This window comes from Paucibacter sp. DJ2R-2, assembly GCF_025717675.1.
GTDB lineage: Bacteria > Pseudomonadota > Gammaproteobacteria > Burkholderiales > Burkholderiaceae_C > Paucibacter_A.
Map to the genome: position 1 here is coordinate 56,974 of NZ_JAJIRT010000002.1, position 56,225 is coordinate 113,198.

50 protein-coding genes and 1 pseudogene (1 of these 51 running past the window's edge) are annotated in these 56,225 nt (G+C 65.1%); 31 read left to right on the top strand and 20 right to left on the bottom strand.

Annotated features, from left to right (window positions below):
* Window positions 1–1,199, bottom strand: the 5' portion of a protein-coding gene (lysA, locus tag LNV28_RS07420) for a diaminopimelate decarboxylase (protein ID WP_263518219.1). Its footprint begins 52 nt before the window's first position; the window shows 1,199 of its 1,251 coding nt (coding positions 1–1,199); the start codon lies at window positions 1,197–1,199; its stop codon lies beyond the left edge, outside the window.
* Window positions 1,200–1,312: 113 nt separating this feature from the next.
* On the opposite strand from lysA, the gene LNV28_RS07425 reads away from it, so the two are divergent.
* Window positions 1,313–2,239 carry a LysR family transcriptional regulator gene (locus tag LNV28_RS07425; protein ID WP_263518220.1) on the top strand — a complete coding sequence of 309 codons (927 nt, stop codon included), beginning with the start codon at window positions 1,313–1,315 and terminating at the stop codon, window positions 2,237–2,239.
* Window positions 2,240–2,244: 5 nt separating this feature from the next.
* Here the strand turns inward: LNV28_RS07425 and folE2 are convergent, their stop codons facing one another.
* The 4 genes from folE2 to xseB all read right to left on the bottom strand — a co-directional run bounded on the left by folE2 (window position 2,245) and on the right by xseB (window position 6,280).
* Window positions 2,245–3,039, bottom strand: a complete 795-nt coding sequence (gene folE2 / locus LNV28_RS07430) for a GTP cyclohydrolase FolE2 (RefSeq protein ID WP_263518222.1) — start codon at window positions 3,037–3,039, stop codon at window positions 2,245–2,247.
* Window positions 3,040–3,152: 113 nt separating this feature from the next.
* Entirely contained in the window at window positions 3,153–5,087 is a 1,935-nt protein-coding gene (gene dxs, locus LNV28_RS07435) for a 1-deoxy-D-xylulose-5-phosphate synthase (RefSeq protein WP_263518223.1), read from the bottom strand.
* A gap of 18 nt (window positions 5,088–5,105) precedes the next feature.
* Window positions 5,106–5,975, bottom strand: a complete 870-nt coding sequence (locus tag LNV28_RS07440; RefSeq protein ID WP_411969938.1) for a polyprenyl synthetase family protein — start codon at window positions 5,973–5,975, stop codon at window positions 5,106–5,108.
* 29 nt (window positions 5,976–6,004) lie between these two features.
* A complete protein-coding gene (gene xseB / locus LNV28_RS07445; protein WP_263518227.1) occupies window positions 6,005–6,280 on the bottom strand; it encodes an exodeoxyribonuclease VII small subunit in 276 nt (91 codons plus the stop codon).
* Window positions 6,281–6,593: 313 nt separating this feature from the next.
* On the opposite strand from xseB, the gene LNV28_RS07450 reads away from it, so the two are divergent.
* From LNV28_RS07450 to LNV28_RS07465, 4 genes are all read left to right on the top strand, one after another.
* On the top strand, window positions 6,594–7,757 hold the full coding sequence (locus LNV28_RS07450) for an aromatic ring-hydroxylating oxygenase subunit alpha (RefSeq protein ID WP_263518229.1): 1,164 nt from the start codon (window positions 6,594–6,596) through the stop codon (window positions 7,755–7,757).
* A 97-nt stretch (window positions 7,758–7,854) separates the two neighbouring features.
* Window positions 7,855–8,769, top strand: coding sequence for a DMT family transporter (locus tag LNV28_RS07455; RefSeq protein ID WP_263518231.1), 915 nt, complete (start codon window positions 7,855–7,857; stop codon window positions 8,767–8,769).
* The gene (locus LNV28_RS07460) at window positions 8,766–9,629 is read left to right on the top strand and encodes a sulfurtransferase (protein ID WP_263518233.1); all 864 of its coding nucleotides are present in this window, start codon (window positions 8,766–8,768) and stop codon (window positions 9,627–9,629) included. The genes LNV28_RS07455 and LNV28_RS07460 overlap by 4 nt, the downstream gene beginning before the upstream one ends.
* Before the next feature lie 90 nt (window positions 9,630–9,719).
* A complete protein-coding gene (locus tag LNV28_RS07465; RefSeq protein ID WP_263518234.1) occupies window positions 9,720–10,154 on the top strand; it encodes a universal stress protein in 435 nt (144 codons plus the stop codon).
* 85 nt (window positions 10,155–10,239) lie between these two features.
* Here LNV28_RS07465 and LNV28_RS07470 read toward each other — a convergent pair whose 3' ends face one another.
* On the bottom strand, window positions 10,240–11,016 hold the full coding sequence (locus LNV28_RS07470) for a ZIP family metal transporter (RefSeq protein ID WP_263518237.1): 777 nt from the start codon (window positions 11,014–11,016) through the stop codon (window positions 10,240–10,242).
* A gap of 216 nt (window positions 11,017–11,232) precedes the next feature.
* Between LNV28_RS07470 and LNV28_RS07475 the strand changes: the two genes are divergently transcribed.
* Window positions 11,233–12,771: a Ppx/GppA phosphatase family protein gene (locus LNV28_RS07475; RefSeq protein ID WP_263518239.1), complete on the top strand. Its 1,539-nt coding sequence runs from the start codon at window positions 11,233–11,235 to the stop codon at window positions 12,769–12,771.
* A 16-nt stretch (window positions 12,772–12,787) separates the two neighbouring features.
* Here the strand turns inward: LNV28_RS07475 and LNV28_RS07480 are convergent, their stop codons facing one another.
* The 3 genes from LNV28_RS07480 to LNV28_RS07490 are packed head-to-tail and all read right to left on the bottom strand — an operon-like array spanning window position 12,788 to window position 16,261.
* Window positions 12,788–13,252 (bottom strand): SixA phosphatase family protein, encoded by a 465-nt coding sequence (locus LNV28_RS07480; protein WP_263518240.1) that lies wholly within the window; start codon window positions 13,250–13,252, stop codon window positions 12,788–12,790.
* Window positions 13,253–13,262: 10 nt separating this feature from the next.
* On the bottom strand, window positions 13,263–15,317 hold the full coding sequence (gene ppk1, locus LNV28_RS07485; protein WP_263518242.1) for a polyphosphate kinase 1: 2,055 nt from the start codon (window positions 15,315–15,317) through the stop codon (window positions 13,263–13,265).
* Between the two features lie 47 nt (window positions 15,318–15,364).
* Entirely contained in the window at window positions 15,365–16,261 is an 897-nt protein-coding gene (locus LNV28_RS07490) for a UDP-2,3-diacylglucosamine diphosphatase (RefSeq protein WP_318013832.1), read from the bottom strand.
* Between the two features lie 98 nt (window positions 16,262–16,359).
* Between LNV28_RS07490 and LNV28_RS07495 the strand changes: the two genes are divergently transcribed.
* The 6 genes from LNV28_RS07495 to LNV28_RS07520 all read left to right on the top strand — a co-directional run bounded on the left by LNV28_RS07495 (window position 16,360) and on the right by LNV28_RS07520 (window position 22,741).
* Window positions 16,360–17,292, top strand: coding sequence for a hypothetical protein (locus LNV28_RS07495; protein WP_263518245.1), 933 nt, complete (start codon window positions 16,360–16,362; stop codon window positions 17,290–17,292).
* A complete protein-coding gene (gene recJ / locus LNV28_RS07500; RefSeq protein WP_263518247.1) occupies window positions 17,289–19,037 on the top strand; it encodes a single-stranded-DNA-specific exonuclease RecJ in 1,749 nt (582 codons plus the stop codon). Before LNV28_RS07495 ends, recJ begins: the two co-directional genes overlap by 4 nt.
* A 9-nt stretch (window positions 19,038–19,046) precedes the next feature.
* Window positions 19,047–19,940 carry a 3',5'-nucleoside bisphosphate phosphatase gene (locus LNV28_RS07505; RefSeq protein ID WP_263518249.1) on the top strand — a complete coding sequence of 298 codons (894 nt, stop codon included), beginning with the start codon at window positions 19,047–19,049 and terminating at the stop codon, window positions 19,938–19,940.
* Window positions 19,941–20,015: 75 nt separating this feature from the next.
* Window positions 20,016–20,642: an L-threonylcarbamoyladenylate synthase gene (locus LNV28_RS07510; protein WP_263518250.1), complete on the top strand. Its 627-nt coding sequence runs from the start codon at window positions 20,016–20,018 to the stop codon at window positions 20,640–20,642.
* Window positions 20,643–20,785: 143 nt separating this feature from the next.
* A complete protein-coding gene (locus tag LNV28_RS07515; protein WP_263518251.1) occupies window positions 20,786–22,336 on the top strand; it encodes a methyl-accepting chemotaxis protein in 1,551 nt (516 codons plus the stop codon).
* Window positions 22,337–22,390: 54 nt separating this feature from the next.
* Window positions 22,391–22,741 (top strand): energy transducer TonB, encoded by a 351-nt coding sequence (locus LNV28_RS07520; RefSeq protein ID WP_263518253.1) that lies wholly within the window; start codon window positions 22,391–22,393, stop codon window positions 22,739–22,741.
* Window positions 22,742–23,073: 332 nt separating this feature from the next.
* Here the strand turns inward: LNV28_RS07520 and LNV28_RS07525 are convergent, their stop codons facing one another.
* From LNV28_RS07525 to ybaK, 4 genes are all read right to left on the bottom strand, one after another.
* Entirely contained in the window at window positions 23,074–23,421 is a 348-nt protein-coding gene (locus tag LNV28_RS07525; protein WP_263518255.1) for a glutaredoxin family protein, read from the bottom strand.
* A 97-nt stretch (window positions 23,422–23,518) separates the two neighbouring features.
* Window positions 23,519–23,866 carry a RidA family protein gene (locus LNV28_RS07530; protein WP_263518257.1) on the bottom strand — a complete coding sequence of 116 codons (348 nt, stop codon included), beginning with the start codon at window positions 23,864–23,866 and terminating at the stop codon, window positions 23,519–23,521.
* Window positions 23,863–24,591, bottom strand: a complete 729-nt coding sequence (gene plsY / locus LNV28_RS07535; protein WP_263518258.1) for a glycerol-3-phosphate 1-O-acyltransferase PlsY — start codon at window positions 24,589–24,591, stop codon at window positions 23,863–23,865. The genes LNV28_RS07530 and plsY overlap by 4 nt, the downstream gene beginning before the upstream one ends.
* A 6-nt stretch (window positions 24,592–24,597) precedes the next feature.
* Entirely contained in the window at window positions 24,598–25,092 is a 495-nt protein-coding gene (gene ybaK, locus LNV28_RS07540) for a Cys-tRNA(Pro) deacylase (protein ID WP_263518259.1), read from the bottom strand.
* Window positions 25,093–25,592: 500 nt separating this feature from the next.
* On the opposite strand from ybaK, the gene LNV28_RS07545 reads away from it, so the two are divergent.
* Window positions 25,593–26,633, top strand: a complete 1,041-nt coding sequence (locus LNV28_RS07545) for a trypsin-like serine peptidase (protein ID WP_263518261.1) — start codon at window positions 25,593–25,595, stop codon at window positions 26,631–26,633.
* Between the two features lie 173 nt (window positions 26,634–26,806).
* Window positions 26,807–27,952, top strand: coding sequence for an AI-2E family transporter YdiK (ydiK, locus tag LNV28_RS07550; protein WP_263518262.1), 1,146 nt, complete (start codon window positions 26,807–26,809; stop codon window positions 27,950–27,952).
* Here ydiK and pbpC read toward each other — a convergent pair.
* Both pbpC and LNV28_RS07560 read right to left on the bottom strand, forming a co-directional pair.
* Window positions 27,861–30,035, bottom strand: a complete 2,175-nt coding sequence (gene pbpC / locus LNV28_RS07555; protein WP_263518264.1) for a penicillin-binding protein 1C — start codon at window positions 30,033–30,035, stop codon at window positions 27,861–27,863. The genes ydiK and pbpC overlap by 92 nt on opposite strands.
* Window positions 30,032–36,007, bottom strand: coding sequence for an alpha-2-macroglobulin family protein (locus LNV28_RS07560; RefSeq protein WP_263518265.1), 5,976 nt, complete (start codon window positions 36,005–36,007; stop codon window positions 30,032–30,034). Before LNV28_RS07560 ends, pbpC begins: the two co-directional genes overlap by 4 nt.
* 242 nt (window positions 36,008–36,249) lie before the next feature.
* On the opposite strand from LNV28_RS07560, the gene LNV28_RS07565 reads away from it, so the two are divergent.
* The 4 genes from LNV28_RS07565 to LNV28_RS07580 are packed head-to-tail and all read left to right on the top strand — an operon-like array spanning window position 36,250 to window position 39,895.
* Window positions 36,250–37,410, top strand: a complete 1,161-nt coding sequence (locus LNV28_RS07565) for an MlaE family ABC transporter permease (RefSeq protein ID WP_263518267.1) — start codon at window positions 36,250–36,252, stop codon at window positions 37,408–37,410.
* Entirely contained in the window at window positions 37,410–38,225 is an 816-nt protein-coding gene (locus tag LNV28_RS07570) for an ABC transporter ATP-binding protein (RefSeq protein ID WP_263518269.1), read from the top strand. The genes LNV28_RS07565 and LNV28_RS07570 overlap by 1 nt, the downstream gene beginning before the upstream one ends.
* A gap of 9 nt (window positions 38,226–38,234) precedes the next feature.
* Complete coding sequence (locus LNV28_RS07575; protein WP_263518271.1) at window positions 38,235–39,170, top strand: MlaD family protein; 936 nt, start codon at window positions 38,235–38,237, stop codon at window positions 39,168–39,170.
* Window positions 39,167–39,895, top strand: a complete 729-nt coding sequence (locus LNV28_RS07580) for an ABC-type transport auxiliary lipoprotein family protein (RefSeq protein WP_263518272.1) — start codon at window positions 39,167–39,169, stop codon at window positions 39,893–39,895. The genes LNV28_RS07575 and LNV28_RS07580 overlap by 4 nt, the downstream gene beginning before the upstream one ends.
* Before the next feature lie 22 nt (window positions 39,896–39,917).
* Here LNV28_RS07580 and LNV28_RS07585 read toward each other — a convergent pair whose 3' ends face one another.
* Entirely contained in the window at window positions 39,918–40,286 is a 369-nt protein-coding gene (locus LNV28_RS07585) for a MerR family transcriptional regulator (RefSeq protein ID WP_263518273.1), read from the bottom strand.
* Between the two features lie 71 nt (window positions 40,287–40,357).
* Between LNV28_RS07585 and LNV28_RS07590 the strand changes: the two genes are divergently transcribed.
* The 7 genes from LNV28_RS07590 to LNV28_RS07620 all read left to right on the top strand — a co-directional run bounded on the left by LNV28_RS07590 (window position 40,358) and on the right by LNV28_RS07620 (window position 47,258).
* A complete protein-coding gene (locus tag LNV28_RS07590; protein ID WP_263568764.1) occupies window positions 40,358–40,777 on the top strand; it encodes a hypothetical protein in 420 nt (139 codons plus the stop codon).
* Window positions 40,778–40,976: 199 nt separating this feature from the next.
* Entirely contained in the window at window positions 40,977–42,533 is a 1,557-nt protein-coding gene (locus tag LNV28_RS07595; RefSeq protein ID WP_263518276.1) for a DUF4331 domain-containing protein, read from the top strand.
* An 18-nt stretch (window positions 42,534–42,551) separates the two neighbouring features.
* Window positions 42,552–42,830 (top strand): hypothetical protein, encoded by a 279-nt coding sequence (locus LNV28_RS07600; protein ID WP_263518278.1) that lies wholly within the window; start codon window positions 42,552–42,554, stop codon window positions 42,828–42,830.
* Window positions 42,831–42,895: 65 nt separating this feature from the next.
* Window positions 42,896–44,101, top strand: coding sequence for a hypothetical protein (locus LNV28_RS07605; RefSeq protein ID WP_263518279.1), 1,206 nt, complete (start codon window positions 42,896–42,898; stop codon window positions 44,099–44,101).
* Window positions 44,098–45,234, top strand: a complete 1,137-nt coding sequence (locus tag LNV28_RS07610) for a HupE/UreJ family protein (protein WP_263518281.1) — start codon at window positions 44,098–44,100, stop codon at window positions 45,232–45,234. Before LNV28_RS07605 ends, LNV28_RS07610 begins: the two co-directional genes overlap by 4 nt.
* Before the next feature lie 374 nt (window positions 45,235–45,608).
* The gene (locus LNV28_RS07615) at window positions 45,609–46,307 is read left to right on the top strand and encodes a sigma-70 family RNA polymerase sigma factor (RefSeq protein ID WP_263518283.1); all 699 of its coding nucleotides are present in this window, start codon (window positions 45,609–45,611) and stop codon (window positions 46,305–46,307) included.
* A gap of 18 nt (window positions 46,308–46,325) precedes the next feature.
* Window positions 46,326–47,258 carry a cupin domain-containing protein gene (locus LNV28_RS07620; protein WP_263518285.1) on the top strand — a complete coding sequence of 311 codons (933 nt, stop codon included), beginning with the start codon at window positions 46,326–46,328 and terminating at the stop codon, window positions 47,256–47,258.
* A 33-nt stretch (window positions 47,259–47,291) separates the two neighbouring features.
* Here the strand turns inward: LNV28_RS07620 and LNV28_RS07625 are convergent, their stop codons facing one another.
* On the bottom strand, window positions 47,292–47,789 hold the full coding sequence (locus LNV28_RS07625) for an SRPBCC family protein (RefSeq protein WP_263518286.1): 498 nt from the start codon (window positions 47,787–47,789) through the stop codon (window positions 47,292–47,294).
* Window positions 47,790–48,375: 586 nt separating this feature from the next.
* On the opposite strand from LNV28_RS07625, the gene LNV28_RS07630 reads away from it, so the two are divergent.
* Window positions 48,376–49,809, top strand: a complete 1,434-nt coding sequence (locus LNV28_RS07630; RefSeq protein WP_263568765.1) for a tyrosine-type recombinase/integrase — start codon at window positions 48,376–48,378, stop codon at window positions 49,807–49,809.
* Window positions 49,810–50,634: 825 nt separating this feature from the next.
* Here LNV28_RS07630 and LNV28_RS07635 read toward each other — a convergent pair.
* Entirely contained in the window at window positions 50,635–51,687 is a 1,053-nt protein-coding gene (locus LNV28_RS07635) for a Fe(II)-2OG oxygenase family protein (protein ID WP_263568766.1), read from the bottom strand.
* A gap of 67 nt (window positions 51,688–51,754) precedes the next feature.
* On the opposite strand from LNV28_RS07635, the gene LNV28_RS07640 reads away from it, so the two are divergent.
* Window positions 51,755–52,495, top strand: coding sequence for a hypothetical protein (locus tag LNV28_RS07640; RefSeq protein ID WP_263568767.1), 741 nt, complete (start codon window positions 51,755–51,757; stop codon window positions 52,493–52,495).
* An 11-nt stretch (window positions 52,496–52,506) separates the two neighbouring features.
* Window positions 52,507–52,756 (top strand): annotated as a pseudogene (locus tag LNV28_RS07645) (integrase catalytic domain-containing protein); the annotation flags it as partial.
* Window positions 52,757–53,692: 936 nt separating this feature from the next.
* Here LNV28_RS07645 and LNV28_RS07655 read toward each other — a convergent pair.
* Both LNV28_RS07655 and LNV28_RS07660 read right to left on the bottom strand, forming a co-directional pair.
* Window positions 53,693–53,929 (bottom strand): hypothetical protein, encoded by a 237-nt coding sequence (locus LNV28_RS07655; protein WP_263568768.1) that lies wholly within the window; start codon window positions 53,927–53,929, stop codon window positions 53,693–53,695.
* Window positions 53,930–54,023: 94 nt separating this feature from the next.
* Window positions 54,024–54,248 carry a DUF2188 domain-containing protein gene (locus tag LNV28_RS07660; RefSeq protein WP_263568769.1) on the bottom strand — a complete coding sequence of 75 codons (225 nt, stop codon included), beginning with the start codon at window positions 54,246–54,248 and terminating at the stop codon, window positions 54,024–54,026.
* A 131-nt stretch (window positions 54,249–54,379) separates the two neighbouring features.
* Between LNV28_RS07660 and LNV28_RS07665 the strand changes: the two genes are divergently transcribed.
* Genes LNV28_RS07665 through LNV28_RS07675 form a run of 3 tightly spaced genes read left to right on the top strand, consistent with a single transcriptional unit; the run spans window position 54,380 to window position 56,182 of the window.
* Entirely contained in the window at window positions 54,380–55,027 is a 648-nt protein-coding gene (locus tag LNV28_RS07665) for a hypothetical protein (RefSeq protein WP_263568770.1), read from the top strand.
* Complete coding sequence (locus tag LNV28_RS07670) at window positions 55,024–55,431, top strand: hypothetical protein (RefSeq protein WP_263568771.1); 408 nt, start codon at window positions 55,024–55,026, stop codon at window positions 55,429–55,431. Before LNV28_RS07665 ends, LNV28_RS07670 begins: the two co-directional genes overlap by 4 nt.
* On the top strand, window positions 55,418–56,182 hold the full coding sequence (locus tag LNV28_RS07675; protein ID WP_263568772.1) for an ImmA/IrrE family metallo-endopeptidase: 765 nt from the start codon (window positions 55,418–55,420) through the stop codon (window positions 56,180–56,182). The genes LNV28_RS07670 and LNV28_RS07675 overlap by 14 nt, the downstream gene beginning before the upstream one ends.
* Window positions 56,183–56,225: the final 43 nt, after the last annotated feature.

Sequence of the window (56,225 nt, forward strand, 5' to 3'; positions counted from 1 at the left end):
AAGCGCTGCTGTTCTCCGTCGACCAACACTTCGGCCGCCAGCGGGCGGCTGTTGTAGTTGCTGGACATGGAGGCGCCGTAGGCTCCGGTGTCGTGAATGACCAGCACATCACCGACCTGGGCAGCCGGCAGCAGGCGCGGCTCGACCACGCCGCCGTCCACTTGCGTGAACACATCACCCGACTCGCAGAGCGGGCCGGCGACCACCGTGGGCCGCTCGGCGCGCGCCTCTTTGCCATCGACGGGCAGCAGGCTCATGGCATGGAAGGCACCGTACATGGCCGGGCGCATCAGCTCGTTGAAGCCGGCGTCGACCAGCACGAAATGGTTGCGGCCCACATCCTTGCTGGCATGCACCTCGGCCAGCAGCACGCCGCTCTCGGCCACCAGGTAGCGGCCCGGCTCGATTTCCAACTGCAGCGCGTGGCCCAGCAGGGTTTGCGCCTGCTGACGCGCCTGATCCCAGAGGCCGAAGTAGTGCGCCGTGTCGATGACCGGCTCACCGGCGCGGTAAGGAATGGACAAGCCGCCGCCGGCCGAGATTGCCTGCAGGTCCATGCCCGCGGCCTGCACCTGGCGCACCAGGTCCAGCATGGCGCCGCAAACTTCGGACAGGTGGCGGTAGTCCACGCCCGAGCCGATGTGCATGTGCAGGCCGATCAGGCGCAGGCCTCGCGACTGCACCACCGCCAGGGCGGCCGGCAGGTCGGCGTGCCAGATGCCATGCTTGCTGTGCTCACCGCCGGTGTTGGTCTTGTTGCTGTGGCCGTGGCCGAAGCCGGGGTTGATGCGCAGCCAGACGCCGTGGCCGGGTGAGGCGGCGCCCAGCTGGTGCAGCATGTCGATGGAGCCGGCATTGACCGGCACCTGGTGCTCGATCACGGTCGCCAGGGTCTCGCGGTCCAGCAGGTCTGCCGTGAAGACGATGTCCGAATGCACCGAGCCATCGGCGCGGTAACCGGCCGCCAAGGCACGCAGCACCTCGCCGCGCGAGACGGCATCGACCTTGACACCCTGCTCGCGCATCAGGCGCAGGATGTGGGTGTTGGAACAGGCTTTTTGCGCAAAGCGGATGGCATCGAAAGCCCGCAGCGCAGCGATGCGCTCACGGATGATGCCGGCGTCGTAGACCCACAAAGGCGTGCCGAAGTTCTGGGCCAGGCTTTGCAGGCGGGTGGGGGTCAGGGTTGCAGCAGGCATGGGCAGTCTCTCGCGGGCAGGGGTTCAGGGAATGAGCGAAGAATGCCAGTGCCACGCCATTCATTCAAATATTGATTTTTCTACAGTTCATTCACTTTGGATATGCTATCGGCATGAGCCCTGACATCAGCCTGCGCCATATCGAAGTGTTCCGCGCCGTCATGACGGCCGGCAGCGTCACCGAGGCTGCCTTGCTGCTGCGCAGCTCGCAGCCGACGCTGAGTCGCGAGCTGGCCCGCTTGGAACAACTGCTGGGCTATGCCTTGTTCGAGCGTCAACGCGGCCGCCTGCGCGCCACGGCGCGGGGCCTGGCCTTGTTCGAGGAAGTGCAGCGCAGCTACCAGGGACTGGACCGCATCCGCAGCCGCGCCGCTCAGCTGGGTCGAGACGAACAGGTGCAGCTGGCCGTGCTCTGCCTGCCGGCGCTCAGCCATGCCCTGCTACCCGCCGCCTGCGCCGACTTTCTGTCCGCCCACCCGGCGGCCCAGCTGTCCATCACGCCGCAGGAATCACCACTGCTGGAGGAATGGATGGCCGCCCAGCGCTTCGACCTGGGCCTGAGCGAGCAGCAGGCGCACAGCGCCGAGGGCACACAGCGAGTGCCGGTGCTGACCCTGGATGAGGTGTGTGTGTTGCCTGCGGGCCACCCGCTCCTGGAGCGAAAGGTCCTGCAGCCGGCCGACTTTGAAGGCCAGGACTTCATCAGCCTCTCGGCCGAGGACCCTTACCGGCTGCAGCTGGATGCCTTGTTCACTGATGCCGGCGTACAGCGCCGTCTGCGCGTGGAAACCCACAGCGCCGTGGCCGTGTGCGCGATGGTGCAGCAAGGCTTAGGCCTGGCCATCGTCAATCCCTTGACGGCGCTGGCCCTGGCCGGCTCTGGGCTGCAGCTACGCCGATTCAGCGTATCCGTGCCTTTTCAGGTCTCGGCCCTGCTGCCGCTGTACCGGCCGGCGCAGCCGCTGGCACAGAGCTTTTTGCAGTCGCTGCAGGCTCAGGCTGAGCGCATGAGCCGCGCCTTGGAGCAAGCGCTCCGCTGAATCTGTCAGAGCCGCTCGATGCGCGCGTAAGCCGAATGGTTGTGGATGGACTCGAAGTTCTCCACGTCGACGGTGTAGCGGCCGATGCGCGGATCAGCGTTCAAACGCAGAGCCACATCACGCACCAAGTCCTCGACGAACTTGGGGTTCTCGTAGGCGTGCTCGGTGATCCACTTCTCGTCGCTGCGCTTGAGCAGGGGCCAGATTTCGCTGGAGGCGCTTTCTTCGGCGAAACGCACCAGCTCTTGCCAGCTGACCGGCTGAGCGCCGATTTCGGCACGCACGGTCACCAGCGAGCGCTGATTGTGGGCGCCGTAGTCGGAGATTTCTTTGGAGCAGGGGCACAGGCTCTTGACCGGCACGGCCACCTCAGCCCAGACCGTGGTCTGGCCGGCGCGGGTCTCAGAGATCAGGCGGCCTTGGTAGTCCAACAGACTCTCGATGCCCGAGACCGGCGCGCGTTTGCGAATGAAGAAGCTGAACGCCACTTCGATGCGCCCTTCGACCGCCTCCAGCTTGGCCAGCATCTGGCCATGCAGTTCACGCAAGGAGCCTGCATCCAGCGGCGCTTGCAGGGCGTCGAGCCAGGCGACGAAGCGGGACATGTGCGTGCCCTTCTTCTCCGCCGGCAGGCTGACGTCCAGCGTCCAGGTGCCCACGGTGGGCTGCGCCTGCGTGCCGATCTGGATCTGCAGCGGGTAGCGCACATCCTTGACGCCGACGCGCTGGATGACGAGGTGGCGCTCATCGCGCTCGCTCTGGGTGTCGGGAATGTGGAGGGCGCTGGTGACTTGGTTCATGCAATCTGGTGCGCAGCCCGGCAATGCGGCCGCTGAAATATCGGGATAACCCTGAGAGCCTCAGCTTGCCAGCAAGCGACCGACCTTGCCGAGGCAAGGTCTTCGCAAAACGCTCACTGATTGGCCGCGGGACGCAGCAAGCTAGGCCGAGCGCCGAAGCGCTTGAGGATGGCTTGTTCGATGCCGCTGGCGTCCAGGCCGCAAGCTGCCATCAGCTTGGGCACCTCGCCATGCTCGATGAATTCATCGGGCAGGCCCAGCACCAGCACCGGCGGATTGAGGCCAGCCGCCTGCAAAGCCTCCATCACCGCCGAACCGGCACCGCCCATCAGGCAACCGTCTTCCACGGTGACCAGGGCGTCATGACTGCGCGCCAGTTCGGTGACCAGCTCGACATCGAGCGGCTTCACAAACCGCATATTGGCCACGGTTGCATCGAGTTGCTCAGCCGCTTCCAGGGCCGGGTAGAGCAAGGTACCGAAAGCCAGGATGGCGATGCGCGGCGCGCCGGCTGCGCCAGACAACTGCGGCTTGCTCGATTGCCGACGCAGCTCACCCTTGCCCCAGGGCAAGAGGCTCATGGTCTTCTGGATCTCGGTGCCGACACCGGCGCCGCGCGGGTAGCGCACCGTCACCGGGCCGCTGTGCTGGAAGCCGGTGTAGAGCGCTTGGCGGCACTCGTTTTCATCGGCCGGAGTCAGCACCGCCATGTTTGGGATGCAGCGGGTGAAGGCGATGTCGTAATTGCCAGCATGGGTGGCGCCATCGGCACCGACCAGACCGGCACGGTCCAGCGCGAACAGCACCGGCAGGTTCTGCAGGGCCACATCGTGGATCAACTGGTCGTAGGCACGCTGCAGGAAGGTGGAATAAATGGCGACCACCGGCTTCATGCCCTCGCAGGCCATGCCTCCGGCCACCGTCACCGCATGCTGCTCGGCGATGCCGACATCGTGGTAGCGGGTCGGGAAACGCTTGTGGAACTCCACCATGCCCGAGCCTTCGCGCATGGCCGGCGTGATGCCGATCAGGCGGCTGTCGGCCTCGGCCATATCGCAGAGCCAGTCGCCGAAGACCTGGGTGAAGCTGGTCTTGGCCGGCGTGGCCGACTTGACGAAGCCGACCGAAGGGTCGAACTTGCCCGGCGCCGCGTGGTACTTGACCGGGTCCGCCTCGGCCAGCTTGTAGCCCTGGCCTTTTTTGGTGACCACATGGAGAAACTGCGGGCCCTTCTTGCTGCGCAGGTTCTCCAGCGTCGGAATCAGGGAATCGAGGTCGTGGCCATCGATTGGGCCGACATAGTTGAAGCCGAACTCCTCGAAGATGGTCCCAGGCACAACCATGCCCTTGGTGTGTTCCTCGAAGCGCTTGGCGAACTCATACAGCGGCGTGTTCTTGAGCACCGACTTGGCGCCTTCACGGGCCGTGGTGTAGAAACTGCCGCTCATCAGCCGGGCCAGGTATTTGTTCAGCGCACCCACCGGCGGGCTGATCGACATGTCGTTGTCGTTCAGGATGACCAGCACATCGCCAAGCACGCCGCCATGGGCGACGCCGGCGTTGTTCAGCGCTTCGAAAGCCATGCCGGCCGTCATCGCGCCGTCGCCGATGATGGCCACGGCCTTGCGGTCCTCACCCTTGATCTTGGCGGCCATGGCCATGCCGTGGGCCGCCGAAATGGACGTGCTCGAGTGACCGGTGCCGAAGGTGTCGTACTCGCTTTCGTCGCGCCGCGGAAAGCCGCTGATGCCGCCCATATGGCGGATGGTGCTGAGCGCCTCGCGGCGACCGGTCAGGACCTTGTGCGGGTAGGTCTGGTGGCCGACATCCCAAACCAGGCGGTCATGCGGGGTGTTGAACACATAGTGCAGAGCCACGGTCAGCTCGACCGTGCCCAGATTGGAGCCCAAATGGCCGCCGATGCGCGAATTGGACAGGGTGTCCAGCACATAGGCACGCAGCTCGCCGGCCAGCCTGGGCAGGTCGGTGCGCGGCAGCCGGCGCAGATCGGCCGGGCTGTTGATCGTATGCAGCAGGGAGTCACTCATGGATGGTGCCGCGGCTTCTCAGTTGTCTCGTTCCACGACCATATCGGCCAACAAGCCCAGCCAGGCGGTGTTGCGCAGTCCGCTGGCCGCCAGGGCGCGGTGTGCGTCATCGCGCAGCTGGCGCGCCAGATTGCGAGCCGGCTCCAGGCCCAGCACCGACACATAGGTCGGTTTGTTGGCATCCTGGTCCTTGCCGGCGGTCTTGCCCAGCACAGCCGAATCCTGGGTCACATCAAGGATGTCATCGACCACCTGGAAGGCCAGCCCCAGGGCCGCGCCGTAATCCGACAGGCATTGACGGGCCATGGGGCTGATGTCACCACAGGCCGCACCCATCATCACACTGGCTTGCAGGAGCACGCCGGTCTTGCGGCGGTGCATATCACGCAGGGTGCATTCGTCCAATTGCTTGCCCACACTGGCCAAGTCAATGGCCTGGCCGCCGGCCATGCCGGCATGACCGGCCGAGCGGGCGAGCAGGCTGCACAGACGCGCTTGAAGAGCGGGCGCCATGTCTGAATCCGCAGCGTCCGGCGTCAGCACCTCAAAGGCCAAGGCCTGCATGGCGTCGCCCGCCAGCATGGCTTGGGCCTCGCCGAACTTGACGTGCACCGTAGGTTTGCCGCGACGCAGCACATCGTCGTCCATGCAGGGCATGTCGTCGTGCACCAGGGAGTAGGCATGGATCAGCTCCACGGCACAAGCTGCGCGCATGGCGGCCTCGGCATGACCCGCCACAGCCTCACCGGTCGCCAAAACCAGCAAGGGGCGCAAGCGCTTGCCACCGTCGAGCACGGCGTAGCGCATCGCTTCGCCGATACCGGCCGGGGCATCTACCGGGACGAATCCATCCAAAGCGGTTTCGCAAGCAGCGAGCGAGCGCTGCATCCATTGTTCAAACACACCAGCATCCACGCTCAGGATTCTCCCCATTGTTTCAATCCCTCGCCCTCCAGCACCTTGACTTGTTGTTCTACGGCCTGCAGTCGCGATCGGCACAAGCCCAACAGGCCGGCACCCCGCTTGTAACTCTCCAGCAACTGATCAAGCGGCAATTGGCCGCCCTCCATATCGGCCAGCAAACCTTCCAACTCGCCGAGCGCTTGCTCGTAGCTGAGGTGCGCCAGATCCTCAGCCGCCTGGGGAGAGGCGGCTTTGGTTGCGGCTTTGGAGGCACTGCTGGATCGGGTCATTGTTCGTTCAAGCAAACCTCGATTGTAGTCAGTCCGCTCAGCACGACTTTTTTGATCTGTAACAAGCTTGCCACGCAGTGCCGGCCATCTGTGGCGCCATGAGACAGCGCATTTCGCCCGGCCTGGGTACAATCCCGCCTCTTTGCCTGCTCGCGGCCCAGTGGCCGCTTGCCGGTCAGAGCGCAAACGGTTCGCCCCCTGCCGGGGCTGGGGCCTAGGCTCCCGTCGCCTCACCCAATTTTCCCATCGAGCCCCGTCAGGGGCCACATCGGCACAGGCCGACACCCCGGTTTCTAGGAGACCCACTTGGATCATGTCCGACCTGAGCATCGACCTCTCATTGATTGAAACACCACAAAGCTCCGGCGCGACTGCCCATGCAGCTTCGACCGCAGCACCCAGTGCAGCCAGCCAGCTGCCAGTCACCGCCTATTTCGACCCGGACCTGTACCAGCGCGAGCAAGAGCTGATCTTCAAGGCCGGCCCGCGCTATATCGGCCACGCCCTGGCCGTGCCGGAGGTGGGCGATCACTACGCCCTGCCGCAGGAAAAAGAAGGCCGCGCCCTGGTGCGCACCCCGCAGGGCCTGGAGCTGATCTCCAACGTCTGCCGCCACCGCCAGGCCGTGATGCTGCGCGGCCGTGGCAACACCCGCAGCAACATCGTCTGCCCTCTGCACCGCTGGACCTACAGCCTCCAGGGCGAGCTGATCGGCGCGCCGCATTTCGACCACGACCCCTGCCTGAACCTGAACAACTACCCGCTGCGCGAGTGGAACGGCCTGCTGTTCGAGGACAACGGTCACGATGTCGCCGCCTCGCTGAAAAATCTAGGGGCAGCTGCCCAACTCGATTTCTCGGGCTATGTGCTGGACAAGGTCCATGTGCATGAGTGCGACTACAACTGGAAGACTTTCATCGAGGTCTACCTCGAGGACTACCACGTCGGCCCCTTCCACCCGGGCCTGGGCCAATTCGTCACCTGCGACGACCTGGCTTGGGAGTTCGGCGAGCACCATTCGGTGCAGACCGTGGGCATCCACAAAGACCTGGCCAAGCCCGGCTCGCCGGTCTACCAGCGCTGGCATGAACAGCTGCTCAAGTACCGCGAGGGCCGCCCGCCCGAGTCCGGCGCGATCTGGCTGACCTACTACCCGCACATCATGGTCGAGTGGTACCCGCATGTGCTGGTCGTGTCCACGCTGTTCCCGCAAGGGCCGCAAAAGACCGCCAACATCGTCGAGTTCTACTACCCCGAGGAAATCGCCGCCTTCGAGCGCGACTTCGTCGAGGCCCATCAAGCCGCTTATATGGAAACCTGTGTGGAAGACGATGAGATCGCCCTGCGCATGGACCAAGGCCGACGCGCGCTGATGGAACGCGGCGACAACGAAGTGGGCCCCTACCAAAGCCCGATGGAAGACGGCATGCGCCACTTCCACCAGTGGTACCGGCGAGAGATGAAGCTGGACCGCTGAGCGCCCAGACCGACAAAACCTCCTTCGACGCCCTGCGCAGCTTGCCTGCCGGGGCGTTGTCTTTTCTGAGTCCACGCCCAAGCTTGCCCTGCCCTCCATGTCCGCCTCCCTGCTGATCGTCGCCGCCACCTTCTTGTTCGCCAGCATGGGCGTCTGCGTCAAGCTGGCTTCGCGCCACTACGACGCCAGCGAGATCGTCATGTACCGCAGCCTGATCGGCGTGCTGATCGTGGCCGGCATGGCGGCCTTCCAGGGCAAGAGCCTGCGCACCCAAGTGCCGCTCAAGCATTTCGGTCGCAGCCTGGCCGGGGTGCTGGCCCTGTCGCTGTGGTTCTACTCGATCGGCCAGCTGCCTTTGAGCACGGCCATGACGCTGAGCTATATGTCCTCGGTCTGGATGGCAGTGTTCATGATTCTGGGCGCTCTGCTGTTCAAGACCGCGCCGGTGCGGCCACGCCTGGTGGCCGCCGTGCTGCTGGGCTTTGTCGGCGTGGCCCTGGTGCTGCGCCCAACCCTGGCGCAAGACCAAATCAGCGCCGGCCTGATCGGCCTGGTCGCCGGCATGCTCTCGGCCCTGGCCTATTTGCAGGTGGCTGGCTTGGGCCGAGCCGGCGAGCCCGAATACCGGGTGGTCTTCTATTTCTCACTGGGCGGCGTGCTGGCCGGCGCTTTGATCACCGCAGGCATGCAGCAACTGGGCCTGACGCAAGGCCTGCACGGACACAGCCCGGAAGGCCTGGCGCTGCTGCTGGCCGTGGGCCTGCTGGCCACCGCAGCCCAGCTGATGATGACGCGCGCCTATGGCCGCGGCAAAGCTCTGGTCAACGCCGCATTGCAGTACCTCGGCATCGTCTTCTCGGTCGGCTACGCCCTGCTGTTTTTCGGCGAGGCCGTGGATGCCGGCACCCTGGCCGGCATGGCCCTGATTGTGGCGGCCGGCGTCGGCGCCAGCTGGGCGCAAGCCGGTAGACAATCGCCGGCGTCGCCACCCCAAGACCAAAGCCGCCCATGAGCCACAGCAACTATCAAACCTTGATTTCCGCCGCCCAGTTGCAGCAAGCCCTGGCCGCCGGCCAGCCCTTGCTCCTGGTCGACACCAGCTTCGACCTCGCAGACACCGGAGCCGGCGAGCGCAACCATGCCCTGGGCCACATCCCCGGCGCTCACTATCTGCATCTGGACCGCGACCTCAGTGCCGCGCAGACCGGACCGGACGGCGTGTTCCGAGGCCGCCACCCCTTGCCGGACCGCGCTGACTTCGCCACACGCATGGCGGCCATCGGCCTGCGCCCGGGTCTGCAAGCCGTGGTCTACGACGGCCAAGGCGGCATGTATGCAGCGCGGCTGTGGTGGATGCTGCGCTGGATCGGCCACGCCGAAGTGGCGGTGCTGGATGGCGGGCACGCAGCCTGGCTGGCCAGCGGCGGCGCGCTCAGCCATGCCCCGGCCCTGGGCCAGGCCGCCAGCCCGGTCTTGCAAGACAGCCAGGTCGGCAGCCTAGACGCCGAACAGTTGCGAGCAGAACTGGGCCGCGTCCGCCTGATCGACGCGCGTGCGCCCGAACGTTTCCGCGGGGAAGTCGAGCCCCTGGACGCACAGGCTGGTCATATTCCCGGCGCCAGCAATCGCTTGTTCAAAAACAATCTGCAAGAGGATGGCCGCTTCAAGTCGCCCGAGCAGCTACACCGTGAGTTCAGCGCATTGCTCGCCCCCTACCGGCCCGAAGAGGTGGTGCATCAGTGCGGCTCGGGTGTCACGGCCTGCCACAACCTGCTGGCCATGGAACACGCGGGGCTCACAGGTTCACGCCTCTACCCGGGCTCCTGGAGTGAGTGGTCGTCCGACCCGAGCCGACCGGTGGCCAAGGGCTGAAAGCGTGGACTGGGCAATTCACTTGACATAGCGCAAGATGGGCGAGCTCTGCCGCTACGAAACTGAAGTCCACAACAACGGAGGTTCGCCATGTTCAAGCGCATTCTGGTGCCCACTGACGGCTCAGACATTTCCACCAAGGCCATCCACACCGCCATCGCCATGGCCAAGCTCCATGGCGCCAAGGTCTATGCCCTGAGCGTCAAGGAGCCTTTTCCCTACAGCGCCGTGTCGGAAATGCAGCCGACCCCGCCGCAGGAATTCTTCGACGCGCAGGAGCGCATTGCCAGCGCCCGCGTCAAGGCCGTGCTGGGCTTGAGCGAAGCCGCCGGCGTGCCCCATGAAGGCCACACGCTCGAGGCCATCCACGCCTGGGAGGCCATCATCGAGTACGCGGCCAAGAACGACTGCGATCTGGTCGTCATGGCCTCGCATGGCCGCCGCGGCGTGCAAGCGCTCTTGCTGGGCAGCGAGACCCAGAAGGTGCTCACCCACTGCAAGGTGCCAGTGCTGGTCGTGCGCTGAAGCCCAGCGCACACAAGACAAAGGGCCGGGCTGCAAATACGCAGCGCCGGCCCTTTTTGCTGGAACGCTGGCGCGCCGACTCAGCTCAATGCTTGCCTGACAGCGCCACCACGACCAGGGGAATGGCCAGGCCGGCACTCAGCCAGAGCAGCTGCAGCCAGGTCTCGCGCAGGGGCAAGCGGCGCTGCAACTGTGGGATCAAGTCGGCCACGGCGACATAGATGAAGCTGCTGCTGGCCGCCACCAGCAAAAACGGGAACAGGCTTTCCCAGGGGCCGACCACAAAGTAACCGAGCACCCCACCGACCACCGCAGCCAGACCCGAGATGGCATTGAAGAGCAAGGCCTTGCCGCGCGAGAAGCCGGCATTGAGCAGCACGATGTAGTCGCCGACCTCTTGCGGAATCTCATGGGCGATGATGGCCAGCGAGGTGACCAGGCCCAAATGCGGGTCGGCCAGAAACGCGGCGGCGATGATGATGCCGTCACAGAAATTGTGGATGCTGTCGCCGACCAGCACGCTCAAGCCGCCCCGGCCCGCCTGCTCGACATCGAAATGATGGTGATGGTGGTGGCCATCACCTTCGTGATGGTGGGTGTGACGGTAGAGCTCGGCCTTCTCCAACAGGAAGAAGAACATCAGGCCGCCCAGCAAGGTCATGAACAGGGCATGCGGGCTGGCCTGGCTTTCAAAGGCCTCGGGCAGCACATGGAGCAAGGCCGTGCCCAGCAGCACCCCGGTGGACAGGCCGACCAGGTGCTTGACCACCCGGCCGAGCAGGCTGACGGTGACGCTGGCGGCAATCAGCACCGAGAGCAGGCCGCCGCTGAAGGTGGCCAGCACGATATAAAACAGAGTCATGTCATTCCAGGTGGCGAGCGCCTCGTGGCGCCCACACCGGCCCCAAAAGTGCCGGTCACAAAAACAAGGGGAGGCTGAACCAGCCTCCCTGCAGCCAAGCGGCGGTGCATCTGGCACCCTGCATTGGCTTTCTTCTTCATCTTAGCAAGCCTGTCAAGCGAGCGACTGCGCGACTCCGACACAGAGATGCCATCGGTTTGCCACGACAATGCCGCCATGAATTTGCCTGCCGCCTCCCGCGCCGCCGAGCTCTCTGTGCCGGCCACCGCCCCGCTTGCCGCCATCGACATGGGCTCCAACAGCTTCAGACTGGAGATCGCCCACCTGCCACGCGGCCAGTACAAGCGCCTGGAATACCTGAAAGAAACCGTGCGCCTGGGCGCCGGACTGGACGGTGAAGGCATGCTGACCGAAGCCGCCATGCAGCGCGGCCTGGACTGCCTGCGCCGCTTTGCCAGCCGCCTGGAAGGCTTTCCGGCCGCACGCGTGCGCGCCGTGGCCACCCAGACCCTGCGCGAGGCGCGCAACCGCAATGCCTTTCTGGCACGCGCCAAAGAAGCGCTGGGCTACCCGATCGAAGTCATCTCCGGCCGCGAAGAAGCACGCCTGATCTTCGCCGGCGTCGCCCGTCTGCAGCCCTCGACCTTGCCGCGCCTGGTGATCGACATCGGTGGCCGCTCGACCGAGATGATTCTGGGCCGTGGCCGCAAGCCGATCACGGCCGAATCCTTCCAGGTCGGCAGCGTCAGCCTGTCGTTGCGCTTTTTCCCAGACGGCCAGTTCACCGCCGAAGCCTTCCGTGCCGCGCAAGTGGCGGCCGGCGCTGAACTGGAAGAAGCCTTTGCCTTGTTCAAACCCTCGATGTGGCAGGAAGCCCTGGGCTCCTCAGGCACGGTTGGCGCTGTCGCCCAGATCCTTGCCGCCAGCGGCCAGACCGACGGCCGCATCACGCCCGAGGCGCTGCGCTGGTGCATCGAACGCGCCCTGGAAGCGGGCAGCATGGAGCAGCTCAACCTGCCCGGCCTGAAAGAAGACCGCCGCGCCGTGGTCGGCGGCGGCCTCTGCATCCTCTACACCTTGCTGACCCAGTTCGGCATCCGTGAGCTGCTGCCCGCCAAGGGCGCTTTGCGCCAAGGCGTGATCTTCGACCTGGTCGAACGCCTGGAAACCGAGCGCGCCGGCGATGGCGCCACCGTGCTGGACATGCGCGAAGCTTCGGTGGCGGCGCTGCAAAAACGCTTCGGCGTCGACCTGGCCCAAGCCGCGCGTGTGCAAGAACTGGCTCTACGCCTGTACAAGCAGCTGGCGCCGCGTGCCAGCCGAGCCCTGCAGCGCGAGCTGGCCTGGGCCGCCGCCTTGCATGAAATCGGCATGATGGTCTCGCACCACGACCACCATCGCCACAGCGCCTACCTGCTCTCGCATGTCGACGCGGCCGGCTTCTCGCAAGACCAGCTGCGTCGGCTGGCCGATCTGGCCCTGGGTCAACGCGGCGGCCTGCGCAAGCTGGAAGCGCAGATGAGCGACGAAAGCCTGCTCTGGCAGCTGCTGAGCCTGCGCCTGGCCGTGATCGCCTGCCATGCACGCGGCGTGACCGAACCCAAGGCCCTGACCTTGCGCCGCAACGGCCGTCAGATCGTGTTGAACCTGCCCAAGGCCTTGCCCGACACGCAGCCGCGCGCGCTCTATCTGCTGCAGGAAGAAGCCCAGGCCTGGGCGCGCTCCGAGGTCTTGGAGCTGCAGCTGAGCACTTGAACGCAAGGAGGCCTGTTTAGAGCTGATCCGGCCCCTGCACCGCCACCAGGGTCAGCTCACGCCGGCCCGCGCGCTCGCGCGCTCGCAGCCACCAAACCGCGCCTTTTTTGACCGCCCAGGCCTGATCCTGGCCGGCCAACAAGCGCGCAGCCAGGCGCCCCAGGGTCGGCTGATGCCCCACCAGCAGCACGGATTGGTGGGTCGGCTCAGGCCAGCCCGCAGCCGCCAGCAAGGCCTCCGGCTCGGCATCGGGCGCCAGGGCCGGCAGCAAGTGCAGGTCTCGGCCTAGGGCCAAGGCGGTGGCATGGGTGCGTGCGGCCGGGCTGCTGAGCACCAGGCAATCGTCCGGCAGTCGCTCATTCAGCCAGGCGGCCATGCGCTGTGCCTGGCGCTCGCCTTTGGCGGTCAGGCGGCGCTCCAGATCGCAGCCACCCTCAGCAAGGAGTTCAGCTTCGGCGTGGCGCCACAGAATCAGGTCCATATTCGGCGGCTCAGTTGTCGGCGTGATACAGGCGCATCAAGGCCTGCTGGGCGCTGAGGCCATGGTCAGAAACACGGCTGGAGCGCCCGTCCGGACCCAGCTGCCAGGCATCGAGGCTGTCATGCAGATAGGGCAGCAAGGCCTCATCGATGACCCGTTGACGCAAGCGCTCATCCAGCACCGGCCAGGCCACCTCGATGCGGCGGAACATATTGCGACTCATCCAGTCCGCGCTGGACAGGTAGAGCGCCTCGTCGCTCTCGCCGGGGCCCCAGCGGAAGTAGCAAATGCGGGTGTGTTCGAGAAAACGCCCCACCACCGAACGCACGACGATGTTGTCACTGATGCCGGGCAGGCCCGGCGGCAGCATGCAGGCGCCGCGCACGATCAGATCGATCTTCACGCCGGCTTGCGAGACCCGCAACAAGGCCTGGATCAGCTCCAGATCGGTCAAAGCATTGATCTTCAAAACCACCCGCGCGGGCTGTCCGGCCAGCGCCGCCTGCTCGACCTGAGCCAGGTACTCCATCATGCGGCTGTGCATATTGAAGGGCGCCAGCAGCAAGCGCTTGGGCGGCTTGATCTTGCCCAGCGAAGCCAGCTGGCGAAACACTGCATCAGCATCCGAGGTCAGTTCCGGGTCGGCCGTCAGATAGCCAAGGTCGGTGTAGAAACGGGCCGTGCGCGGGTTGTAGTTGCCGGTGGACAGATGGGCATAACGCCGGAACTTGGCGCCCTCGCGGCGCGTCACCAGCAGCAGTTTGGCATGTGTCTTGTAGCCGACGATGCCGTACACCACCTGCGCGCCCACGGCTTCCAGGCGCTCGGCCCAGTTGATGTTCGCTTCTTCGTCGAAACGCGCCTTCAGTTCCACCACGGCCATCACTTCCTTGCCGCGCCGCGCCGCCTCGATCAGCAAGTCCATCAGCGCCGACTTGGCGCCGGTGCGATAGATCGTCTGCTTGATGGCCAGCACATCGGGGTCCTCGACCGCCTGGCGCAGGAACTCCACCACCGGATCAAAGCTCTCGAAGGGGTGGTGCAGCAGCACATCGCCCTTGCGCAGACGGTCAAACATGGACTTCTGGCGCGGCAGCCGGCCTTGCGGCCAGACCGGCTCATGGTCGGGAAAACGCAGCTCGGGCGCCTCCGTCTGATCAATCAGCTCGTTCAGGCGCACCAGATTAACCGGGCCGTTGACGCGGTACAAGGCCGCCACCGGCAGCGCGAACTGCTCCAGCAGGAACTGTGACAGCTCGGCCGGGCAGGTGTTGACCACCTCCAGGCGCACGGCGCGACCGAAGTGACGCGTGGTCAGGCCAGAGCGCAAGGCATGGCGCAGATTGGCCACCTCCTCCTCATCGACTTCCAGATCGGAATCGCGGGTGACACGGAACTGCGAGAAGGCCTCGACCTTGCGGCCCGAGAACAAATCCTCCAGATGAGCGCGGATCACGCTGGTCAACAGCACAAACACCTGCTGCCCCTCGCTGACCGAGGCCGGCAGTTTGATCACGCGAGGCAAGACACGCGGCACCTTGACGATGGCAATGCGGTTGTCGCGGCCGAAGGCGTCCTTGCCCGAGAGGCGAGCGATGAAGTGCAGGGACTTGTTCGCCACCTGGGGGAAAGGATGGGCCGGATCCAGCCCCACCGGCACCAGCAAAGGCCTCACCTCGCGCTCGAAGAACTTGGCCACCCACTGGCGCTGTGCCTCGTTGCGGTCGGCATGGTTGAGCACGACGATGCGCTCGGCACGCAGGGCCGGCATCACATGGTCGTTGAAGATCGAGTACTGCTCGTCGATCAAGGCGTGGGCGGCGCGCCCGACCCGTTCGACATCGCGGTTATTGACCAGGCTCTCCGGATCGCGCGCGGCATCCAGCATGTCGGCAAAGCGAACCTCGAAGAACTCATCGAGGTTGGAGGACACGATGCAGATGTAGCGCAGCCGCTCCAGCAGCGGCACATCCGGGCGCTGCGCCTGAGCCAGCACGCGCCGGTTGAATTCAAGAATTGCCTGCTCACGATTGAGCAGCACCACGGGCGCTTGAGATACGGTCATCAGACCATTTTATGGACCAAATATGACAGTTCCGACAGCCATTCGGCTCATGCCAGCGTGCGCCCGGCTTCCGGCGCCATGGCCGGCCGCGGCAGCGCCAAAGTGCGCCCGGCCAAAAGACTGCTGTGGGCACTCCAATCGAGGATCTCCAGCTGACCGTCGGCGTGCTCGACCAGGGCGGTCAGGCTCTCCACCCAGTCGCCGTCATTGGCGTAGAGGATGCCGTCGATCTCGCGCAGCTCGGCATGGTGGATATGGCCGCAGACGACCCCATGCACGCCGCGCTTGCGCGCCTCGCGCGCCACCGCCACCTCAAAATCAGAAATGAAACTGACCGCCCGCTTGACCTTGAGCTTCAGGTACTTGGACAAGCTCCAGTACGGAAGACCCATGCGGGCGCGCAGGCTGTTGAGATGGCGGTTGAGTTTGAGCGTCAGCTCGTACAAGGTGTCGCCGACATGGGCCAACCACTTGGCGCACTGGATCACCCCGTCGAACAGATCCCCATGGGTGATCCAGAGCTTGCGGCCGTCGGCGGTCTCATGGACCCACTCCTTGGCGACCTCAATGCCGCCGAAGTTGTGGCCCAGGTATTTACGCGCGAATTCGTCGTGGTTGCCGGGAATGAAAATCACCCGGCAGCCCTTGCGCGCCTTGCGCAGCAGTTTCTGCACCACATCGTTGTGGGCCTGCGGCCAGTACCAGCTGCGGCGCAGCTGCCAACCGTCGATGATGTCGCCGACCAAAAACAGCTGCTCGCATTCCACTTCACGAAGGAATTCCAGCAAGGCCGCGGCCTGGCAACCCGGCGTGCCGAGGTGCAGGTCCGAGATCCAGACCGTGCGATAGCTGCGGCTGGGGAGTTCGCTCACGCTCTCGTCACTTGCTGCGGCGCTGACAGCGCTGGCCAAGGCGGCGCGTGTGATGGCGGGGTCGTGCTGCATGACCGGCAGTCTCGGTCGCAGCCATGTCGCTGCCATGGCAGGGCTGTGACGCTTGTGTGACGCAAGCAACCAGCGAGGCTGGCCTCGATAATCCCCCCATGCATCTGATGATTCCCCATGCCAGCGCCCTGGGCGAGGCCTGCCAGCACAGTCTTGGCGAACTGAACTTGCCCCATTTGAGCGAGCTGCTGGGCCGCCTGAGCCGGGACGGCGCGGCCATCGGCGACGACGAGTACAGCCTCAACACCCCGCAGGAGCTGGCCCTGGCTCAGCTGCGCGGCAGCGCCGCCGCGCCGGGCGAGTTGCCCACCGCCGCCTGGTTGGCCGACAGCCTGGGCCTGGATGCCAGCCAGGCCTGGGCACGGCTGACGCCGCTGCACCTGGCCGTGGGCAGCGACCACATCACCGCCCGCAACCCAGAAGAGCTACAGCTCAGCGAGTTCGACTCACGCGCGCTGTTCGAGGCCTTGGCCGAGCTTTGGCCCAGCGGCGAAGGCTGGGCCGCCCACTGGGTGGACACACAGTGCTGGCTGATCGGCCACGCCAGCCTGCAAGGCCTGGCCTGCGCCAGCCTGGACCGGGTGCTGGCCCGCAATGTCGCGGCCTGGATGCCCGAGGCCCGCCTGCTGCGACGCCTGCAAAACGAGATCCAGATGCTGCTGCACGAGCACGCCCTGAACGAAGCACGCGAACAACGCGGTTTGCTGCCGGTCAATTCGGTCTGGATCAGCGGCTGCGGCCGCCATGAAGGCGGCGCGCCACCGGCAGCGTTGCAAGTGGACGAGCGCCTGCGCGCGCCGCTGCTGGCCGGCGACTGGGCCGCCTGGGCCGAGGCCTGGGTGGCGCTGGACGCCGGCCCGGTGGCGCGCGGGCTGGACCTGGCCCGCGATGGACGCCCGGTCCGCCTGACCCTGTGCGGCGAACGCCTGGCGCAAAGCTATGCCTCGGTCCCCAGCAGCGCACTGCAAAGCCTGTGGCAGCGTTTGCGCCCACCGAGCGCCAACACCGCCGCCGTGCTGGGGGCTCTATGAACGCGCCCCGCCTGCTGAGCCGTGAAGTGCCGCCGCGCACCGCCTGGGCCCTGGAGCAAGCCGGTGTTGAGCCCCTGTTGGCCCGATTGTTTGCCTCGCGCGGTGTCAGCTCCGCCGAGGAGTTGGACGACGGCTTGGCCCGCTTGCTGCCGCCCGAAGACCTGAAAGGCATCCAAGAGGCCGCACGCCTGCTGGCCGACTGCATCGAGCAGCGCGAGCGCATCTGCCTGGTGGCCGACTACGACTGTGACGGCGCCACCGCATGCAGTGTTGCACTGCGCGGTCTGGCCCTGCTGGGCGCGGCGCCCGAGCAGCTTTGCTACGTCGTGCCCGACCGCGCCATCCACGGTTACGGCTTGACCCCGGCCATCGTCGAGTTGGCCCTGCCTCTGCGGCCGCAACTCTTGATGACGGTGGACAACGGCATCGCCAGCATGGCCGGCGTGGCCCATGCCAAGGCCCTGGGCCTGAAGGTGCTGGTGACCGATCACCACCTGCCGGCGCTCGTCGATGGCCAGGTCGAGCTGCCCGCGGCCGACGCCCTGGTCAACCCCAGCCAGCCCGGCTGCGCCTTTGCGAGCAAGAACCTGGCCGGCGTGGGCGTGGCCTTTTACGTGCTGCTGGCCCTGCGCAGCGAGTTGCGGCAGCGCGGCCACTATGAAAGCACCCCACAGCCCAAGCTAGACGGCCTGCTGGACCTGGTAGCCCTGGGCACGGTGGCCGACGTGGTCAAGCTGGACGCCAACAACCGCCGCCTGGTGGCGCAGGGGCTCAAGCGCATGCGCGCCGGCCGGGTGCAGCCGGGCATCGCCGCCCTGTTCACTGCCGCCGGCCGCGACTGCAGCCGTGCCAACGCTTTCGACCTGGGCTTTGCATTGGGCCCTCGCATCAATGCCGCGGGCAGGCTCTCGGACATGACTCTGGGCATTGAATGTCTGCTCAGCGATGACCCGGCGCGCGCCCTGGAACTGGCGCGCCAGCTCGACGCCATCAACCGCGAACGGCGCGAAATCGAGGCCGATATGCGCGAGCAAGCCGAGTTCAAGCTCGACGAACTGATGCAGGACCCGCGCCTCAAGGGTGAGCCCCCGGCCGCCCTGGCTCTGTTCGAGCCCGAATTCCACGAAGGCGTGGTCGGCATCATTGCCTCGCGCCTGAAGGACCGCATCCACCGGCCCACCTTTGTCTTCGCCCGCGGCGCCGACGGCCAACTCAAGGGCTCCGGCCGCTCCATCCCGGGCTTTCACCTGCGCGACGCCCTGGACCTGGTCAGCAAGCGCCACCCCGAGCTGCTCAAGAAGTTCGGCGGCCACGCCATGGCGGCGGGTTGCACCTTGGCCGACGATGGCTTTGAGCGCTTTGACGAGGCTTTGCAAGCCGTGGCGGCCGAATGGCTGGACGCCGCGGCCCTGACCCGCACCTTGCGCACGGACGGCCCGCTCGCCCCGGAGCTGTTCACCGCCGAGACGGTGCGCAGCCTGGACGCCCAGGTCTGGGGTCAGGCCTTCGAAGCGCCGCTGTTCTGTGACCGGGTGGAAGTCGTCTCGCAGCGCATCGTCGGCGAGCGCCACCTCAAGCTGCGCCTTCGCCAGGGCGGTGCCTTGCGCGATGCGATCTGGTTCAGCCATATCGAGCCGGTGCCCGAACGCGGCTTGCTCGCTTACCGCCTGAGCTTGGACGAATACCAGGGTCAGCAGCGGGTGCAGATGATCGTCGAGGCGATGACGGAAGAGGCCGGCGCCTAAAATGGCCCGGTGAATCCAAACGCCACCCGCCCCTTCGCCCTCCACCACCTCAGCAATGCCGATCTGCATTGCCACTCAAGGGTGTCCGACGGCACCTTGCAGCCCGAGGAACTGGCCGCACGCGCCAAGGCCAATGGCGTCGAACTCTGGGCCCTAACGGACCACGACGAGGTGGGCGGCCAGCAGCGCGCCCTGGAGGCCGCCCAGGCCCAGGGCCTGGCTTACCTGACTGGGGTGGAAATCTCGGTCAGCTTCGCAGGCCGCGTGGTGCACATCGTCGGCCTGGGCTTTGACCACCGCAACGAGGCCTTGATCCAGGGCCTGCGCGCCACCCGCGGCGGCCGCGAGCCGCGCGCCCGCGAAATGGCGGCAGGCCTGGCGGCGGTGGGCATCCAGGGCGCCTTCGAAGGTGCGCTTCAGTACGTGGGCAACCCGGAACTGATCTCGCGCACCCATTTCGCCCGCTTCCTGGTCGAGGCCGGCCATTGCAGCGACATCAGCGAGGTGTTCCGCCGCTTCCTCACCGAGGGCAAGCCCGGTTATGTCGAGCACCGCTGGGCGAGCCTGGGTGACGCCGTGCGATGGCTGCGCGAAGCCGGTGGCTTGGCCGTGATCGCCCACCCAGCGCGCTACGCCTTCACGCCGACAGAGGAGTACGCCCTGTTCACCGAGTTCATCGCCCACGGCGGCCGTGGCGTCGAGGTCGTGACTGGCAGTCACAGCGCCGCCGAGGCCGTCAAGTACACCGAAACCGCGCTGGAGTTTGGCTTGCTGGCTTCGCGCGGCTCCGACTTTCACTCACCGGATGAAAGCCGCATCGACCTGGGCCGTCTGGACGCTCTGTCCGGGCGCTTGCAGCCGGTCTGGATGGAACTGGTCGATCGGGTTCATCCGCCTCAGTGAAGCTGCTGCGGCGGCGCGCGTGTCTTTTTCGCACCGCTGCGCGCACGCGCACAAAAGCCAGCGCCACAATGGCCCATGGCTCAGTTCTTCGAAGTCCACCCGGACAACCCCCAGCCGCGCTTCCTGAAGCAGGTGGCGCAGATCCTTCATGGCGGCGGCATCGCGGCCATCCCGACCGACTCCAGCTACGCTCTGGTCTGCCATCTGGACGACAAGGCCGCGGCCGAAGCGCTGCGGCGCATTCGCGGCGTCGATGACAAGCACCACCTGACCCTACTCTGCCGCGACCTCAGCGAGCTGGCCAGTTATGCCCGCGTAGACAACCGGCAGTACCGCCTGCTCAAACTGGCCACGCCCGGCCCCTTCACCTTCATCCTGGAAGCGACCAAGGAAGTGCCGCGGCGCCTGTCTCACCCTTCGCGGCGCACCATAGGCCTGCGTGTGCCCGACCACCGGGTCACCCAGGATTTGCTCGCCGTGTTCGGCCAGCCCCTGCTGGCGACCACCTTGATTGCGCCCGGCGACAGCGAGCCTCTGAACGATGCCCAAGAGATTTCCGCACGCATGGACAAGCAGCTGCAAGTCATTCTGGACGCCGGGGCTTGCGCTCGCGAACCGACGACCATCATCGACCTGAGCCACGAAACACCGGAACTGATTCGCCAGGGCCGCGGAAATGCAGCCAGTCTGGGGCTTTTTTAACTTGACCACCGGAACCGCTTTGCGATGATCCTCAAGTCTTCAAGCAGCTTGCCGAAGATCCACGGGTAGGCTGCGCACACAAGAAAACAGGGTGGCAGCGTCAGCCGTGGATGTTTGTTGTCATTAGGAAGAAAGCGCCCGCCATGAGTCTTCTCTCAAAATTGCGTATCAGCCAGCGCTTGGGCTTGAGCTATGCCGTGCTGATCGTGTTGTTGATCATCATTGGCAGCTACGGGGCGTACAGCGCCAACCGCCTGGCCAAGGACCTCGACCGCACGGCCAATCAAAGCTTGGTCAAGATCGCCGCAGCCAATTCTCTGGAGGGCAACGTCAATGTCATTGCCCGTGCTTCGCGGGATCTGCTCCTGCTCGATGAAGCGCGCCAGATCAAGAAGCAAAAGGCGGCCATCGACGGCGCTGTGCAGGAAAGTGACAAGCAGCTGAGCAGCTTGGTCGCCACACTGGACAGCAGCGCCGAGAATGAGCTGGTCGGCAAGGTCAAGGAAGCCCAGGCCAAGTTCTTCGCCTCGGTCGAGAAGTTCCGCAAGGTGCAGCAGGACGGCAGCCCCGACGAGGCACGCGAGAGCCTGATCACCGACGTGCGCCCGGCCCAGCAGGCCTACCAGGACGGGCTCAAAGGCTTGGTCGATATGCAGTTCGAGAACGCCCACGACCTGGCGGTGGCCGGCGGTGAACTGGCCCGAAACTCGGTGCTGGTCACCGTGGTGCTGGTGATCGCCGCTGTGGTCATCGGCGGGGCTGGCGGCCTGGCCATTTCGCGCTCCATCGTCAACCCGGTCAAGCAGGCGCAAGCCGCGGCCGATGCGATCCGCAATGGCGACCTGACCCACACATTCGGCGCGTCGGGCAGCGATGAGCTGGGCCAGATGCTCGACGTCATGCAAGGCATGCAAGAAGCGTTGTCAGGCGTCGTCAGCAGCGTCAGCGCGGCCGCTGCCGATGTGGCACAGAGCTCCAGCCAGATTGCCAGCGGCAACAATGACCTGTCCGACCGCACGGCACGCTCGGCCTCCAGCCTGCAGACGACAGCCGCCTCGGTGGAGCAGATCGCCGCCAACCTCAGCGGTGCCAGCGAGCTGACCCGCAAGGCCGCCGGCATCGCCAGCAAGGCCCGCAATTCGGCCAGTGCTGGCGGCAAGGCCGTGGCCCAGGTGGTGGCGACAATGGAAGAGATCAGCGCCAGCTCGCGCAAGATCGGCGACATCATCGGCGTCATCGACGGCATCGCTTTCCAAACCAACATCCTGGCACTGAATGCCGCCGTGGAAGCTGCGCGCGCCGGTGAACACGGCCGCGGCTTCGCGGTGGTGGCCTCGGAAGTGCGCGCCCTGGCTTCGCGGGCCGCCTCAGCCGCCAAAGAAATCAAGGTGCTGATCCAGGAATCCACGGTCAAGGTGGAAACCGGAACCGACCTGGTCAACAACGCCGGTGTCACCATCAGCAGCGTGGTCAACGAGGTCAACGACATGGGTCAGCTGATCGAAGAGATCTCGCATTCCGCGCAGGAGCAAGCGACCGGCGTCGGCATTGTCAACAACGCCATGAACGAGTTGGACCGCAGCACCCAGCAGAACGCCAGCCTGGTCAGCGAGCTCAGCCATTCCACCGAGGCGCTGACCAGCAGCTCCTCACGCCTGTTGGAAGCCGTGGGCTTCTTCCGCACCCAAGCCTGAATTTCCAACTTTCAGCCCCTTTTTTTTGCTGACAAACCCCGACAGAGGACAGACATGACCCCTTCCAAACGACCATCAATGCGCGCCCATATGCTGCGCGCCTCGGTAGGCCTTCTCGGTGCCCTGCTGATCGCGACCAGCGCCATGGCTTCGCCCAAGGTCCTGAAGAAGGTCCCGCCGGAGTTCCCGGCGGCTGCCACCAAGAAGAACATCAAGACCGGCTCGGTCAAGGCCAAGATGAACATCGGCCCGGACGGCAAAGTCATTGATGTGCAGATCCTGGAATCGGAACCGCCGCGCATCTTCGACCGAGCTGTGACGGAAGCCCTCATGGAATGGCGCTTCGAAGGCAACGGCGAAAAGCAGTCCCACGAAGTCAAGCTCGTCTTCAGCAGCGAGGACTGAGTTCGCGCACAAGGTCCTGCCTGCGCAGGACCTTGTGGCTAACTCAGGCCCCTGCGCTTGCAAGCGCAGGGGCTGAGTGTGGACAAGCAAAGCCGCCTGCGCGGCTTTGCTCGCCTCGTTCAGGACGGCACGCATGCTTGCGGGCCGGATGCAGACGCACACAAGGTCCTGCCTGCGCAGGACCTTATGGCCAACTCAAGCCCATGCGCCTGCAAGCGCAGGGGCTGAGCGAGGACATGTAAGGCCGCCTGCGCGGCCTTTTGTGCCTCATTCAGGACGGCCCGCATGCTTGCGGGCCGGCTGAATTCGCACACACGGTGCCACTGACACCGCTAGGGCTGCACCGCACCCTTCGTCTGCTCCAACAACGCCACCATCCGCGCCCGGTCCAGGCCCAATATGACCTGACCCCGGACTAGAAACGTGGGCGTGCCCTGCGCCAGCGTCTCGCGGTAACGCTGCGCGCATTGGGCATTGCTCTCGATGAAGCATTCGGCGTAGGGAATGCGCTCCGCTTCAAACCACTGGCGTGCCTGCGTGCAGTAGACACAGCTGCGGCTGGACAGCATCACGATTTCGCCCGGTTTGGCCTTCTCCCGAAGGCTTTGCGCCTGGCCCTCATGCAGGCCCTGGCGGGCCCAAGTACTCAGGCCCCAGACCACGACCACGATCAGTGCCAAAGACCCCAGCTCTCGCCAAGAGATGGCTCCGAAACAAAGAAAAGGGCGGCGTCGATTCATCTCGGCACCGCCCTTGGTATGTCTGGAGATTCGCCGCTCAGACCGCAGCCGTCACGACGATCTCGACCTTCCACTCCGGCCGTGCCAGCTTGGCCTCGACCGTGGCGCGCGGCGGCGTGTGTCCAGGCACGACCCAGGCGTCCCAGGCGATGTTCATGCCGGGAAAATCGGCCAGATCAGCGATATAGATTTGGGCACGCAGGATCTTGCTCTTGTCACTGCCGGCACGGGCCAGCAAGGCGTCGATCATGGCCAGCACCTGGGCAGTTTGACCTGTGATGTCCTGGCTGGCGTCTTCGGGCACCTGGCCGGCCAGATAAACCACACCGTTGTGCACGGCCATCTCGGACATGCGGGCGCCAACATCAAAACGTTCGATCGTCATTTCCTTCCTTGCCTTTCCTGCTTCTTGGGATGCTTGTGCGAATGGCCGTGGGCGTGGGCTGCCTCCGGGCCATGCGGGTGTTTCTTGCTGCTGCCGGCCGGCGGCGCGACGGCCGCCTTCTGGCCCAGACGGCTTTCGGTGCCATTCATCAGCTTTTTGATGTTGGCGCTGTGGCGCCAGACCAGCAGCAGGCCCATCAGCACCAACACGCCGACATTGGGGCCGGTGCCCCAACCGAACATCTCGTAAATGGGCGCAAAGGCGGCCGAAACGATGGCGGCCAGCGAAGAGTATCGAGTGAAGTATGCAATCGCCAGCCAAGTCAGCAGCGTGGCGGCACCCAGCACCGGATTCAGCGCCAGGATCACACCGGCGGCCGTGGCCACGCCTTTACCACCTTCGAAGCGGAAGAACACAGGCCACAGATGACCGAGGAATGCGGCCAGGCCAACCAGAGCCGCCGTGCCCTCGCCGAGACCGAAGCGGGCGCCGAACTGCAGCACCAGCAGCACCGGCACATAGCCTTTCAGCGCGTCAAACACCAGGGTCAGAATCGCCGCGGCCTTGTTGCCCGAGCGCAGCACATTGGTGGCACCGGGGTTGCCCGAGCCATAGCTGCGCGGGTCGGACAAGCCCATGGCACGGCTGACGATCACGGCAAAGGACAGCGAACCGATCAGGTAGCCAACGAACGCGGCCAGAAGAGGGAAAAGAGTATCTTGCATGGGACGCTATTCTGCACTGGCGCACTGCACCGCCCGCGCCTGCAGCAGCTCAGGCAGAACCCGCGGGTCCAGGCCGACCAGATAGCCACGCCGACCACCGTTGATGCAGATGCGCTCCAGCGCCAGGATGCTGGCCTCGACATACACCGGCATGGCCTTGCGCGTGCCGAAGGGCGAGGTGCCGCCGACCAGATAGCCGCTGTGACGTTGCGCCACCTCGGGCTTGCAGGGCTCGACCTTTTTGCAAGGGATCTGACGCGCCAACTCCTTCAGGCTGACCTTCTGGTCGCCATGCATCAACACGATCAAGGGATGGGCGCGCTCGTCCTGCATGACCAGGGTCTTGACCACCTGGTGCTCGGGCACACCGAGCTGACGCGAACTTTCAGCGGTACCGCCGTGTTCGACATAGTCGTACACATGTTCGCTGAACGGGATCTCGTGCTGTTTCAGGAACTGGGTCGCGGGCGTCTCGCTGACGTGGGCATTCTTCTTGGCCATGCAGGTAATTTTCACCCAAGACCGGCCCTCACCAGGACGTCCTTCTCGCAAGCGGCAAGCTAGGGGTTGTTGCCAGGCACAGCCGGCCTAGGATCGCCACCGGAGCGGTCAGGGCGCGGCTGGAGCTGCGAAACCCTCACAACAACCGCCCGGGTCTTCCATGCAGCGCGACCCCAAGCCAAGGTGCGCGCGGCACAGAACCCCTGCTGAAGCGGAGATGGCGTCGGCTGCGCCTTCACTGCCCGGCTTAGAGAAGCTGGCGGGTGCCCCCACAGCCCCCGCCCGCGCTGAACTCCGCGCACCGCCCGTGCCTGGGCCGGCCGCTTGTGGGGTCGAAGGGGCCCGTGCTGAGCACGCAGTCAGCCGGGCAGGCGGGCAGACAAAGCCACACCAAAGAGCGGCAGTCCATGCCGCCTGCATTCAGCGTCATGCACGCATTGAACACCGTACATCAATCCCATGGCTCGACCGCCCCGGTCAAGCCACTCTAGGAGCATCCCATGGAAGCAGAACTGGACCTGAGCCGTGAATTCCCCAGCCCCAGCCTGAATGACGACGTCCTCAAGCTCAAGCCTCGCAAGGCCAGCGCCAAGCTGCCGGCGGGCCTGGCCGAAAAGCTGCTGAGCCAGGCCCCGGCCATGATCGAGGTCGACGGCCGTAGCTACCCGCGTGGCACAGAAGCCGTGGAGATCAAGGCCCTGAGCAAGGCCGCGGCCCTGACGGACAAAGGCGTCGAGGCCGGCACGGAGGCCTACATCCCCGAGCATGTGGATGTCGAGTTCGCAGCACGCCTGGAGCCGGCCAGCCTGCGCCGGCCCAAATTCGTTGAGCGCATCGACTACACCCAGGAGCAGCCCGGAGCCAAGACCATCTTCGGTGCCGACGGCCGGCGCGTGTTCTACAGCACCGCCTATCCCTGGCGCTGTAACGGTCGGGTCGAAAGCGCCTTGGGCTCGGGCAGCGGCGTGATGGTGGGCCCGCGCCACCTGTTGACCGCCTCGCACATGATCGACTGGCGCCCCAACAACACCACCGGCTGGCTCAAGTTCACGCCCATGTACTACAACGGCAGCGCGCCCTTCGGCAGCGCCTTTGGTGTGCGCACCTATTTCAAGGTCAAGGTCACGCCACCCACCGTCGACAGCAACGAAGCCAAGTTCGACTACGTCGTGGTGGTGCTGGACCGCCCCACCGGCAATGCCACCGGCTGGATGGGTACCAAGAGCTACAGCGACAGCTGGGACGGCGGCGCGTACTGGACCCATGTCGGCTATCCCGGCGACCTGACGGGCGGGCAGCGCCCGATCTGGCAAGGCGGCATCGCCCTCGACGGCGATTTCTGGAGCCCCGACTCCCATGAAAGCATGAGCCACCAAGGCGATGTCTGGCCCGGCCAGAGTGGCGGCCCGTTCTGGGGCTATTGGGATGGGCAGCCCTATGCCGTCGCCGTGCAAAGCGCGCACAACCCGAGCAACAACTTCGCCAGCGGCGGCTCGGATCTCGTGGACCTGGTGATCCGCGCCCGCAACGAATTGCCCTGAGCCTCTGAGACTCCGGGGCGATTCTGAACGCCCCCTGCAGGCCTGCACGCGCATCCGGCGCGGCAGGCCTGTTCGCGTTTTCGCCCCTGCAACATGCCGCTCTGCTGAATCTCTCGGTTCTGGCCCGAGAATCGGGGCCAATCTTGCAACCGGCCCGCGCGCCGCCATGGTTCATGAAGCCTGACCTGCCCCAGCCTGACGCACCGCGCCAGGACATCACCCGCATCCTGCTGGCCGTGCTGGCCGTGGCCCTGCTGATCTTTGCCTCGCTTTGGGTCCTGCAACCCTTTCTGGGCGCCACCGTCTGGGCCACCATGGTGGTGGTGGCCACCTGGCCCTTGATGGAAAGCTTGCAAGCTCGGCTCTGGGGCAGACGTGGTCTGGCCACGGGCGTGATGGTGCTGGGCCTGCTGCTGCTGCTTTTTGTGCCGCTGTCGATTGCGCTGTCCACCGTGGTGTCGCATGCCGACCAGGTGATGAGTTGGGCGCCCAAGCTGCTCGATGCGGAGATCCCCGAGCCGCCCGCTTGGTTGGCCGGCCTGCCTGTGATCGGTGAAAACCTGGCGGCCTTCTGGCACAAGGTGGCGCAGGAGGGCTTGAGCTCACTGCTGGCCATGATCAAGCCCTATGTCGGCAGCAGCCTCAAGTGGACGGCCGCGCAAGCGGGCAATCTGGGCATGGTCGGCCTGCAGTTCCTGCTCACCGTAGCCATCGCGGCCATCCTCTACAGCGAGGGCGAGAACGCCGTCCAGCATGTGCGCCGTTTCGTCCGCCGCTTGGCCGGGGAGCAAGGCGACGCCGTCGTCACCCTGGCCGGCCAGGCCATCCGCGGCGTGGCCCTGGGGATTGTGGTCACCGCCCTGGTGCAAACCGCGCTCGGCGGCCTGGGCCTGTGGATCAGCGGCGTGCCCTTCGCCGGCCTGCTCAGCGCCGTGATGCTGATGGCCTGCCTGGCCCAGATCGGCCCGGCCCTGGTGCTGGCGCCGGCCGTGGCCTGGCTGTACTGGAGTGGCGACAATGGTTGGGCCACGGTGCTGCTGATCTGGACCCTGTTGGTGACCACGCTGGACAACTTCCTGCGCCCCTGGCTGATCAAGAAAGGCGCCGATCTGCCCTTGCTGCTGATCTTCGCCGGTGTGATCGGCGGCTTGTTGGCCTTCGGCCTGGTGGGCCTGTTCATTGGCCCGGTGGTGCTGGCCGTGACCTACACCTTGCTGGAGGCCTGGATCAACGAGGGCCTGCCGGCGAAGGCACAAGCGCTGCGCGAGAAGACGGCGGCGCGCCAGGCTTCAGGCGGGCGCCGCGCACCTCGAAACTGATGCGCTGCAGCTCGCGGCCGCGGCCGTCCAGCAGGCGCAGCTGATGCCGCCCCGGCCAGGGCGCCCAGTTCAGCTGGCGCCCGCGGCCGAGGACCTTGCCGTCCAGCTCCCATTGGCCGTCCTGCCCCTCGAAGCGGATCTTCTGCGCCTGCGGGGGCATGTCGGCGTCGAGTGCAAACAGGCTGCCGTCCACCGGGCTGACGATGCCCAGGGCTGAAGCCTGGCCCTGCAACTGGCTGCCCGCGCCCCAGCGCGCCTGCTCGGTGCCGCGCACAAACCACTCGCGCCGCGCCGGTTCGGCCACGCCGTCGAACTGAACCGTCAGCGCCTGGACCGTGGCCGGCGCCGCCGGTGCACGCGAGGGCCGGCCTTGGTGCAGATAGCGCATCAGCCCGGCCCAGACCGGCGCCGCGCCGCTGATGCCGCTGACCCCGTGCATGGGCGCGCCACTGGCATTGCCGACCCAGACACCCACGGTGTAGCGATCACTGAAACCCAGGCACCAGTTGTCGCGCATGTCCTTGCTGGTGCCGGTCTTGACCGCCGCATAGCTGGCCAGGGCCAGCGGGCTGTCCAGGCCGAAGCTGATGGCGCGGGCGTTGTTGTCGGCCAGCATGTCGGCGACGATGAAGCTGGCTCCTGCATCGGCCACACGGCGGCGCCCCGCCTGTGCTGTCGGCACCTGCGCCAGAAACTGCACCGACCCCAGCACACCCCCATTGGCCAGGCTGCGGTAGGCATTGGCCAGGTTCAGCAAAGACACATCGGCGCTGCCCAGGGCCAGCGAGAGGCCGTAAAAACCTGCCGTCTCGCCCAGCTGCAGGCCGAGCTGGTTCAGGCGCTCGAACACCGCCTCGTTGCCCAGCATGGCCATCAGGCGCACGGCGGGCACATTGAGGCTGCTGCCCAGGGCGCTGCGCGCGGAGACGAAACCCTTGAACTGGCGGTCGTAGTTCTGCGGCACGTACAGGCCCGCGGGCGTGTTGATCTGCGCCGGTGAATCCTCCAGCAAGCTGGCCGCCGTGATCAGGCGCCGCTCCAGCGCCAGCTGGTAGATGAAGGGCTTGAGCGTGGAGCCCGGCTGGCGCCGCGCCAGCACGCCGTCCACCTGAGCGGCGGCCGAGAACGCGCCGCTGCTGCCCACCCAGGCACGCACCTGGCCGCTGGCGTTGTCGAGCACGATCACCGCGCCGTCTTCGACATTGCGGCCATTCAGCTCGGCCAGCTGGTTCTTGAGCAGCTGGGCGGCATAACGCTGCAGATGAGCGTCCAGGCTGCTGCGCTGGTGCGCCGGGCCCTCGGAGCGCAGCAGCTGGCGGGCGATATGCGGCGCCAGCTGCTCGCCCAAGGGCATGGTGGCCGGGCGCAGCAAGGCCGCCTCGGCCTGACCGGCCACCGCCTCGCAGCCCAGGCCTTGCAGCTTGAGCAGGCCGCAGGCGCGCTGGCTCCAGGCGGCCGCGCTGGCATTGGGCGCGCGCAGCAGGGCGGCGGCCAGGGCGCCCTCCACCGCCGTCAAGCCAGCCGGATGCTTGCCGAACACCACTTGCGAGAGCGCATGGATACCGACCAGCTCGCCGCGAAATGGCACGCTGTTGACATAGGCCTCGAGGATCTGCGCCTTGGTCCAGCGCCGTTCCAGCTGGGCTGCCAGCCAGACCTGGCCCAGCTTCTGGCCCGCGCTTCGGCCGCCGGCCGGGCGGGCCAAACCGGCGTCGATCAAGCCAGCCAGCTGCATGGTCACCGTTGACGCACCGCGCGTGCGCTGGTTCCAGAGATTGGCCCAGGCGCTGATGGCCACGGCGCCCCAATCGACGCCGCTGTGCTCGTAGAAGCGCCGGTCCTCGCCCAGCAAAATCGCCTGCAGCAAGGCCGGCGAGAGCTGGTTCAAGGGCAGCCAGTCCAGCGCGCGCCGCTGAGGATCGAGGCGCAGGGTCTGCAGCGGCTCGCCACGGCGGTCCAGCAAGGTGTAGTCCGACACGCGGTGCGCGGCCTTCAGCTCCTGGAAGCTGGGCTGGGCCCAGGCCGGTGCACTCGCGGCGAGCAGGCCGGCCAGCAGCCATGCCCCGCGAGCGCCGCTCCTCAAGGTGCCACCTCCAACGCCGCCTGCGGCAGCTCGGCAAAGTTCTCGGGTGCGTACATGGCCTCGACCCGGGTGCCGGGCAGCTGGAAGCGGCCGGCATTGTTCAGGCGCACGGTGTACTCCAGCACATGCTTGCCGCGCGGCAGGCGCTCGAAGTAGGCGCGCCAGGCCTCGTGGCTGCGCTCCTCAAAGCTGGGGCGCACGCGTGCATCGTCGGCTGCCTCATTGCTACGACTGAGCTCGGCCACACGCTCGGCGCCCAGGATGGCGCCACCCGCCGGCAGCGGATCGGCCAGCACCACCCAGGCCATATCGCTGCCCGCCTCCAGCTCCAAACGCACGCGCAATACATCGCCACGACTCCAGCGCCCGGCCACCTTCTGCTCCACGGCCTGCACCGTGCGCTGCAGGCGGTAGCCCGCATTGGCCGCTTGCTTGAGCGGCACGGCAGCCAGCGATTGCACGGTCAGCCAGGGCTTGCCCGCGCCCTTGTGCTCCACGCTCAGGGTGCCGCTGTTCCAGGGCAGCAAGAGCTTGCCGCCCTCGGGCTGGCGCGTCCAATCCAGGGTTTGCAGCGGCGCCGGGCTCAGCGTTGCCTCGGTCTTGCCTGCGGGCTTGACGCCCTCAAAGCGAGCGGCGAACTTGTCCAGCGCCAGCACGCCCCAGAGATTGGCCGTGGTGCTGCTCCAGGCGCCGCGCTGCTGGCGGCCCAGGCTGCCCTGCAGCAGACGCGGCAGTTCCTCGGCCCAGCCGGCTTCATCCAGCACGGCCAGCATCAGGCGCGAGGCGTTGGCATCGGCGTTGTCCATCAGCCACCACCAGGCATCGCTCTCTTCGGTGCTGAAACGCAGCACCGTGCCCTGGTAGCTCAGGCGGCTGCGCAGCAAGGCCTGGGCCTCGGCCAGGCGCTGGGCACGCTGCGGCGCCTGCGCCATGCGCTTGTGGATGTTGAGCCAGTCGATCACGGCGGCCGTCGGCCAGGCGCCCAAGGCCTTGGCGTTGACGGTGCTGAGCCCCGCGGGCGTGGCACGGCCGTAGCGCGACAAGGCCTCCAGCACCGCCAGGCGGCGCACATCGGCGTCGAGCTCGGCGCTGCGCGGCGACCAGCTGGGGCGGCTGATGCGTCCGTCGATATAGGCCGTCAGGCCTTGCAGCATCTTCTCGCGCAGGGCCACCGGGATGTCGCGCCCGGCCTCGTGTGAGGCAGCCAGCAGGTAGGCGGTCAAGCGCTCGCTGCCGCGCGGCGCCTCATCGGGGCGCGGCGGGAAGTAGTGGGCCAGACCATCGCGATCCAGGTAGGACGGCATGGCCGCCAGCACCGACTGCCACAGCGTCGCATCATGCAAACCCAGGGCCTTGGAGGTTTGCTGCTCCAGGCAGCTGTAAGGGTAGGTTTCGAAGAAGCGCCTCGGCCCGGGCAGATCGCCGGCCAGACGGCGCTGCAGCACCAGCTGCACACCGCCGCGCTTGGCGCCGGAGTCGGGCCAAGCGCCAGCGGGCGGCGCCACGGGCAGACTTATGCGGCCATCGAGCTGGCTCAGGCTGGCCTGCCAGACCTGCACCGGCACGGCGGGCAGCACCCGCTGGCTGACGCGCAGCTGGTCGCGCGCCAATGCAGGGCCGGGGCTGGCCGCGCCCTGCTCCGTCGCCGTGGCCTGCCACTGCAAGGCCTGCGCGCCCTCGGGCACCTTGATCGCCCAGCTCAGCTCACGCGCTTCACCGGCCGCCAGCTTCAAACTCTGGGCCGGCAGCTGCAGCACCGGCAGAGCAGGAGCGGCGCCATCCGCCGCCTGAGGCTGCGCCTGCAACTCGGCCCGCAGATTCATCGCCCGGCCGCTGCTGTTGCGCAGGGTCAGATTGGCCTGGAACTCATCGCCCTCGCGCACCAGCGGCGGCAGGCCGGACAACACTTGCAGATCCTGCGTCACCCGCACCGTGGCCTGACCCGTGCCGAACTGGTGGCTGCCCGAATCGGCCACGGCGACCAGGCGGAAGCTGGTCAGCGAATCGTTGAGCGGCACCTCGATCAGCGCTTCGCCGCGCGCATCGAGCTTGACCGTGCTGCGCCAGAGCAAAAGCGTGTCGAAGAGCTCACGGGTGGGCGCGCGGCCCCCGCCGCCGCCGGCCGCCACCGCCTTGCGGCCGTAGTGGCGCCGGCCAATGATTTCGCTCTGCGCCGTGGCCGTGTCCACGCCCCAGCTGCGCTGCTGGATCATGGCGGGCAGCAGCTCCCAGCTGCTGTTGCCGCGCAGGGCCAACAGACCTTCGTCCACGGCGGCAAATGCCAGCTCGGCCCCGGGCACCGGGCGGCCATCTTGCATCACCTGCACACGGGTGCGTACGGTCTCGCGCACGCCGTACTGGCTGCGCTCCGGGCTGACCTTGACTTGCAGCTGATGCTCGGCCAGGCCCACTTGCACGGCGGCCACGCCGAGTTTGAAGGAGGGCTTGGCCAGGTCCACCATGGCCGTGGGCGCCGGGGTGTTGCGCCCCTCGCGCCAGGCGGCCCACCAATTGAGCGGCTCGCGCCAGCCCCAGCTGAAGAAGGAGTACCAAGGCACCTGCTGGATGCGCCCACGCAAGGCCAGCACACTGACGTAGACATTGGGCGCCCAGGCGCGCTCGATCTTGAGCTCGAAGCTGGGGTCGCGGCCGCTCAGCTTGACGACGCGGCTGTCGATCACGCCCTCGCGCTCGATCGCCACCAGGGCCGTGGCCTCACGAAAGGGCATGCGCACCTGGAAACGTGCGGTCTGGCCCGGTTCATAACGCTTCTTCTCGGCGAGCACATCGATGCGGTCGTCGTTGTCCTGGGCAAACCAGAGCTCACCCTCCTGGCTCATCCAGGCGCTGGCCGCGGCCTGGCTGGGCCGACCGTCGCTGTCCTTGGCACTGAGCACCAGCTCCACCTCGCCCGAGACATCGAGCTTGGCCTCGCAGGCCAAGAGGCCCTGGGCATCGCTGCTGCCGCTGCAGACCGTGCCCAGGTCCTTGAGTTCGGTGCGGTTGTCGTAGGCATAGAAGCCACCCACCATGCGCTTGCGGCTGCTGAGGGTCTGGCGCAGCTGCGCCTTGACCTCCAGGCGCTGGCCGGCCACCGGCTTGCCGGCCGTGTCCAGGGCCAGCGCGCTGAAGGCCAGGCTGCCGCGATTGTTGGACCAGCTGCGCGTGCGCAGCCCCAGCACCAGCTTGGAGGGCCACAACGCCACGGTCTGGTTGACGCTGCGCACCTCGCCGTTCGGGTCGCTGTAGCTGAGCTCGGCCAGCAGTTCGCTGGGCCGGCTCAGGGCCGGCAGGTTCTTGATGACGGCCTCGGCTGCGCCCTGGCGGTCGGTGACGGCGGGCTGCTTGTCCAGCACCAGGCGGGTGTCGCGCGCCGGGCCGGCGCCCTCCTCGCCCTCGCCTTCGTCCTGGAAACGCTCGGCTTCACCGAGGCCGCGCGGCGGCTCGAAGCTGAACTTCTCGTAGCCGGCAAAGTGCAGGCTGCGCGGGCGCAGCAAGGCGCTGAACTTGAGCGGCGCCTGGGCCATGGGGCCGCCGGCCTGGTAATTGAGCTGCGCGCCCAGGCGCAGCTCCTTGGGCGCCACCTGCACCGCCTTGGGCGCGCTCAAGGTGGCGCTGATCAGGGGCACGCGGAACTCTTCGACATGGAAGCTGCCCGTCGTCCAGCTGGCTGCCTGGCCCTCGCGAACCAGTTCGATGCTGTAGCTGCCCAACTTGGCGCCCGCTGGAATCTGCCACTGCGAGCTGGCGCTGCGCGGGCTGTGCCAAGTGATCGGAATCTCCACTTCGCTGCCGCTGCCCTGATGGGTCAGCTTGAGCTTGGTGGGCAGCTGCTCGGGCGCCGCCAGCTTCAGGCCCTGACGGGTCTCCAGGCGGAAGAAATGCTTCATGGACACGGTCTCGCCGGCGCGCAGCAGGCTGCGGTCCAGCACCGTGTGGGCACGCACCTCGGCGCCGCCGGCGCCGTACAGCGTCGGCAGATTGAAGCGCCAGGGCTCGATGCCGCGGTTCCAGTTGCTGAAGACAAAGGCCATGTCGGTGGCACCGCCGGCCACATCGGCCTTGTGAGCGGTGACGAAGAAGCCGCGCTCGGCGACACAGCGCCTGTCGTCCCAGCTCGGGGGCTCTAGGGCCTGCTGCACCAGGGCGCGACCCTGGGCATCGGTGCGGCCGCCCCAGAGCGGCTTGCCGGCGCAGTCATGCACCACCACCTCGGCATCGGCCACAGGAAGGCCGCGGTCCAGGCTGGTCACCCAGACCAGGCTGTTCTCACGCGACCATTTGAAATGCACACCGAGGTTGGTGACCAACACGCCGGTGCGCACAAACATCGGCGCGGTCTTGTCCAGCAATGCCTGGCCCAGACGCGGCGAGCGCAGTTCCACCACGTGATAACCCGGCTCGGCCAAGGGCAGGCCGATGACCTCAAAAGGCCGTGGCTCAGCGCCCTGAGGCGGGGTGGCCGGCGGCGGCAGCTTGAGGCTGCGGGCCTCCGGGTCTTTGTCCAGCAAAGACAGCTCTCGCGTGCCGACCTGGCGCATCTGCTTGCGAAAGATCGCCTGACCACGCGAATCGGTGTCGGCGACCGATTCGTACCACTGGCTCTCCGGCAGGCCGGCCTCTCGGGCATTGAACACGCTCTCGTGATAACGCCGTACCCGCGCGTACCAGGCCAGCACATCGGCGGCGCTGCTCAGGCGCTTGACGCGGATCTCGCCGGGAGTGGCCGGCGCTGCGGCGGCGCTCGCGGAAGCACCGGCGGCACCCCAATCGCTCTGCACATGGCGCATGGTGATGGGAAGCAGGGACGGCTCCTTGCCGCCCGCCTCACGCTCGATCACGCCAAAGGGCGCGGCGGCAAACTTGGCCAGCGGCGGCGAAGCGCCCGTGGCCACCTTGAGAGGAAAGCTCGCAGCGTTGGCCAAGGCGCGGCCGCTGTTGTCCTTGAGCCCGGCCGGCATCTGCAGGGTGAACTGCGCGTTCTCGGCCAGGGGATAAGGAAACTCCAGCATGGAGAGCTCGGCCGTGTCCTCGCCCTTGGGCTTGAGCGGTTTGAGAAGCTGGCCCGAGGCGGATTTCAAAGTCAGTTGCAGCGCCTGTTCGCGGGCCACAGGGGCGCTGAACAAGACCCGCATCGGCCGCACCGGCATGCAGGGCACGTTGGCGCGCTCGCGCTCGCAGGAAAACTCGGCGCTGAAGGGGCGGCGCACGTGATAGGCGTGCGTTTCGGTGTCGCGCCGCGCCTGGACGGGTTTGTCACCCTCGGCCTTGGACCAGATCAGGCGCATCTTGGAGTCTTGCGGCAGGGGCCGTTGGCAGTGCAGCAGCCAGTGGCTGCCCGGCAGCTTGGCCGCGGCCTGGCTGCGGCCGTGCGACTTGAGCACCGCGGCCAGCGCTTCGCCCTGCACGAGCTGCACAGGAATGCGTTCTCCGAGGCCATCGACCTCGCACCAGGCCCGCTGACGCAGCTGCGCCTCGCTGAGGGCGCCGTTGAAGCGAAGCAGGAAATGCTGGTCTTCCTCGATCTCGCTGCCCGGCCAGGGCTGCACCTGCTGCAAGCGCACCGGCCCGGTCTGGAAGCTGAAACTCTGCGGCCCGGAGATGGGCCCGCCCAAGGGCTTGAAGCTCTCCAGCAGTTGAACCTCGCAGCGCTGCTTGGGCCCCAAGGCCGGGCCGCTGGCCTGCCAGACCCATTCCCGCGCGCTGTTCCAGCGGCCGTCTTCGGTGCTGAGGGTCTTGCCGCCACAGCTCAGGCTCACGGGCGCGGGCAAGCGCGGGTCGCCCGCAGGCACCACCGCTTCGGAAAAGCTCAGGCGCAACTGCCGAAACTCCGGCACCTCGCCGCTCGGCGACACCGTGACCGTGGCTGCCTGCGCCAGCGGTGCCCACAGCGCCAGGCCGAGGGCCAGCCCGAAGCCGAGTTGATGTGTGGCAAACCTGCGCTGCGTGGACGCGCTCGCGTTCTTCGTCATTCCCCACCCTCCCAGGTGATCGATCGTGGCGGCGCTCAGTCTAGCCGCAGCACAGCGGCCTGCCGGATCGGTCCGATAGCGCACAGACCCTGCAGCGCGCCGGCACTACCGTGAGGCGGAATTTCAAACTTCAGGGCTCTGCATGAACACGACTGCGCCGCTGCGCTCGGCCTGCCCCAGCGCGACAAGGCGAACCCTTACGCAACAGCGAACGAGGGGCGGTCGCGCCATGTCACCCTGATATGGATGCAAGCAAACCGCCCGCCCCGGCGGAGACTCAGCCGAGCGTCAGCGACACGGACCTGGCGATGCTGCGGCCCGATCTGGCGCTGGAGGCAGGCTCGGCCGACAGCTGGGCGCTGAGCGGCCACTGGACCCTGGCCGGCTTGGGCCTGCGCTTGCCGACCCAGGCCCTGCCCGAAGCCAGCAGCCCGGCGCGCGTGCTCGATGCCACCGCCCTGCGTGCCCTGGACTCGGCCGGTGCCTGGGTACTACGCGCTTGGTTGGGCAGCGCAAAGCCCGCCTTGCAGGGCTGGCAGCCACAAGCCTTGGCCTTGATGAAAGAAGTCCTGGCGCGCGAAGAAGCGCAGCTCGCCAGCCCAACTCCCGGCAGCCGGCTGCAGCGCGTGGGCAAGGCCGCGGTCGCCATGGGCCAGCAGGCACAGGCCTTCCTGCACTTTGTCGGTGAGCTCAGCCACGCGGCCTGCCGTGCCCTGCCCCATCGGCGGCTCTGGCGCCTGCGCGCCATCGGCCATGAAGTCGAGATTGGCGGCTACGACGCCCTGCCCATCATCGGCCTGACCTCCTTTCTGCTCGGTGTGGTCGTGGCCTACCAGGGCGCCGATCAGCTGCGGCATTACGGCGCCAGCGTCTTTGTCGTCGAGCTGGTCGGCTACGCCATGCTGCGCGAATTCGCGCCGCTGATCAGCGCCATCATCATTGCCGGGCGCTCCGGCTCCGCCTATGCCGCGCAGATCGGCACCATGGTGGTGGCCGAAGAGGTCGATGCCCTGCGCACCCTGGGCATCGACCCCCTGCAGCGCCTGGTGCTGCCCAAGATCCTCGCCCTGAGCCTGGCCCTCCCCTTGCTGACCGTGTTTGCAGATATCACCGGCGTGTTCGGCGGCATGGTCATGGCGCGCTGGCGACTGGACATCGGTTACGGCGAGTTCGCTGAACGGTTCAGCCGAGTGATGCAGGGCTCAGCCCTGCTGCTGGGCCTGGGCAAGTCCCTGGTCTTTGCCCTGATCATTGCCGCGATCGGCTGCTTCCAAGGCTTTCGCACCCAGGGCAGCGCCGACAGTGTGGGGCGGCAAACCACGCTGGCCGTGGTCCAGGCGATCTTCCTGGTCATCGTCGCCGATGCCTTGTTCTCGGTGGTCTTCAATATGCTGGAGCTGTGATGATGACGACGGCCGCCGCTGACGCCCCCGTGATCGAACTCAAGCAGATCAGCACCCGCTTCGGCAGCCACAGCGTGCACGAGGGCCTGGACCTGAGCGTGCGGCGCGGCGAGGTCCTCGGCCTGGCCGGGGGCAGCGGCTCCGGCAAGTCCGTGCTGCTGCGCGAGATGATCGGCCTGCAGCAGCCCAGCGCAGGACAGGTGCGGGTGTTCGGCCAGGAGCTCGCCGGCCTCGATGCGGCGCAAGGCCTGGCCTTGCGCAAACGCTGGGGCATGATGTTCCAGCGCGGTGGGCTCTTCGGCGCGCTGACGGTGCAAGAGAACGTGGCCCTGCCCTTGCTGGAGCACTCGGCGCTCGAGCCCGCGCTGATAGCCCGCATCGCCAGCTGGAAACTTGCACTGACCGGCCTGCCGGCCGACGCCGGAGCGAAGCGGCCGAGCGAGCTCAGCGGCGGCATGCTCAAGCGCGCCGCGCTGGCCCGCGCCATCGCCCTGGACCCCGAGCTGCTCTTCCTCGACGAGCCAACCTCCGGCCTGGACCCGGAAAGCGCCAGCGGCGTGAACGACTTGATCCTGCGCACCCAGGCCTTGTTCGGCCCGACCGTGGTCATCGTCAGCCACGATCTGGACCTGCTCTGGCAGGTCTGCGACCGGGTGGCCGTGCTCGGCGAGGGCCGGGTGCTGGCCCTGGGCAGCATGGACGAGCTTTCCAAGAGCCCCTTACCCATCGTCGCGGCCTATTTCGACGACCGGCGCTCAGACGCTCAGAACGCGGCCGCGCAGAAGAACTCGGCCACGTCCGAGGAGGCCCCATGAAGCGCCGCCATGGATGACAAGCTCAACTACGCACGCGTCGGTGCCTTCGTGCTGCTGCTGGGCGCGCTGCTGGTGGCCGGCGTGCTGTGGCTGGCCTCGGGCCTGGGCACGCGCGAGAAGATGGATCCCTACCAGGCGGTGATCGCGGAATCTGTGGCCGGCCTCAGCATCGACGCGCCGGTCAAATATCTGGGCGTGGACGTGGGCAAGGTCGATCGCATCGGCATCGACCCGCACAACTCGGAGCTGGTGCGCCTGCACTTCCTGGTCCACCATGGCACGCCGGTCAAGCGCGACAGCGTGGCCGTGCTGAAGACCCAGGGCCTGACCGGCATCGCCTACGTCGAACTCAGCGGCGGCAGCGCCGCTTCACCGGCATTGCGCGCCGGCGCCGACGGCCTGGCGCCCATGATCCCTTTCAAGCCCTCGCTGAGCGCGCGCTTGGAGAATGTGCTGAGCTCGGTGCTGAACAATGTCGACCGCGTGTCGAACAATCTCAACGCACTGTTCGATGCCGAGAACCGGGCGGCACTGAAGTCGACCCTGGTCGATGTCGCCGCGCTGGCGCACACGCTGGCCAGCCAGCAGGCGGTGATCAAGGCGGCGCTGGCCGATGCCGCGCGCACGGCGGCGCTGACGGCCCGCGCTGGCGAGCAGCTGCAGCCGGTGCTCAGCCGCATCGCCAGCAGCGCGCAAGCCGTCGAACGCATGGCCGAGCTGGCCGCTTCGGCCAGCGCCCGCGCCGGCGAGACGGCCGAGGCCGCCACCCTAGGTTTACGCCAGATCGACGGGCAGACCTTGCCCGAGCTGGCCCGGCTGATGGCGGAGCTGCAGCAGCTGGCCGGCGCCCTGCGCCAGCTCAGCGAGCAGACCGCCGTCAGCCCCAACAGCCTGCTGATGGGCAAGCCCAAACCACAGCCGGGCCCGGGAGAACAGGCACCGTGAATACACAGCAGCGCAAGTTCGAGAACAGCTTGGCCGCGGTCGAGACGGCAGGGAGACTGTGGCGGCCTCGCTGCGGCCTATGGGCCTTGCTCGCCACCGCATCCCTCCTCTTGCCAGCCTGCTCCGGCAGCCTGCTGCCCAAGCCAGATCCACTGCCGGCACGCTTCAGCCTGGACGGCGGTTCAGCGGCGGCCACCGCCCACAGAGCCGCCCCGGGCGCCGCGGACCTCACGGTCGACCTGCCGCGCGCCGCACCTGGCTACGACAGCACGCGCATGCTCTATCTGCGCCGACCGCTGGAGCTGGAGGCGTTCTCCTTCCATGAATGGGTGGCGCCGCCCGCTCAGATGCTGAGCCCTTTGCTGCTGCGCGCCTTGCAGCAAGGCGGCAGCTTTCGCATCGTGCTGGCCGCCGCGGCGGCCGCGCCGACCCGCTGGCGGCTGCAGACCGAACTGCTGCGCTTGCACCAGGATTTCACCCAGCGGCCCAGCCGGGTCCGCCTGAGCGTGCGCGTGCTGCTGCTGGACGGCACCACGCGCCAAGCCCTGGCCCAGCGTGAATTCGACATCGTGGTGCCAGCCGCCCGCGACGACCCGGTGGCCGGCGCTGTCGCAGCGCAAGCCGCCACGCAGCAGTGGCTGGAGGCCGTCACAGCCTTCTGCAGCGAGCAGATCCTGTTGCAGGCGCAGATCGAGCCGACACCGGTGAGACGCGGCGAGCCATGAGCAGGCTCAAGCCGCAAGCGCCTCAGACTTGAGCCGGTGTTCCGGCCACCAAGGGGCAGGTCAGAGCGATGCGAGCGGCCAACTGCTCTCGCAGGGCGCGCAGGCCCTCGATGCGTTCGTCGATTTCCTGAAGCTTCTCCGCGAGCAGCTGGGTGATCGCCGGACCAGGCTCTGGGGCGTTCCAGATGGCGGGCAGCTTGTTGCCGACTTCGGCCAAGGTGAAGCCGAGCTTCTGCGCGGTCTTGATGTAGCTGACGAGCTCTTGAACCTCATCAGGATAGTCACGGTAACCGTTGTCCAAGCGGCGCGAACGGATGAGCCCCTGATCTTCGTAAAACCTCAGGGTGTCGCGGCTGACGCCGGTGGCGCTTGCAAGTTGGCCTATTCGCATGGTGCTTGAAATTGTGCTTGACCTTGGAGCTAAGCCCAAGCTTGACACTGACATTCACAGCAACTTTTCAGATGACCCCAGTGAAACAAGCCCGATATCTCAGCCTCATGAAGACCAGCGCCTGGTACGACCTCGTCGTCACCTGGCCCTTCGCCACCCCTTGGACCTTGGCCCTGCTCTACAGCGGCTTGAGCGCGCTCTCAGAATCGCTCGGGCTGCCCGGCACCCTGCCCCCTTTGAATGCCACCAGCGTGCTGTTCGGCAACCTCATGGGCTCGGTCGTGCTCGTCTGGTCCCTGGCGCGCATCCTGTCGCCGGCGGTGCGCCTGGGCCGCCTGGACGGCGTGGCGCGCTTGCTGTTCGCCACCTGGCAAATCAACGCGGTCCTGAACGGCGCCGGCGCGATCGTGCTTGCCTTCACGGCCATTGAGCTGCTGTTCGGCATCCTGCAGTTCCTGCCGGTCGAGGACGAAAGGACAGCAGCCGCTTAGACGAGAAAGCCAGCGCTGAGCATCAGCAATGGAGGGCCTGTCGCTCCCTGAGCTCACGCGCAGCGCCGGTCGCCGTAGAAGCGAGGCGATATTTTTTGCGGCCTTGTGCATCCAGGCCTCCGGGTCCGCCGTATGGATGGGCACGACGACACAAATCCCTGTGCCGCCCCATCCCCACATCGCCCCAAGGAGTCCTCGCGTGAAGCATTCAATCTCCCCTGTCAAATTCAGTGCCCTGACCCTGGCCGTCTCATTGGCCTTGGCCAGCTTGACCGCAGCGCCCGCCTTTGCCTCCAGCCATCGTGAAGCACCGTTCATCACCACCGTGCCCAAGGTCGACGGTTCCGATTTCTATATGTTTCGCAGCTACGAGGCCAATCGCAGCGACTATGTGACCCTGCTGGCCAACTACTTGCCGCTGCAAGACGGCTACGGCGGCCCGAACTACTTCGCCCTCGACCCGAACGCCCTGTACGAGATTCATATCGACAACAACGGCGACGCCAAAGAAGACCTGACCTTCCAGTTCCGCTTCAAGAACACCCTGTCGAACGGCGGCAGCGGCCAAGCGCTCAATGTGGGCGGCAAGATGGTGAACATCCCGCTGGTGCAGTTCGGCGGCGTCGGCAATGTCAAGGACGCCAATCTGCAATTGGCCGAGACCTACAGCGTCACCGTGGTGCGCGGTGACCGCCGCAGCGGCACCGCGCAGGCAGTCACCAATGCCAGCAGCGGCAGCACGACCTTCGACAAGCCGGTCGACAACATCGGCAAGAAGACGATTGCCGACTACGCCGGCTATGCGGCCAAGCACATCTACACGGTCAATATCCCTGGCTGCAATATGCCGGCCAAGCTGTTCGTCGGCCAGCGCAAGGATGCTTTCGCCGTGAATCTGGGCACGATCTTTGACCTGGTGAACGCACCCGTCAGCGTCATCACCGACCCCAGCCTGATCGGCGCTGCGCCCAACACCATCGACGACAAGAACGTCACCACCCTGGGCCTGGAAGTGCACAAGAGCTGCTTGACCAATGGCAGCGACGACGTGATCGGCGGCTGGACCACGGCCAGCATGCGCCAAGCACGCTTGCTGAACGGCAAGCCGGGCTCCGGCCATCAGGCCAGCGAGAAGGCCGGCGGTGCCTGGGTCCAGGTCTCGCGCCTGGGCATGCCTCTGGTCAATGAGGTCGTCATCGGCCTCAAGGACAAGGACAAATTCAACGCGTCCAAGCCCAGTGCAGACGCTCAGTTTGCCGATTACGTGACCCACCCGACCTTGCCGGCGCTGCTGGAAATTGCCCTGGCCCTGCCCAACACGGCACCGACCAATTTCCCGCGCGGCGATCTGGTCACCACCTTCCTGACCGGGATCAAGGGTGTCAACCAGCCCAAGAACGTGGTCGCTTCTGAGATGCTGCGTCTCAACACCGCCATCCCGCCGGTCGCGTTTGCACAGCAGAACCGTCTCGGCATCGTCGGCAACATCCTCGCCGGAGGCAATGACAACGCCGGCTACCCGAACGGCCGCCGGCCCAAGGACGATGTGGTCGACATCTCCCTGGTGGCCGTGATGGGCGGCCTGTGCATGGCCAATGGCGACACCGACAAGCTCGGTTTCGGCGCCACTTGCAAACCTTCCGCTGTGCCGCTGGGCGCCACCTCATTCAAGCTGCATGACGCCGTTGACCAGGCGACCGTGCCCTTGCTGAGCGGCTTCCCCTACCTGGATACGCCGGTTCCTGGCACCAAGTAAACAGCGAGACCACACACCATGAACAAGCAACTCTTGCTGTGCAGCGTTCTGCTCGCTGCCATGGGCCTCACGGCCTGCGGCAGTGGTGGGGACGACGACGCCTCGCCCACCACCCCGCCCCCCGTCGTTCAGCCACCGGAGCCGGCGACGGACGTGCCGAGCTCGGCCATCACCTCGGTCGAAGCGTATCGAAGCTACGTCGCCGGCCTGGCCCCGAGCGAAGTCGCCGAACCGCTGGGCTTGGACAAAGTCACCGAGGCGCCGCTGTCCGAAACGAGTGAGCCGGCCGACATCTGAAGCAAGTCTGACCCAGGGGCCGCCCTTGTGCATCTGCGCAGCGGCGGCCTCCTCAAGGATTCAAGTTGAAGACCCAACTCATGCCGCGTCTGTTGAGCCTGTTGAGCCTGTTGAGCGCCCTGCTCCTGCAGCAGCCCGCTATGGCCGCCCTCTACACGCCGGCCCATGATCAAGAAATCGTGCAGGAACTGCCCAATCGGCTCCCTGCCAGTGCTCGTGCTCAGCGCCAAGAATTGGCGCGCCGCCCGCAGCAGCTGAGTTTGGCTCTGGCCACAGCGCAAGCGGCCATCGGCCGAGCCCGCAGCCATGGCGACCCACGCGAGCTGGGTGTGGCCGAAGCCGCGCTTGCGCCTTGGTGGGGGCAGGAAAACGCGCCGCCGCAGGTGCGCTTGCTGCGCGCCAGCGTGCGCCAGAGCCAGCATGACTTTGCCGGCTCGCTGCGCGACCTCGACCGACTGCTTGCCCAAGCCAGCCAGCTGCCGCTGCAAGTACAGGCGCAGGCCGGCTTGATCCGCGCCTCGGTCTTGCAGGTGACCGGCCAATTGGCCATGGCTCGGCAGGCTTGTGAGAGTTTGACTGAAGCCCGCTTCGCCAGCCTCGGGGCCGCCTTGGCTCTGCCGGCGCAGGCCTGCCTGGCCGAGCTGCGCAGCCTGTCGGGTGAACCCAAGCAAGCGGCTGCTGAACTTGCCACACTGGCCAAGCAGTCGCCGGATGATGCCTGGCTGTCCCTGTTGAGAGCCGAACTCGCTCAGCGCATGGGCGACAGCGTCAGCGCCGGCTCACGCTACCGCGAGGCCCTGGCGGCCAGCTCTGGCGGCGACATCTACACCCGTGGCGCCTACGCCGACTACCTGCTCGAGCAGGGCCGCCCCGCCGAAGCGTTGCGCGTGGTCGAAGGCGCCGACGCCGAGTCGGATGCCTTGCTCTTGCGCCGCGCGATCGCCTTGAAACGACTAGCAAGTCCTTTGCTGCCCGCGATCGTGGCGAGCTTGACGGCCCGCTTCGAAGCCGCTCGCCTGCGCGGCGAGAACTACCACGCCCGCGAAGAGGCGCGCTTGGCGCTTGAAGTGATGGGACAAACCCAGCCTGCCTTGCAGCTGGCACTGCGCAACTGGGCGCACCAGAAAGAGCCCGCCGACGCCTTGCTGCTGCAACGCGCCGCGCTGGCCGCCGGTCAGCCCGCTGTCGCCGCGCAGGAGCTCCAAGGGCTTGCTCGAGCGGGCTGGGTGGATGTGCGTTGGGCCGCCAATCTGCCAGGCAGACAGCCATGATGCGCATCATTTCGATCTCGCTTGCCCTGGGCTTGGCCCTGGCCGGACCCGCACAAGCGCACAAGTCAAGCGACGCTTACCTGACGTTTCAAGTGAGCGGCCACACGATTTCGCAGCGCGTTGACATCGCCCTGCAAGATCTGGATCGCGACCTGGACCTGGATGCCGACGACGACAAACGCCTCAGTTGGGGCGAATTGCGCAAGCGCTGGCCGGATGTGGAGCGCCTGGTGGCCGACAGCATCAAGGTGAGTGCCGACGGCCACATCTGCACGATCGCCAAGAGTTCAGCACCGCAACTCGATCAACACAGCGATGGCGCCTATGCGGTCTTGCAGCAGACTTTGCAATGCGCGGCTCCGGTACAAAGCTTGGGCGTGGACTACCGGCTGTTTGCCGGCAGTGACGCCAAGCATCGCGGTATTGCGCGGGTCTTGTCGCCCTCGGGTGAGCAAAGCGCCGTGCTGGTGCCGGCCCAAGGCCTCAAGACCTTTCAATTCGAGACCAGCGCGCAAGATGAACTGCGCCGGCTGGGCAGCTTCGTGGTCGAAGGCATGCACCACATCTCGGTCGGGCTGGACCACATCTTGTTCCTGGTCAGTCTGCTGATGGTGGCCGTTTGGCGCCGTGACGGTGCTGCCTGGGTGGCCAGGTCCAGCAGCAGCTCGGCGTGGCGCGAGGCCTTCAAGCTGGTGACCGCCTTCACCTTGGCGCATTCCCTGACCTTGGGCTTGGCGGCAGCCGGCGTCTTGGCGCCGCCCTCGCGCTGGGTCGAGTCCTTGATTGCGGCCAGCGTGCTGGTCGCCGCCCTCGACAATCTGCGCCCCTTTGTGCGCGGTCCGCGTTGGCTGATGGTGGCCGTGTTCGGCCTGGTTCATGGCTTCGGTTTTGCCGGGCCGCTGCAAGCTTTGGGCCTGCAGCGCGGCAATCTGGCGCTGCCCCTGCTGGGCTTCAATCTGGGCGTTGAATTGGCGCAGCTGCTGCTGGTCGTGCTGATCTTGCCGCTGGCCATTGCACTGCGCAAGAAGCCGCTGTACGGCCAAGTCTTGGTGCGGCCGGGCTCGGCGCTGATCGGCAGCCTGGCAGTGCTGTGGCTGTTGGAGCGCAGCCTGAACCTCAGTCTTCTAGCCTGAGTGACTTGGGCCAAAGCAATTCCCAGGCTCAAGGCGCTCTCGCAAGAGCAGCCATGACTATTTTTTCGCCGGATTGCATCCAAGTCGACGCGGACGGCGTAAGCACGAGGAGATCGCCTCCGCCTGCGTCAGTTTCTCAAACTGGCGGGCCATGCCTCCAACCAAAAACCTTATGCCAGTCCAAACCAATCACGCCGCGCCCGAGCGATTGCCCGCCAGGCCCTCGCCACTTGGCGGCACAATGCGGCGGCAAGTGCTTTTTCTCCTTGCTCCGGAAGGTGCCCGCTGCGCCTCGGCAAACACCTTGCTTGGTAACTGCAATGGCTCACTTCGCTGGTCCAGCTGAAGCTCCGGACTCCGTCGGCGTCGAGCCCATGGAATTCGATGATCTGGCCGAAGCGCAAGACTGCGAGGCCTTGCTGGAGGATGGGCGCGCCGACACGGACTTGGCGCCGATACGCGCCCAGCCCAGTGCGGACGAGCACCAATTGCAAGCCTGGCTGGCGCGCATCGTGCACCAGGATGAAGCGGCCTTGGACGCGCTGTACCGCGCCTGCGTGGGTCGCGTCTATGGCTTGGCCCTTCGCATCGTGCGCAACCCGGCCATTGCCGAAGAAGTGACCGAAGACTGCTTTTGGCAGGTCTGGCGGCAGGCCCCTCGCTTCGAGCCGCAGCGCGGCAGCGCCTTGGCCTGGCTGCTGACGATCGCGCGCAGCCGTGCCCTCGACGCCTTGCGCGCGCGCCGCCGGGTCTTGGCCAACACCGTGTCGGCCGATGCGCTGGGCGAGGCGATGGATGCCTTGGCAGAGCAGAGCGATGCAGGCTGCGGTGGCGGCCCAGGCGATCCGCATGATTTGCTGGAAGCGGTGCAAAGCCATCAACAGTTGCACCAAGCCTTGGCGCAACTGGAAGCCGTGCCAAGGCAGTTGGTGGCGCTGGCCTTCTTCAAGGGTCTGACTCATGAAGAGATCGCCGGCCAGATCGGCCTGCCTCTGGGCACGGTGAAGTCCCATCTGCGCCGCGGTTTGTTGGCTCTGCGCAAATGCCTGGGACCGCAAACGTCAACGGCTTGATCTTCAGCAGATATTGACATGAACACTCATTCACGAACGACCTCCGATCTGGCCGCAGACTTGGCCCTGGAGCCCAGCACCTTGCCCGGGGTGGCGCCCGCCGCGGGCCTCGGCCTGCTGCCCGCGCTGGCCGTCGAGCTGACGCCGATCGAACCACCCTCGGAGATGGCCGGAGCCCTGCGCCGACGACTGCAGGCGCGCGCGGCACAAAGCGCTGCCGCCAGCCTGGGCATGACAACTCGTCGCCTCGCCGATGCCGTCTGGCAAGACCTGGCCCCAGGCGTGAGGGTGTACGGCCAGCGCCAAGACGAACTCGGCCAGAGCAGCTTGATTCAATTGGCTCCCGGCACCCTTTGGACCCCGGGTGCAGGCGCAGCCGCCCTGCATGGCCCGGACCTGGCCGTGCATGAACTTCTGCTTCTCAGCGGCGAGTTGCGGCTCGATGTAGCAGCGCTGGGCACGCCGACCTTGAGCGCTCAGGACTATCAATTGATCGGCTTGGCCGAACCCTGGCCGGCCGACGCAGGCCTGAGCTCGACATCAGGCGCTCTGCTCTACTGGCGCAGCAGCAAGAAAGCCGTGGCGGCCGCCCATGAATTTGGCCAAACCGCTGCCTCACACCGCGTCGCCGCCGGTGAACAAGGCTGGCAGCCTCTGCGCCAAGGCGTGGAGATCAAGCCGCTGCATGTGGTGGGCGAGCGGATTTCGATGCTGGTGCGCTTCCAGCCGGGCGCCACCGTGCCCGCGCATCCGCATGGCCTGGGCGAGGAATGCCTGATGCTGGAAGGTGATTTGTTCCTCGGTGATGTGCTGCTGCGCGCCGGCGAGTTCCAGTTCGCCCCGGCTGGCACCGGCCATGAGGGGCTTCTTTCTGATGTCGGCTGCTTGCTGTACTTCTGCGGTGCGATCGACCCCGCCGCGGCCGACCCGGCGATGCGGGCCGGCTATTGACGGGACCGCGCGCTGAATCCAAGGCCGGTCAATTCAGCTTTGCACCACGGTCCAATGCTTGGGTTTGCTGCTGCGGCAATGGAGTTGCGCGGCCATGCCGCGCGCGCCCGCCTCCATCACCCTGAAATGGCTCCACTTGAACACGAGACGCAGCAGCGGCGCGGCCACTCGCATCCAGCGCCGGCCTAACTCAACTTCATAACGGTAAGTCACGTCGACCTCTTGCACAGCAGGCGCCAGGGAGGAGCAAGGCACAGGATCCAAGACCCACAAGCCCTGGCCCAGCAAGTCACCGCTGGACTGGCCTTCGATCTCGCAGTGGCCGTCTGCCGCTCGTTCACGACGGGTGTTGAGTACATCGATGGTGAAGCGATAGCCGATCGGACTGCGCCAGGTGAAGGCCGCACGCGTACCCGCTTCGCCAACCGGCGCACGCTGCAGCAGACGCACCTGAGACACATGCGACCACCATTGGGGCCAGCGCTCCAGATCCGTCAGCAACTCCCAGACCGGCTGGCTGGAGCAGGTCATGCGCCAGCGGCTGATCAGGACAAACCGGGCCGCTGCGCTGGGGGAATATCGTCGATGTTGAGAGAGCATGCTCTGCATACGCCGCGTCGCGCTGTTTGGATCAGGTCAGGGACTCTAGAAACTCCAGATGGGCGCCGTCGCAGAACTGATCCACCGGTCCGACATTGGGTTGAAGCAACTTGGCTTGGTTCACGTGACGCTCCGCACGCCTGCCAAATTTCCAGATTGAACCGCCAGGCGATCCAGTCCCGACTGCAGGCCCAGGGGCAAGGAATTCAGTTAACGAGTCTGTTGCTGGAACTGAGAACCGAACGCGCAATGGAAAAAGGACTTAGAGGCTTTCGCTTCTAAGTCCTTAATTTCTCTTCTTATCAATGGTCGGAACGGTGGGATTCGAACTCACGACCCCTTGCACCCCATCCTATTAAACACGAATTTCCCGGGTTTTCCCTGGACGCCAACAAACGACAAATTCCCTTGAAAATCAATTAGTTATATACGATAGTTAATCCAACGACGTTCAGCGCGATTCGTCAAAATCCGCGTTCCGGTTTACCCATGGGTTTACCCATTGGAGGCTATCGAAATGACTCGCTACCCCCGCCAAGGCAAAGGTCGCCGCTGGACGGCAAAAGAACTCCAGGCTGTTCCCGCCGCATGGAAAGGTGACACGTTGAGCGACGGAGATGGTCTCAGCGGCGAAATAAGAACGTCCTTGGGCGGGGACGTGTCCGTCGCATTCCGCTTTGCCTTCAAGTGGGAGGGCAAGGTGAGTTGGCACTATTGCGGCACCTGGCCGATGAACACGTTAGAGGCCATACGAACGGAGCGCGATCACGCCCGATCTCTGGTGAGATCCGGCGTTAGGCCCACCGATGCCAAACGAGCGTCAAAGATTGAAGCCCAAGCGCAGGTCGAAGCAGTGCTCGCGGAGGTGGCGCGCAAGGACGCAGAAGACCAACCTGTGCGTGCAATGTATGAGTCATGGCTACGCGATGGCGTTGCGCGCGCCGACGGTAACGCGGAGATACGCCGCAGCTTCGAGAAAGATGTCCTGCCCAGCATTGGCGCCAGGCCGGTTCGCGAGGTCACTGAGCACGACCTGCGCGCCCTGCTTCGTCAAATGGTGAAACGCGGCGTGCATCGCCAGACCGTACGCACCTACAACGACATCGTCCAGATGTTCGCCTGGGCCGAAAAACGCAAGCCGTGGCGCGGCCTCATGGCAGACGGCAACCCCGCTGAGTTGCTGGAGATCGAGAAAATTCTCCCTTCCGACTCTGCCGTCGACAAACCGCGCGAGCGGGTTCTATCCGCAGAGGAACTGAGGGAGTTGCGTGACATCCTTGAAGGCATGGAGACTGTCTATGCAGCCCTGCCTGCCGGGCAGAAATACGGGACCGCCCGCCCGCTCAAGAAAGAGACCCAGCTCGCACTTTGGATCTGCCTCAGCACAGCATGCCGCATTGGCGAATTGCTGATGGCCCGCTGGGAGCATGTCGACCTGGATACCTGCGAATGGTTCGTGCCTGCAGACAACACCAAGACCAGCGTTGACTGGCGCGTCTACCTCTCCGACTTCGCGTGCCGACAATTCAAGGCACTGAAAGAACTGACAGGCGACACGCCGTACTGCTTTCCTGCACGGACCGCCAAAAGAGAGGCGCCGGCTCAACATGTCTGCGTCAAGAGCGTCTCCAAGCAGATTGGAGACAGACAAACTCAGTTCAAAAACCGCAGTGGCCCATTGAAGAACAGGCGGAATGACAACAGCCTCGTGCTGGCTCAGGGAACCAAAGGCGAATGGACGCCACATGACCTGCGCCGGACAGCCTCGACCATGATGCAAGCCCTAGGCGTTCTTCCCGACATCATTGATCGTTGCCAGAACCATGTGCTGGCCGGCAGCCGGGTACGCCGGCACTACATGCATCACGACTATGCCGAAGAAAAGCGAGCGGCCTGGGTCGGACTCGGGCACCGCATCGAAATCATTCTCAACAATCAGCCGGCTTGGTGACTGTTTGCGAGGGAGGGGAACTTGGAAGACGAATCGAATCGCCAAGGGGGTTGCGGAGACCAATTGGTTCAAGTCAGGCGCCCGTTCCGAGGCTAGAGGGCGGGGGTTCCTCAGTGGCTTCGAACTCCGAAAACAGTACGCGACCCCACGGCCCCATTCGCCGGAGATGGCGGAACCAAGCCACCTATTGCAGCGTCACAAGTTCCACGGTCTGCCTGATTCTACAAAGCCTACAACGGTTACTGGCCTCGGCCTCGTACAACCTATTGTTCGTCTAGGTAAGAGCGTTGTCGCAGCTGTCGCCCGTACTCAAGTTCGCCGTGACCCATGTTCTCGCGGATTCACCAGTTCGACCGTAAAGCGGCGGAAGATTACGGGTGAATCGTGGCCAAGCGTTCAGAGGCATGACCTCAACACGTCGGGCTAACGTACTACGCCATCATTCAGAATCTGCGCCGAACGTCCCTGGCACGAATGCACAGAGATCCAACTATGCAAACGCCTCCGCGGTCTTTCCAACGCGACTCGAAGGCGTCGACTGTTCCCAGTTCAAAGGTTGAATTCGCGACCGCACCTATTGCCAAGCGCCGAATCTGGACTGTTCGGAGTAAAAAGACCGACAAAGCTGAGGCAACTCACCCAGCTGTGTGGATTTAGGCTGCAACATTCACCAACCATCAGAAGTTCCCCTGGAACCCAGGCTCACCGTTCGAACGCGCAGATCAGACTGCGAGACGTCCTAACTGTTCATCGAGCCGCAACCGGTTTCCTAAGCCGTGCCTCTTTGAGTGCCACAGTCTGCAAACCGCCAGGAGCAATAGCTCGTCATGGATACAACATGTACGGTGTACCTTCGTAGCGGCGCCCCGCCTCAAGCCCGGTCGTGTCCAAGCCGTAGCCACGTACCAACCATCGACTGGTACCACCATTCGCCTCTCCAACTGGCGCGCGCCCATGCAGAGCCTTGCGGTTATTCACCAGCAGCACATCGCCAGGCTGAAGAACAACTTGCTGTGCGCAGAGCAAGCAAGTTTGCTCAAAGCGCTCCTTGGCTGAAACAATTTCGACGTCTTCGGAGTCGACAACGTTATTCGAATGGGAGTACCGAACCCAGGTTCCCTCGTCGCTTTCATGCAGCACATGCGAGTTGTACAGCACGTGTGCTTCCCCGAGGATCTCCCGTGTACCGCGCTGGAACGACCGCTGGGCAAGAAGTGTCACTCGATCCCCCTTCAGCACTTCGATCTGCGCTGCTGTTAGACCTCCAAGGATGCCATGCAATGGCATGACAGTAGTTGGGACGCCATCCTGGTTCCGCAGTGCCGCCAGAAATACGACATCGGGCGATGGGGCGATTCGTTCGTCAGAAGGATCGTTCGTCCCTCGGAAGGGAAAACTCGCAGCGTCTGTATGGCCCTTCATCGGCCCTTTGGACTTCTCCGCCATAGCGCCCTGTCCGTCCAAAGTGACGAGGTTCACAAACAATGCCCCGCCGTTCTCGGACTTATAAGAGACAAGCTCCATACCGCTCAATCGACTGAGGAGGAGGATGGCAACTCGGAGTGTCAAGGTCCCCCGCGTATCGGGAATCGGCGTCCAGTTCAATGGCGTATCGGGAAGGTCGGCAGGATCGAAGACGCCCTTCAGGTGTAGATACGGAAAGTCCCTAGCATGGCGGCTTACTTCATTTGCCGAGATGCCTCTAGCGGCCAATTCCGACACCAGTCCAGGCTGAAGCCTGCTTGCAAGTTCCTGCGGTGCTTCAAGCTGCCTTGCAATTTGCTCCAAGCCCTCCGCATCAACCGCCCTAGCGGCGCACAAACGCACGCCATCAGCCAACTCCGTCGCATCTACCACAAAGACCCCCTGTATTTTCATGTTGATATGTAGTTGATACGCACCTACATTCGCTATGCGACGCTGTCGCACACATCAAGGGGAAATTATGACGCTCGTAGCACCACGAGTTAGTCCGAGAACGGCTCAGAAGCGCAAGGCAGAACAACATGCCATCCAAAGCACTCATCTGCAGTCGAAGAAGCACTACCTCGAAGAGAAGAGACATGCCGCGAAAAACGTGCTGCCGCATAAGAAGAGTAGCGCCCAAGTTGAAGTTGCGCGTGAAAGCGGCTTTTTGCGCGTAACCATCCTGGTCCCAGAGTCAGCTGCGCCCGTGGGGCGCGTGACTTCAAAGATGCATCTGCCAGGTAGTTTGCAGCTCAAGAACAGCGTTGTACGTTTAGTGAACGCATTAAATGACGACGATAAACGGCTCAACCTCGCACAAATGGCGGAGCGACTGGAGGCTGCTGCGTCTCCCGACAACAAGTCTGAGAAGGTTCGTACGAAGTCAGCGCAAAGCACGATCGGTGTTACATCGTCAAAAGAGCTCCGGGAACTTATCGGACACGAGGCGCAGAAGCTAGGCATACCCTTGGCAGAAGCAGCTCGGAGGGCATTTGAACGGGGATTTCAAATACTAGAAGATCGCCTATGGGAAGAGTCGTCGGCTGTCGTCTCTAAAGACTTTGAGGACTACTACGGAAGATATTCTTCAGTGGAGACGATTCAATGGTCACTACGCGTAGCTCGCAACACATACGTTAGGGCCGTAGTTATCGCAAGAGAAAGAGGCATCTCTCAGTCTGCCTTGGCCTGCTGGTGCCTCTCCTACAAGGAAGCGTAGCCAGCCGCCTCAATGAGGTGTGGAGCATGGACTTCGTTTCTGACAGCCTTGCCAACGGCCGACGCAACACTTCTCACGCACGAGTACGTGGACATTGCCGTGGACTACGGCATCTCAGGTCAATACGTGACGCTGTTACTGGATCTGGTTGACCACTTCAGCGTCTACCCGATGGCGGTGCGAACCGACAACGGGCCGGGGTTCACCTGTCGAGCCTTCATTGCCTGGGCGCAGTCCCATGGCGTGCGGCACTTCAAGATCCCTGCTAACGGCAACAGGCAAGGACTCCTGCATGGCGTTGAGCGCCAGCAAGTAGCGACGCCTACGACGCTTCTCATTGGCAGGAGAAAAGATTAGCTGGTACAGAAAGTAGGTGCCGACGAAGCAGAGCGTTACTGCAGCGGCAGAAATCCCAGCGTCGTTCGCGGCAAGGTGACGCAGCTTGTCAACCAAGGGTGCCACCTCACCTGCCTTAGTTGAGGCGTAAACCGCTGCAGAGGCGATACCGCCAAACACCCACTTCCTGAGCACATCGTCAAGACCGTAGCCAACTTCGCCGTGTTCATGTCCGCCCTTGACCAGTTTGGCAATCGAAGCAAGGTTTTCCTTCGTTAGCGGTGCCGGTACGACGTCCTTCACTGGCTCGAGCTTTTCCGAGACGATCCTGGCCATTCCGTATACCAACAAAGGCAAGTTAGCCACGCCAAAGCTGAGGCGATCCAGGCCCAATATGTTGGTCTTCTCAAAGGCAAACTGTTTGATGTACTTGCCAAGGAATACGAACATGGGTAGGAGCGCTGCGATGTAAACGGCAAACATCCAGTGATTGCCGCGAACTGCAGCAGTGGCTGCGCTGATCGCGATGACCCCGTACAGCGGATAAAACTCGTACAACCGGAGGTATCCTTGTCGCCTCAACCGCAGGAAGTTTGCGGTGACCGACCAAGGGTTGAGCGTCGAAGGTATGTATTTTTCCTCGGCACCCTTGAATGCTTTCCAGAGGTTGGTTTCTAAAGCGCTCAGCCCCCGGAGCCGAGATTGAATTGGCATGAGATTGGACATCATCTATCAGTCTCCCTGAATTGCGGTTTCGCTTCTTACTTCCAGATCATCAGTTGCAAGTGGCTCACCAGATGACCCACTTCTAGTCCGACCGCCGATCTTGGTCCCCGACCGTTCAAGATCCGGCGCAATTGATCACCCTCGCTGAACGGCGAAGACCAGCAGTTGCCACCGGATGGCCCCCTGGCCGGAGCCGTGCTGATGATGGTTCTGCGGCGGCAAGGTATGCCCCTTCGCGATCCCGATCTCATCACCGCACCCTGCGCAGCGATAGATGCCGGCGTTAGGAGCGGTGGATCCCGGGGGATGAAGAGTGTCAAATGCTGCGTGCTGTGATTGGGTCAGAAATTGACCATGCTTGTACTGGGCCAAGTCAGGCTCCTTTCAGGGATGAAGGGGATGGTGGCTCTGGGAAGCCGTGAACCACCTTGGGCATATTTTTCGGTGCTTCCGGCCTTCTGCGGCATCAGCCTTTCGGCGGAAATGGATCCTTGCCGTGGCTGTCCTTGTACTGAATCTGTCCGTTCTGTCCATGGACCACCAGTTCAGACTTTTGGTTCTGCGAGATTTCCCGGGCGCGATCCACCGCGTCTTGCTTGCGGTCGAAAAGTTGGGTGTCGCGTTGGGCACCAGCACCCCGGACCGCCCATCCATCGTCACGGGGGACGACATGTTGATTGCGTTTGCTCATATCAAAGCTCCTTGTGGCGGCGTGATTGCCGCTACATAGGTGTGCGGTCACCAAATTCAGCGCGGACAACAGCCTGATCGCTGTCCGCGTGGAGAATGACGAACGCACACATAAATGCCCAGGGAGGAGCCGTGCCATCGAAACCGACTTCAGAACGCCATGCCAGTGTTGATGAGCTATCCAATGCGCTGATGACGCTGACTGCCGCCGAGCGGCTACGCCTATTCGCAAGAGCCCGCCTGCTTGTATGGGGCACCGAATACACGGATCCCCAGGAGTTATTCAATGAGGCAATCAAGCGCGCCTTCATCGCCGCAAGCGGATCAAAGCAGGAGAGAGAGCGCGGAAGACCTTGGCCTTTGGACAGGGTGGCGTTTCCAGCTTTTTTGTCCGGCTGCATGGATAGCATCGCTGATGCATCCCGTGAGTCGATGGGTCAAATCCAGACAGACCGATTGGAGGCATTGGCGGGCGAAGCCGGGGACGTGGACATCGTGCTCCACCGGACTGGTCGCTGGAACGCTGACGTCGTGGAACAAGCCATTGAGCTGGAAGAAACGGATGGCAGGCAGCAACGGGCTCGCGCCGACGTACACGTCATTGAGGCCCACTTTAAAGATGATCAAGAGGTGCTGGCGGTCATCGAGGGCGAGAAGGCAGCAATGCCTGTAGCTGAGGTGCTCACTTTGTTCGATCTCGATCAAAGGACTTACGACACGGCGCGGCGGAGGCTGAGAAGGCAGGTGGATAGATTGATGCCAGGGAGGAGACAGCGATGACCAACGAATCTCAGAAGACGCTCGCGGCAGTTCGAGCGCTGGCGCTCAAAGACCTCGAAGCCGCGTCTGACGAAGACATTCGGGTGGAGCTCACCGCAGAAGGCATCGATCCCGATCAGCTGGCAGCCAGCATCGCGCTAAGTCTCGATAAAGTTCTGGCACAGAGCCTCCGTCAACATGCCGCGGCCGCCAAAGTTGCCATGAAGGAGCGATCTGTCCCCAACAAGGTGCTGAGGCCTGCGCTGGAGCGCATTAAGGAGCGTGTCGCTCAAGCTTTCGCGGCCGAACCACAGTTGGCGACCGCATTTCGAGAAGGAAGGCGCCAGACCGATGCTGACCTAGAAACGCTGTATGACGATCTTGTGCTGATGGGCAAGATTCCAGAGGCCGATGATGGCCGTTGATATCCACAAACTCAGCCGCCCAGAGCGCTTGCTTTGGGGGCATGGCGTCAGGAAGCCCGAGCACATTGATCTAGAGGCCATTGCCAGCGCCAGGGGCGCTTACGTCGTCTATAGAAAGCTCGATGGTTGTGCGGCTCGCCTTGTGGCCGCCGGTGATCGTGCGGTCATCAGCGTTGCTATGGACGACAACCTCGGAAGAAGGCGATTCTCTTTAGGGCATGAGCTGGCCCACTGGATGCAAGATGCCCAGAGGACATCATTCAAGTGCTCTAGCACTGACATTGGGCCTCAGAATGCTGAAGCCAAGTCCATAGAAGCTGACGCCAACAACTTCGCCAGTCAGTTGATCCTTCCCGACTATCTGGTCTGGCCATGGGTGGCGGATCGCAAGCCCAGTCTCGATCTCGCGAAAGCAATGGGTGGCGAGTTTCAAGCCAGTCTGACCGCTTCCGCGTTGAAATTGCTCCACCGTGCCAAAGTACCGACCGCCATCACCTGCCACGATCAGCGACGGCTGAAGTGGTCTAGGCGAAGCCGTGATTTTTCAACTGACCTTTACATCCTCAACGAGTTGCACCAAGACACGATCGCATTCGAAATGGCGTTCGGCTCCGCCAAAGGCCTAGGCCGACCGGCGAGAGAGAGTGCCTCGCGGTGGATCAGCGGACCGGGGACCTATCGAATGGAAGTCTGGTCGCAGTCGATTGCGCTTCCTGAGGGTCTGGTGTTGAGCATGCTCACGATCGCATAACAGGCTATCCCGCCAAACCATCGACGACCGCAGCACGGCGCTG

Excerpts from the sequence above, each read along its gene's own strand:
- LNV28_RS07635 (WP_263568766.1), bottom strand. The coding sequence starts at position 51,687 with ATGAAAATACAGGGGGTCTTTGTGGTAGATGCGACGGAGTTGGCTGAT.
- folE2 (WP_263518222.1), bottom strand. The coding sequence starts at position 3,039 with ATGAACCAAGTCACCAGCGCCCTCCACATTCCCGACACCCAGAGCGAG.
- LNV28_RS07660 (WP_263568769.1), bottom strand. The coding sequence starts at position 54,248 with ATGAGCAAACGCAATCAACATGTCGTCCCCCGTGACGATGGATGGGCG.
- LNV28_RS07630 (WP_263568765.1), top strand. The coding sequence starts at position 48,376 with ATGACTCGCTACCCCCGCCAAGGCAAAGGTCGCCGCTGGACGGCAAAA.
- LNV28_RS07625 (WP_263518286.1), bottom strand. The coding sequence starts at position 47,789 with ATGACCTGCTCCAGCCAGCCGGTCTGGGAGTTGCTGACGGATCTGGAG.
- LNV28_RS07425 (WP_263518220.1), top strand. The coding sequence starts at position 1,313 with ATGAGCCCTGACATCAGCCTGCGCCATATCGAAGTGTTCCGCGCCGTC.
- recJ (WP_263518247.1), top strand. The coding sequence starts at position 17,289 with ATGAACGCGCCCCGCCTGCTGAGCCGTGAAGTGCCGCCGCGCACCGCC.
- LNV28_RS07670 (WP_263568771.1), top strand. The coding sequence starts at position 55,024 with ATGACCAACGAATCTCAGAAGACGCTCGCGGCAGTTCGAGCGCTGGCG.
- LNV28_RS07495 (WP_263518245.1), top strand. The coding sequence starts at position 16,360 with ATGCATCTGATGATTCCCCATGCCAGCGCCCTGGGCGAGGCCTGCCAG.
- LNV28_RS07620 (WP_263518285.1), top strand. The coding sequence starts at position 46,326 with ATGAACACTCATTCACGAACGACCTCCGATCTGGCCGCAGACTTGGCC.
- LNV28_RS07675 (WP_263568772.1), top strand. The coding sequence starts at position 55,418 with ATGATGGCCGTTGATATCCACAAACTCAGCCGCCCAGAGCGCTTGCTT.
- LNV28_RS07640 (WP_263568767.1), top strand. The coding sequence starts at position 51,755 with ATGACGCTCGTAGCACCACGAGTTAGTCCGAGAACGGCTCAGAAGCGC.
- LNV28_RS07455 (WP_263518231.1), top strand. The coding sequence starts at position 7,855 with ATGTCCGCCTCCCTGCTGATCGTCGCCGCCACCTTCTTGTTCGCCAGC.
- plsY (WP_263518258.1), bottom strand. The coding sequence starts at position 24,591 with ATGCAAGATACTCTTTTCCCTCTTCTGGCCGCGTTCGTTGGCTACCTG.
- LNV28_RS07545 (WP_263518261.1), top strand. The coding sequence starts at position 25,593 with ATGGAAGCAGAACTGGACCTGAGCCGTGAATTCCCCAGCCCCAGCCTG.
- LNV28_RS07530 (WP_263518257.1), bottom strand. The coding sequence starts at position 23,866 with ATGACGATCGAACGTTTTGATGTTGGCGCCCGCATGTCCGAGATGGCC.
- LNV28_RS07480 (WP_263518240.1), bottom strand. The coding sequence starts at position 13,252 with ATGGACCTGATTCTGTGGCGCCACGCCGAAGCTGAACTCCTTGCTGAG.
- LNV28_RS07565 (WP_263518267.1), top strand. The coding sequence starts at position 36,250 with ATGGATGCAAGCAAACCGCCCGCCCCGGCGGAGACTCAGCCGAGCGTC.
- LNV28_RS07600 (WP_263518278.1), top strand. The coding sequence starts at position 42,552 with ATGAACAAGCAACTCTTGCTGTGCAGCGTTCTGCTCGCTGCCATGGGC.
- ppk1 (WP_263518242.1), bottom strand. The coding sequence starts at position 15,317 with ATGACCGTATCTCAAGCGCCCGTGGTGCTGCTCAATCGTGAGCAGGCA.
- LNV28_RS07450 (WP_263518229.1), top strand. The coding sequence starts at position 6,594 with ATGTCCGACCTGAGCATCGACCTCTCATTGATTGAAACACCACAAAGC.
- LNV28_RS07490 (WP_318013832.1), bottom strand. The coding sequence starts at position 16,261 with ATGCAGCACGACCCCGCCATCACACGCGCCGCCTTGGCCAGCGCTGTC.
- LNV28_RS07460 (WP_263518233.1), top strand. The coding sequence starts at position 8,766 with ATGAGCCACAGCAACTATCAAACCTTGATTTCCGCCGCCCAGTTGCAG.
- LNV28_RS07515 (WP_263518251.1), top strand. The coding sequence starts at position 20,786 with ATGAGTCTTCTCTCAAAATTGCGTATCAGCCAGCGCTTGGGCTTGAGC.
- LNV28_RS07465 (WP_263518234.1), top strand. The coding sequence starts at position 9,720 with ATGTTCAAGCGCATTCTGGTGCCCACTGACGGCTCAGACATTTCCACC.
- LNV28_RS07590 (WP_263568764.1), top strand. The coding sequence starts at position 40,358 with ATGACCCCAGTGAAACAAGCCCGATATCTCAGCCTCATGAAGACCAGC.
- LNV28_RS07520 (WP_263518253.1), top strand. The coding sequence starts at position 22,391 with ATGACCCCTTCCAAACGACCATCAATGCGCGCCCATATGCTGCGCGCC.
- LNV28_RS07610 (WP_263518281.1), top strand. The coding sequence starts at position 44,098 with ATGATGCGCATCATTTCGATCTCGCTTGCCCTGGGCTTGGCCCTGGCC.
- dxs (WP_263518223.1), bottom strand. The coding sequence starts at position 5,087 with ATGAGTGACTCCCTGCTGCATACGATCAACAGCCCGGCCGATCTGCGC.
- ydiK (WP_263518262.1), top strand. The coding sequence starts at position 26,807 with ATGAAGCCTGACCTGCCCCAGCCTGACGCACCGCGCCAGGACATCACC.
- LNV28_RS07510 (WP_263518250.1), top strand. The coding sequence starts at position 20,016 with ATGGCTCAGTTCTTCGAAGTCCACCCGGACAACCCCCAGCCGCGCTTC.
- ybaK (WP_263518259.1), bottom strand. The coding sequence starts at position 25,092 with ATGGCCAAGAAGAATGCCCACGTCAGCGAGACGCCCGCGACCCAGTTC.
- LNV28_RS07570 (WP_263518269.1), top strand. The coding sequence starts at position 37,410 with ATGATGACGACGGCCGCCGCTGACGCCCCCGTGATCGAACTCAAGCAG.
- LNV28_RS07440 (WP_411969938.1), bottom strand. The coding sequence starts at position 5,975 with ATGCAGCGCTCGCTCGCTGCTTGCGAAACCGCTTTGGATGGATTCGTC.
- LNV28_RS07475 (WP_263518239.1), top strand. The coding sequence starts at position 11,233 with ATGAATTTGCCTGCCGCCTCCCGCGCCGCCGAGCTCTCTGTGCCGGCC.
- LNV28_RS07585 (WP_263518273.1), bottom strand. The coding sequence starts at position 40,286 with ATGCGAATAGGCCAACTTGCAAGCGCCACCGGCGTCAGCCGCGACACC.
- LNV28_RS07615 (WP_263518283.1), top strand. The coding sequence starts at position 45,609 with ATGGAATTCGATGATCTGGCCGAAGCGCAAGACTGCGAGGCCTTGCTG.
- xseB (WP_263518227.1), bottom strand. The coding sequence starts at position 6,280 with ATGACCCGATCCAGCAGTGCCTCCAAAGCCGCAACCAAAGCCGCCTCT.
- LNV28_RS07470 (WP_263518237.1), bottom strand. The coding sequence starts at position 11,016 with ATGACTCTGTTTTATATCGTGCTGGCCACCTTCAGCGGCGGCCTGCTC.
- LNV28_RS07560 (WP_263518265.1), bottom strand. The coding sequence starts at position 36,007 with ATGACGAAGAACGCGAGCGCGTCCACGCAGCGCAGGTTTGCCACACAT.
- LNV28_RS07575 (WP_263518271.1), top strand. The coding sequence starts at position 38,235 with ATGGATGACAAGCTCAACTACGCACGCGTCGGTGCCTTCGTGCTGCTG.